The organism is Pseudomonas sp. LBUM1641, from assembly GCF_059716235.1.
The window spans coordinates 7,039,817-7,086,718 of sequence record NZ_CP166815.1; the positions used below are offsets into that span (position 1 = coordinate 7,039,817).

A 46,902-nucleotide genomic window follows, 5' to 3' on the forward strand; every position below is an offset into this window, starting at 1 on the left:
TCCAGGCGCAGCAGGCCGTCGAGGTTGATCGCGCCACCAAACACCTGCACGCCAACACTCGCTTCCAGCGGCACCGATTCGCCGGTGATCGGCGCGGTGTCCAGGCTGGCCTGGCCCGACAGCACCACGCCATCGGCGGGCACCCGGTCACCGGCACGCACTTCGACGATATCGCCGGTCTTCAGGATGCCGTTGTCGACTTCCAGAATGGTCCCGTCCGCCTGCACCAGGCGCGCATGGCTGCGGGTCAGTTTGCCCAGGGCATGAATCGCTTCCTGGGAACCGATGACACTGCGCTCTTCCAGCACATGGCCGAAGATCATGATGATCGGCAGCAGCGCCGCGGTCAGCAGGTCACCGGTAGCCCAGGCACCGAGCATGGCCAGTGCGATCAGTTGGTCGGTGATGCCATGCAGGCTCGGATAACGCAGGCTGTACCAAGCCGAGCGCATCACGGGCACGGCCACCAGCAACGAGGCGACGCCCAGCAGCAGTTGGCTGACGCCGGTCTGGTCCGGCGCCAGCCAGCGCCATACCAGGCCCAGGCTGAGCAAGCCCAAGGCGAGCATCGCCAGGGTCAGTTGCCGGGCGGCGCTGCGTTGTTCGGCCGATGACAGCATCGGGGCGGCGTGGGCGGTCATTGTTCAGCTCCCTGAATGATCAGGCGGGAATCGTCTTTAGGGTCAACCGTGGTCACGGAGCCGGCCTGGCCGAGAATCTTCGGCAGGCGTTCGCGGTACAGGCGCAGCAGCAGGCCGGGGTCTCTGACCTGAGCCAAGCTGGCGACGGTAGCGGTTTGCGCTTGGGCATTGGCCAGGCGCTCGCTGGCTTGGGCGTGGGCCACCTGCACGGCGCGATCGGCGTCCTGGTTAGCGGTCTGGGTGAGTTTTTCGGCGTCGGTGCGGGCATTGGCCACGGCCTTGTCGGCTTGCTGGCTGGCGGTCAGCACCGCGTTGAAAGCGTTGACCGCCGGGCCCGGCAGGCTTGATTGCACGTCGACACGGGTGACTTCGATGCCCAGGCCCAGGCCGGTGGACGTCAGGTCAGCCAGGCGTTGATTGATGCCTCGCACCAGATCACCACGCAGCCGTTCGCGGCGTTCGGCGGCCTGGTTATCAGCGCCGATCAGCTCGGGGCGCGCCACCAGAATGGTGTCCAGGTCTCGCGCTGCGGTCAGCACCACGGCGCTGCGGGTGACCAGTCGATCCAAGGCCGGCAGCACGTGATCGGCCTGCAACACAAACGCGTAGGGCTCGGTGACCTTATAGAAGACCCGCACATCCAGCTGCACCACGCCGGCATCACCGGTCAGCAGGTAACCGGAGCCGGCCAGGGCATCGCTCAGCGGCGTGGCAAAACTGGCCACGCGATCGGCTTGGGTGGCCGCATCGGAACGCAGCAGGTTCTCCACCCGGCGCTCGATCACTCGATCGGCGGCCGGCAACAGCACCACTTGTTCGAACGGACGCGGCCAGGCCAGCAGCAGCCCGGCATTCTGAATCCGGTCCAGCGCGCCGAAGTGCAACACCACAGCGCGGTTCTGCGGGTCGATCTGCCGCACGTTGGAAAATGCCCACGCCAGCGCGGCCAATACCGTCACCGCATACAGCGCCAGGAACGTCACCCGTCCAGCCTGGATCCACGGGCTGTCGAGGCTTTCCCGCTCACTCATGGCTGGACATCCTTCGGCCCGTCCACCAATGCGCGGAACGGCGCGGCGTCGGTGCGCAGGATGATTTTGGTACCCGGCGTGACCACTGTGCCGAGGGTGTCGAGGGAACGCAGCAGGTTGTACAACTGCGGATTGCCGGCATAGGCACGGCCATAAATCTGCGCCGCTTCGACCCGGGATTGCGCTTCGATATCGGCGGCTTTCACCGTGGCGTCGGCCTGGACGATCCGCGCATCACGCTCGGCAGCCGAACGAATCTGCGCCGCTTCACGCTTGCCCACGGCGGTGCGTTCCGTGGCGATGGTCTCGCGCTCGGCACGCATGCGGTCGACAGTGGCGGCCAAGGTCACCGACGGCAAGGTCAGCCGTTCAACACCAACCTGCACCACGCGCACGCCATAGGTGGTGAGCAATTGTTGATCAATCTGCTGGCGCAGTTGCGCTTCAAAATCAGCGATCCGAACTTGGCTGGCATCGGTGTTCACCAGGTTGGCCAGGTCGAAACTGGCGGCGGTGGTTTCCAGCGCCGAGCCGACAAAGGTGCGAATCTGCCGCGCCGCTTCATCCGGCTGGTTCTGCACCGCACGCATAAAGCGCTGCACGTTGTCGGGGTCGCCCTGCACCTGCCAGGCCACATAGGCCTGCACGATGATCCGCAGACCATCGCGGGTGCCCACATCCTGCAAACCACTGGAGGTGGTGCGCAGGCGCAGGTCCACCGGAATCGCCGCTTCGAACGGCGCCGGCCAGCGCCAGCCCAGGCCCGGCTCCAGCAATACCCGCGACGGATTGCCGAAGCGGGTAATCACCGTGGCTTCACCGGAACGCACCTGCACCAGGCTCGCCGCGGCGACGGCGAACAGCACCAGCAACACTGCCCAGCCCATACGCCGCCAAGGGAACGGGCCGGCTTCCTGTTCATCACCGTGATGGTGATGATGGTGGCCGTGGTGGTGACCATGGCCTGCGTGATCATGAGAATGAGCGCTCAACAGATGAACTCCTTATTGAACGGCTTTACGCGGCACCGTGGGGTCGGCCGGTAAGGTAAAGGAACGCAGATCGATGGTCGGTGCGCCACTGGCGCCCAGGCGATGATCAAGAATGAGTAATTTGGCGTGGGCCAGGCCCTGGCTCAGTTGGCTCAGGTACTGCTCCAGCACGAAGGCCTGACCCGCTTGCCGATAGGTCTTTTGTTCGGCGCTGAAACGCAGGTCCGCCGCCTGGGCGCCAGCACTGACTTCATGGGCCGTAGCCTGGGCCTGGTCGCGGGCGGTACTGGCTTGCAGCAATGCCCGGTTGGTCTGCTCGCTGGCAGCGCCGCGCTCCCGTGAAATCAGCGCCTGGGCGCCAATCTGCGCGGCTTGCACCGCGTGATAGGCGTTAGCCGCACCGGACGGCGGGTGAATGGCTTCCACCACGGTGGCGAGAATTTCCACGCCGCTGTCGAGTGTCTTCAGGTCCGCTTGCACTGCCTTGCCAATTTCATCAGCGAGGCTGTTACGTTCTTCACCCAGCAATTCGTCGAGGGTTCGCGAGGCAAATTCGTGCACCAGGATGCGGCTGGCGGTGCTGCGGATCAGCGTGGGCACATCGGCACTGTTATAGGTGGCGGCGAGTGCGGCCTGGTCGGTCAGGCCGATGCGGTACACGAAGCGCACATCCATATTGACGATCTGGAAGCTCTGCTTGTCGCCGCTGCTGCTGGCGATGACCTGGGATTTGTCATTCACATGGCTCGCATCCCACAGGCGGTTGGCGATCAACGGTGCCGGGCCTTCGGCGGGGGCTACGTCGGGCGTAGCTGCTTCGCCAACGCTGGTGGCCAACTCATGGACCACGCCGTTTTCCACGTTCAGCACGCGGCCCAGCGGCCAGGGTAAACCGGCATGCAGGCCAGGCCCGAAGACTTCCACCGGCTTGCCAAAGCGTTCATAAATCCCACGACTTTGCAGGGCGACCTCATGCACACCGGTCAGCAACCAACCTACAGCCAGCACCACCACCAGCACCGGCAGGAACGCCCGGCGCATGTAGGTAAAGGCCCAGATCTGCCGCAGGTCGATGCCGAAACGGTTGTGCAATTCGTGCTGCAAGGCGAGCAACGGTTGCGGCGGCCAGCGCAGCATCCCGGCGATAAAACTTTGCGCCATCAGGCGCGGTTCAAGGCGCTCCTGGCGCGGGCTGAACAGCGACAGCAAGCCTCTTAACAGAAACTCCAGCGCCACCAGAATCGGCAACAAGCCAATCAACACGGCCAGGCGCAACGGCCACACGGATTCTTCACCGGCAAACAGCAGACAAATCGCACTGATCACCAGACAGATAATCGCCACTCGGCTCAATTGCGCGAGTTGCGCGGCTTCCGGCCATTGGGCGGTGCTTTCCTGGGCCATGCGCCGTTCAAACACCAGCAAGCCGAACGCCAGTGCCAAGGCAATGGCCGCGCCGACACTGGCAGCCTGGCCCACCGCCGCAGCGGGCAAGGTCAGGCTCCAGAACTCCAGGACGCTGAACAACGCCAGCAAGGACCAGCCGCACAGCCAGAACACCGGTGCGCCAATCTGCACCCGCAAGCCATTACCGACGCGACCGAACTGGCGGTTAAGCCAGCCAGGTTCTTCTTGTGGCAGTGACTGTTCCATCAACCGTGCAGCCGGCTCCTCCAGCGCCATGGCCCGCCAATCCGCGACCCACCACGCCGATTGCAAACCGGCCACCAGCACCAGCAACGCCGAGGCGCAGTTGATCAGCACCACCGGCCAGATCGACAGCGGGGCGAACAGCGCCACAAACAGCGCCAGCATCCAGCCGCCGACCGCCAGCACCGTCAGGCCAATGCCGGCCTGCCTTAGACGGCGGGCATGAAACAACCCTTGCTGAAACCGCGGCAACCCTTCGATGGCCACGTCATCAGCGTCTAGATCCACTCGCATCCCCAAACGCCCACCCAGAAACAATTAGTTACTCTATAACGCAAAGCGTGAAATTTTTGTTTGGTTTCACACAGATAGTGACGAAAGCCCCAGAAACAGGAGCCATCACTGGTTTCAGCCGTGATAAATCGGCACACTCCCCAGAGTTTTTCGCGGGCTTACGGACAAGGAAGCGTCACTCCCCATGATTTCGATCTATCAGCTTAAACCGCGTTTTCAGAACCTGCTGCGCCCGCTGGTGCAGCGCCTCTACGACAACGGCACCACCGCCAACCAGATCACCGTGCTGGCCGGGGTGGTTTCCCTGCTGGTGGGATTGCTGATTGCCGGCTTCGCGCAACATGTGTGGCTGTTTGCGCTGATCCCGCTGTGGATGATCCTGCGCATGGCCCTCAATGCCATCGACGGCATGCTCGCCCGGGAATTCGGCCAGCAGTCGCGACTCGGCGCCTACCTCAATGAACTGTGTGACGTGATCGCCGACAGCGCGCTGATCCTGCCGTTTGCGCTGATCCCCGAGGTCAGCCTGGCGCCGGTGTTGCTGGTGACGCTGCTGGCGGTGTTCAGCGAATACGCCGGCGTGCTCGGGCCGATGGTCGGGGCCTCGCGGCGCTACGACGGGCCCATGGGCAAGAGCGATCGGGCATTTGTGCTCGGGGTGCTGGCCACCGGCGTGGCGGTGGGCTGGCTCGGTGCCGGTTGGGTCGATGCGGTGATGTGGCTGGTCGCGGCCTTGTTGGCCTACACCTTGGTCAACCGCGTGCGCCAAGGCCTAAAAGAACAACAAACCTCCCCTTCTGCATAAGGATTTTGCGATGCGTGAACAGCAAGAGCACACCTTCAGCACCCATGACGGGGTGGAGCTTTTCTACCGTCATTGGCCCGCCACCGCCCCTGCGGGCTTTGCACCCCGCAAGGCGATTTTGCTGTTCCATCGCGGCCACGAGCACTCCGGGCGCATCGCTCACCTGGTGGACGAGCTGAACCTGCCGGAGTTCGACTTCTTCGCCTGGGACGCCCGTGGCCACGGTCAATCCCCCGGCGCGCGCGGCGACAGCCCGAGCTTCGCCACCAGTGCGCGGGACGTGCAGACCTTCGTTGACCATATCGGCGGCGCCTACAGCATTGAGGAAGAAAACCTCGCGGTGATCGCCCAGAGTGTCGGCGCAGTGATCGCGGCCACTTGGGTGCACGACTACGCGCCGAAGATCCGCTCGTTGGTGCTCGCCTCGCCCGCGTTCAAGGTCAAGCTCTACGTGCCCTTCGCCCGGCCAGGCCTGGCGCTGATGCGCAAGTTTCGCGGCAATTTTTTCGTCAACAGTTACGTCAAGGCCAAGTTCCTGAGCCATGACCCGGAGCGCGTGGCGTCCTACGACAGCGATCCGCTGATCACCAAAGCCATTTCCGTAAATGTGCTGCTGGGCCTGTACGAAGCGGCCGACCGGGTTGTAGCCGATGCCCAGGCGATTCAGGTGCCGACCCAACTGCTGATCTCCGGCTCGGACTTTGTGGTGCACCGCAAACCCCAGCAGCAGTTTTTCGACCGCCTGGGCAGCCTGAAAAAAGAACTGCACATCCTCCCCGGCTTCTTCCACGACACCCTCGGTGAACGTGACCGCGCCGTGGCCTTGAGCAGCGCCCGGCGCTTTATCCTGCAGAACTTCGAACACCCGCTGGACCGCGCCTCCTTGCTGGATGCCGACAAGATCGGCCTGACCTGCGCCGAATCCGAATCCCTGGCCGCGCCGCTGCCACGCAACTCCCTGCGCGACCTCTACTGGCGCATGACCCGCGCCAGTATGGGCCTGGGCAGCAAACTGTCGGATGGCGTGAAGCTCGGTTTCGACACCGGCTTCGACTCCGGCAGCACCCTGGACTACGTGTACCGCAACAAACCCACCGGCAAAGGCGGGCTGGGGCGGATGATCGACACCAATTACCTCAACTCCATCGGCTGGCGCGGTATTCGTCAGCGCAAGTTGAACGTGGAAGAGCTGCTGCGCCTGGCGATGGCCAAACTGCGGGACGAGCAGCGCGAAGTGCGCATCGTCGACATCGCTGCCGGGCATGGTCGGTACATTCTGGAAGCCTTGCAGGGCGTTTCGCCGTTGCCGGAATCGATCCTGCTTCGGGACTACAGCGATATCAACGTGCGCGACGGTGGCGCGCTGATTCGTGAAAAAGGCCTGGGAGACATCGCCCAGTTCGTCAAAGGCGATGCGTTTGACCGGGCGGACCTGGCAGCGCTGGAGCCCAAGCCGACACTGGCGGTGGTCTCCGGCTTGTACGAATTGTTCGCGGATAACGCGATGGTCGGTGGCTCGCTCGCCGGTTTGGCCGAAGCCGTCGAGCCCGGTGGCTATTTGGTGTACACCGGCCAACCGTGGCACCCGCAACTGGAACTGATCGCCCGCGCCCTCACCAGCCACCGTCAGGGCCAAGCCTGGGTAATGCGCCGGCGCAGCCAGGCGGAAATGGATCAACTGGTGGAAGCCGCCGGTTTCCGCAAGATCACCCAGCGCGTGGATGAATGGGGGATTTTCAGCGTGTCCCTGGCACAGCGAGTCTGACCCATGCGTGAACCGGGCCTGTTAAAACCAGCGGTGCTGTGGCTGCTGCTGTTGGCGCCGCTGTTTTTCAGCACCTACGGCTTTGCCACGTGGGTCACCAGCCAGCGCAGCGACGTGGGCACGATGGTGTTCGGCTGGGAAACCCATATTCCGTTCTGGGCCTGGACCATCGTGCCCTACTGGTCGATCGACCTGCTCTACGGTTTTTCCCTGCTGCTGCCCAGCACCCGCCATGAGTTGAAGCAACACGCCTTGCGCCTGCTGACGGCGCAAGTGATCGCCGTCACCTGCTTCCTGATCTGGCCACTGCGCTTCACCTTCGAAAGGCCGGAACTGGACGGCGTGTTCGGCTGGCTGTTTGCGGTACTCGCCGGGTTCGACAAGCCGTTCAACCAGGCACCATCGCTGCACATCGCCCTGCTGGTGGTGCTGTGGATAATGTACCAGCGGCATAGCCAGGGCCTTTGGCGCTGGGTGGTGCATGGCTGGTTTGCATTGATCGGCCTTTCGGTACTGACCACTTATCAACATCACTTTATCGACTTACCCACAGGCGCCCTCGCCGGCTGGCTGTGCGTGTGGCTATGGCCACTGGAACATCCGAGCCCGCTGCTGAATGCGCAACTAACCAGAGATCGGCAGCGTTGGCGGCTGGGGTTGCGCTATGGCTTCGGGGCTTTGGTGTGTTTGATCCTCGCGTTTACACTCAGTGGCGGCTGGTTGTGGCTGCTTTGGCCAGCGGTTTCCCTCGGGTTGCTTAAGGCGAATTACCTGGTGTTGGGTGCTTCGGGCTTTCAGAAGCGCACTGATGGACGACTCAGCCCGGCGGTGCGCTGGTTGTTGGCGCCTTATCTCATAGCCGCCTGGATCAATTCCCGCCTGTGGACACGTAAACATCCACAGCCCGATCAGGTTGTGGATAACGTTTGGCTCGGGCGTATTCCCACCGGCGGCGAACTGGGGTCATTTAAGGCCGTGGTCGATCTTTGCGCAGAGTTACCGATTATTCCACAGGGCCGCGCCTATTACAGCCTGCCAGTGCTCGACCTGACAGCGCCCACTGCTGCGCAATGCCTGGAAGCCGCTCAAGCTATTGAACGGTTGCGCCCAGCCGGCCCGTTGCTGGTGTGCTGCGCCCTCGGTTACTCGCGCAGTGCCACCGCCGTGGCCGCATGGCTGCTAAACAGCGGGCGCGCAGGCAATGTCGATGAGGCAGTGGCTATTATTCGTACAGCACGCCCACGTGTGGTCCTGCATCCCGCTCACCGTGAAGCCCTGGAGGGTTTAGCCCATGCCCGTTGATATGGAATTACAGGTCGTCGCCAGCCTGCTGCGCCGTGGTCGTTCCCTGGATCAGTTATCCACAGGCCTGACCTTGCTCGGCGTACTGTTCGGCCTGGCGCAACTGCTGATGGCCAGCATCACGCCGATCTGCCTGGTCCTCAGCCTGTGGATGATTGTGCTCGGGCTGCTGCAAAAATACTGGGCGCTGCGGGTGGCCTTCGACGCCGACCTGTTCGCCCTGCTGGCCCGCGATACCGAGCGCACGCCCGATTTCGACCAGGCGATGCAAACCCTCGGCCTGCAATCTGCCAAACGCGCGGGTCGGCCGTGGACCGAACGCCGTCGCGGCGCCTTGAAACTGTTGCGCAAGCAAGCCTACCTGCTGGCGGCGCAAGTGCTGCTGACCGTGGCCGTCATTCTGGCCAGCCCTTGGCTGCCCTTCGCCGGATAAGGAATCCTCATGTTCGAACCTGTGGTCGCCACTCTGATTACCTCCATGGCCCGTACCGTCACCGGCGCCCGCAGCCTGTGGCTTGGCTGCGCGCCCGTGCCGGTGCAACGCATCTACTACGCCAACCACAGCAGCCACGGCGATTTCGTGCTGCTGTGGGCATCGTTGCCGCAGAACCTGCGTAAATTCACGCGCCCGGTGGCCGGCAGCGACTACTGGAACCAAAGCGCACTGCGCCGTTACATCATCAACCGGGTGTTCAACGGCGTACTGATCGACCGCGAGCGCAAGGACCCTGTGGATAACCCCCTGCAACCGATGCTCCAGGCCCTGGAAAACGGCGACTCGTTGATCATCTTCCCCGAGGGCACGCGCAACCTGGAAGACGGATTGTTGCCGTTTAAAAGCGGTCTGTATCACTTGGCCAAGAGTTATCCACAAGCCGAGTTGATCCCGGTGTGGATCGCCAACCTCAACCGGGTCATGCCCAAGGGCCGCGTACTGCCGCTGCCATTGCTGTGCACCACCAGCTTCGGCGCACCGCTGCAACTGGAGGACGGCGAAGACAAGGCGCTGTTCCTCGCCCGCACCCGCGACGCCTTGCTCGCCCTCGCCCCGGAGCATTCCTGACATGGATAGCCAAACCCTGATGTTGTTCGGCGGGATCGGCGCGATCCTGGTGCTCGCCTCGCTGATCGGCCTGATCCTCAAACTGCGCACCCGTGGCACACCTAACGCGGTGATCGATAACCTCAACGCCCGCATCAACGCCTGGTGGGTGATGGTGGTGGTGATCGGCATGGCCTTCTGGCTCGGCACCGGCGCGGTGATCCTGCTGTTCTACGCCGTGTCGTTCTATGCGCTGCGGGAATTCCTCACGCTGACGCCGACCCGTCGCAGCGATTACCCGGCGCTGGTGGCGGCCTTCTACCTGGCGCTGCCGCTGCAATACCTGCTGATCTACTTCGACTGGTACGGGCTGTTCTCGATCTTCATCCCGGTGTACGTGTTCCTGCTGCTGCCGATCCTTGCGTCACTGGGCGGCGACAGCACGCACTTCCTGGAACGGGCGTCGAAGGTGCAATGGGGGCTGATGATCGCGGTGTTCTGCGTGTCCTTCGTGCCGGCGCTGCTGACCCTGGATATCGTCGGCTACGAAGGCCGCAACCTGCTGCTGATCGCCTACCTGGTGATCGTGGTGCAACTGTCGGACGTCTTGCAGTACGTGTGCGGCAAGCTGTTCGGCAAACACAAGATCGCGCCCAACTTGTCGCCGTCGAAGACGGTGGAAGGGTTTGTCGGCGGGATTCTGTTGTCATCCCTGATCGGCGCGGCGCTGTGGTGGACCACGCCGTTCAATCCCTGGCAGTCGTTCCTGATTGCGCTGCTGATCAACCTGCTGGGGTTTGCCGGCGGGATCGTGATGTCGGCGATCAAGCGCGACCGCGGCGTGAAGGATTGGGGGCACATGATCGAAGGGCACGGCGGGATGCTGGATCGGCTGGATTCGGTGTGTTTTGCGGCGCCGATCTTCTTTCATCTCGTACGCTACTGGTGGACCTGAAACCTCACTCAATTACCTTCCCCCCCGTAGCAGCTGTCGAGCCTTAGCGAGGCTGCGTCGGCCGCACCACCGACCTCAGACCGAGTCGCGCCCTACGCAGCCTCGCTAAAGCTCGACAGCTGCTACGAAGGGAGGGGAGTTTTCAGGTGGGGAGGTGACTCAGCGGCAATGCCCCGGGCGTCTTCACCGTTTGAATCGCAAAGTTGCTGCGGATATCACTCACCCCCGGCAACTTCAACAAACTCCCGGTCAGGAACCGCTCATACCCGCGCAAATCCGGCACCACTACTTGCAGCAGGAAATCCGATTCGCCGGACACCAGAAACGCCGAAATCACCTGGGGCAATGCCGTCACCGCCAATCGAAACGCCTCTGCCTGTTCGTCGTTATGCCGCTCCACTTTGACCCCGACAAACACCGTCAGCCCCAACCCGACTTCATCCCGATCAAGACTTGCCTGGTAACCCCGAATCACCCCCGCCTCCTCCAGCAGCCGCACCCGGCGCAAACAGGGCGAGGCCGACAAGCCAATCTCATCCGCCAGTTGCACGTTGCTCAAGCGGCCGTCCCGTTGCAGGGCCTCAAGAATCTTGCGGTCAAACGCATCCAGTTTCAGGTTTGGCATAAGTGAGGTATTTCGCCCGGTAAAAGTGGCAGATTGTGCCAAGACTAGACGCCTTTCCGGTTCACTACGCAAGCACCTGCCCCGGCCTTCACCTCTAAAATTGCCCTACGAATCACGTACCGCAAGGGGCAGGCACATGGCAGAACTCTGGTTGTTTTTAGTCGCGCTGGCGGTGGTGTACCTGTTGCCCGGCCCGGACATGATCCTGCTGCTGCAAACCGGCGCCCGCCAGGGCAAGGCGATGGCGCTGGCAACCGCAGCAGGTTTGGGGCTGGCGCGGGCCTGCCACGTGGCACTGGCCGGGATGGGCCTGGCGACGTTGTTCAAGGTCGCGCCCTGGACCTTCGATGTGGTGCGCCTGGGCGGTGCGGCGTATCTGCTGTGGATCGGCGTGCAATGTCTGCGCTCCAACCTGCTGCCCAACCTGAATACCGAGGACGGCCGGGCACCGGCACATGCCTGGCGCGAAGCCTTTCAACGCGGCCTGTTGACCAACCTGCTCAACCCCAAGGCGCTGCTGTTCTGCTCCGTATTGCTGCCGCAGTTCATTGATCCACACGGCGCTTCGGTGACGGCGCAGTTCGCAACGTTGGGCGCAATGCTGGTGGCCGTCGGCCTGGCATTCGACAGTTGCTATGGATTGGCCGGCGCCAGAATCGGCCGCTGGCTGCAACGCAGCCCGTCCGCCCAACGCCTGCAACAGTGGCTGTTTGGCAGTCTTTTGATCGGTTTTGCGATACGCCTCACCTTCGTACAGCAAGCCTGAGCAAAACGACGTGTTTTGCCGTCATCTTTTGTATTAAAGAGACGTGTAAGATACGCGACACATTGCCAGGGATGCTCACCATGTTTGATTCGTTAAAAGCGACCAGCCGCCGTTTTTTCGGGGCCTTGATCTCAGTGGTGAGTGTTGTGTTCCGCGCCGTGCGATGGCTGGCGCGTAGCCTGTTCGGCCAGTGGCAACCGCCGCGTTGGCTGCAAGCCACCGGCAACGGCCTGGTCAACGTCGGCCATAAGGCCCGGGCGTATCCGCGCCAGGCCGCAGGTGGCGTGCTGGCCCTGGTGTTGCTGGTGGCCGCAGGCGTCTATGGCTGGCACTGGTATTCCCACCTGCCGCAACCCCATACCGTGGGCTATTCGCTGCACAAACCCAACCTGACGGATTACACACAGCCGCAGCCGGTTGTGGATAACTTGCAGGTGCGCTTCGCCGAATCCGTGGCACCCCTGGCCGCCATTGGCAAGCCGGTCACCGAAGGCATCACGCTCAAGCCGACCATTGCGGGTACCTGGCGCTGGTCGGACGACCGCAGCCTGGTATTCACCCCGGAAAAAGACTGGCCCGTCGATGCTCATTACTCCATCGACCTGGCCAAGAAGAACCTGTTGGCCGACGGCGTCCTGCTCAGCCAGTACACCAGCCAATTCTCCACCCAGCCGTTCCGCGCGACGTTGACGCAAAACGAGCTGTACCAAGACCCGAGCAACCCGACGCAGAAACAGCTGGTAGCGACCTTCCACTTTTCCCACCCGGTAGATGAAGACAGCGTACGCAAGCGCGCCTCGGTAACCCTCGGCAAAGGCCTGGCCTACCGCGACGCGCAACTGCCCAACCGTCCGGAAGTCACCTTCGACGAGCACAAGCTCAACGCTTTTGTACGCTCCGCCGCCCTGGCCACTCCGCTGGAAAGCACCCCGGTCAGCGCCAAGCTCGATGAAGGCCTCAAGGCCCGTGACGGCGGCAACGCCAGCACTGCACCGTTGGTGGCCGAAGTCACCGTGCCCGGCCGCTATCGCCTGACCTTCACCGGCGCCGAAGTCAGCTTTGTCGACAACGAGCGCGGCGAGCCCGAGCCGGTGTTGATGTTCAGCAGCTCCAGCGCCGTGGCCGACGAGACCATCGCCAACAAGGTGCAGGCCTGGATGCTACCGGAAAAAGCCGAGGACGATACCCGCCCCTGGAACCTGCAAGACATCGACGACAAGCTGCTGGCCAGCAGCACCAAGGTCAAGCTGACCCACGTGCCGAGCGTCGAACCGCTGAATACCCTGCACGCCTTCAAGTTCAAGGCCCCGCCGGGCCGCGCCCTGTATGTGCGGGTACCGGCCAACCTGGAAGCCATCGGCGGCTACCTGGCGAAAAATCCGACAGCCTCCCTCGTGAGCATGCCGGCTTATCCGCGCACGCTGCAGTTCTTGTCCGACGGCGCCTTGCTTAGCCTCACTGGCGAAAAACGCCTGGGCTTCATGGCCCGTGGCGTTCCCGGCGCCCATGTGGAAATCGCCCGCCTGCTGCCCAACCAGTTGCAACACCTGGTGGACCAGAGCAGCGGCAGCTTTGCCCGACCGAATTTTGCCAATGATTACTTCGACCGGATGGTGGAACGTCAGAGCCTGGACATTCCGCTGTCGGCTGCCGACCCGTCGAAAACCGTCTACGACAACGTCGACCTGAGCAGCTACCTGACAGCCAACGGCGGCCGCCGAGGCATTTTCGTGCTCAAGCTGAGCCCGCAGGACGACCCGGCTGATCGCACCTTCGACTACTCGCGCAACACCACCAGCGACTTGCGTTTCATCGTGGTCACCGACTTGGGCATCATCGCCAAGCGCTCCAGCGACGGCAGCCATGATGTATATGTGCAGTCCATCGGCAATGGCTCGCCGGTGTCCGACGCCCAGGTCGATATCATCGGCCGCAACGGCTTGCCGGTCGCCAGCGGCCATACCGACGCCGAAGGCCACGCGCACTTTGCCAAGCTGGATGAACTGCGCCGTGAGAAAACGCCATTGATGTATGTGGTCAGTCGCGGCAACGACCAATCGTTCCTGCCGATTGCCCGTCAGTCCCAGCAGCTGGATTTGTCGCGCTTTGATGTAGGTGGCCTGGAAGAAGACGGTGCGATCAATCGTCTCAGCGCCTACCTGTTTACCGACCGCGGCCTGTACCGGCCCGGCGAGACCGCGCACCTGGGCATGATCGTGCGCAGCGGCGACTGGAAAGGCGCCCTGCAAGGCCTGCCGGTTGAGCTGCAGATCACCGACCCACGTGGCCTGGAGGTGATTCGCCAGCCATTGAAACTGTCGGCCAGCGGTTTTGAAACCTTCGATTTCCCCAGCAGCGAAGTGGCGCCTTCCGGCGATTACACGGCGACCCTGCAACTGATCGGCGAGAAGCAGCGCCGCACTGACCTGGGCAGCGTCAGCTTCAAGGTTCGCGATTTTGAACCGGACCGGATGAAAGTCAGCCTGAGCCTGCACGACACCCCGGTGCTGGGCTGGATCCCGCCAGACCAGGTGGTGGCCAAGGTCACCGCGATGCACTTGTTCGGCGCTCCGGCGGCGGGCCGTCGCGTCACGGCAAAAATGTCCCTGAGCCCAACGCTCGCGGCGTTTGATCGCTACCCGGATTACCGCTTCCGCCTGAATGACTCGCTGGAAGAAGCCAGCTCCGAAGACCTGGCCGAAACCACCGTCGACGACAATGGCCAAGCGGTGCTGGACCTAAACCTGCAACGCTTCGCCAACAGCACCTACCGCCTGCAAGTGATGACCCAGGTGTACGAAGCCGAAGGCGGTCGCAACGTCGCCGCACAAAGCGCGTTGCTGGTGTCGGCAGCGCCGTACCTGGTGGGTGTGAAGAGCCAGGACTCGCTGTCCTTCGTAGCCAAGGATGCGCCGCGCCAGGTGCAATGGCTGGCCGTGGCGCCAGACCTCACGCCCGTCGCCGTGGACGGCCTGACCAGTGAAGTGGTCGAACACCGCTACGTCTCGGTGCTGGTGAAGCAATCCAACGGCACCTACAAATACGAGTCGCGCATCAAGAACATCAGCCAGCCGGCCTCGCCGGTGGTGATGACCAAGGACGGCGCCAAGCAAACCCTGAACACCGGTACCCCGGGCGATTTCACCCTGCAACTCAAGGACGCCAACGGCAACCTGCTGAACCAGATCGACTACAGCGTCGCCGGCCGGGGCAACACCTCGCGCTCCCTGGAACGCAACGCCGAACTGCAACTGCGCCTGGATAAACGCAGCTACGCCACCGGTGATGAGATCGCCATCAGCATTCGCGCGCCGTACACCGGTGCCGGGTTGATCACTATCGAGCGGGACAAGGTCTATACCCAGCAGTGGTTCAAGGCCGACAGCACCAACAGCGTGCAACATATCCGCGTTCCTGCGGGGCTTGAGGGCAATGCCTACGTCAACGTGCAGTTCGTACGGGACATCGGCTCGTCCGAGGTCTACATGAGCCCACTGTCCTACGGCGTGGTGCCGTTCAGCATCAACCTGGATGCGCGGCGCATGGCGCTGAAAGTCGAAGGCCCGGCGAAGATCGAGCCGGGGCAGACCCTGGACATCAAGGTCAACGCCGACCGCCCTGGCCGCGCAGTGGTCTACGCGGTGGACGAAGGCATCCTGCAAGTGGCGCGCTACCAGACGCCAGACCCGCTGGGCTTCTTCTTCCAGAAGCGTGCGCTGGAGGTCGGTACCAGTCAGATTCTTGACCTGATCCTGCCGGAATTCAGCCGCCTGCTCAGTGGGGCAGCGCCTGGTGGTGACACCGAAGGCGCCCTGGCCAACCACCTCAACCCGTTCAAGCGTAAACATCAGCCGCCTGTGGCCTGGTGGTCTGGCTTGGTGGACTTGCCGGCCGGTGAAACCGTGCTGCACTACCAGGTTCCGGACAGCTTCAACGGCAAGCTGCATCTGTTTGCAGTCGCGGTGGACAGCGACAGCGTGGGCGTCAGCGAGGCCAACACCGAAGTGCGCGGGCCGCTGGTGATCACGCCGAACGTGCCGGCTTTTGTCGCGCCGGGTGATGTGTTCAGCGTCAGCGCCGGGGTGTTCAGCAACCTCGACGCCGCGGCGGACGTGAAGTTTGAAGTGCAGACCAGCAATGGCCTCCAGGTGCAAGGCGACAAGGGCAGCACCCTGGCGCTGCAACCGCGCAAGGAAGGCGTTGCCGAGTTCAAGATCAAGGTGGGTGAAAACCTCGGCTCGGCAGACTTGCGCTTCGTCGCGGTGCTGCCGGACGGCAAGCGGATCCAGGTGGCGGAAACCACGTCGATCCGGCCATTGAGCGAACATCGGGTGGCCCTGAGCCTGGGCCGTTTCGACAGCGCCAGCAAAGAGCTGAAACCGACCCGCGATCTGTTCGGGCAGTTGCGCGATGTGCAATTGGGCGTCGCCGCTTCGCCGCTGGTCTGGGCCAACGGCCTCAAGAATTACCTGGATGACTACGGCTACGCCTGCACCGAGCAATTGGTGTCCAAGGCCATGCCGGCGTTGATCTGGGGCGGTAACGCGCCGGAGGCCGAGCAGGCCTTCAGCGGCGCGGTGCGCATGCTGCGTCAGCGGCAGAACCAGGCCGGTGGTTTCGGCTTGTGGGCGGCCAACCCGGACGTGGCGCCGTACGCCAGCCTGTACGCCACCGACTTCCTGATCGAAGCCAGGGAGCGCGGGCTGCCGGTACCGGAAGACCTGTTGCAACGCTCCAACGCGTACCTCACCGACCTGGCCAACGGCCCGAGCGAAGGTCTGTCGGAATTGCGCAACCGCGCCTATGCCAGTTACCTCCTGAGCCGTCAGGGGATTCTGGTGAGCGGCGCCTTGAGCGATATCCGCGAACGCTACGAGAGCTACTTCAAGGACACCTGGCAGAACGACATTGGCGCCGCGTACCTCGCCGCCAGCTACAAGTTGCTCAAGCAGGATCGTCAGGCCGAGACGCTGTTCCGCAAGGTGCCGTGGCTTTCCCTGTCGGATAAATGGAACAGCGACGGCCTGTATTACGACCCGCTGGTGCACGACGCCGAGCACCTGCATTTGCTCGCGCGGCACTTCCCGGAAATGCTCGACGATGTGCCGGCAAGCCTGCTGGATAAACTCGGCAAGCGCCTCAACGAGCAACGCTACAACTCGCTGTCGGCGGCACTGTTGCTGCGGGCCCTGGACAACTATGGCCAGCGCGCGCAAAGCGACATGACCCTCAAGGCCACCGCGTGGCTCAGCGATAAGCAGCAACAGCTGTTGCAGATGGCCGGCCAGCCGCCACGTGCAGCAGTGCCTGCCGGTACGCAAAAACTACAGATGGAAAAATCCGACGGCCCGGCGGCGTTCTACATGCTGAGCGAAGCCGGCTATGACAAGGGCGCCAACCTCAAGCCAATCAACAGCGGCCTGGAAATCATCCACGAATACCTCGACCTCAAAGGCAACCCAGTCAGCAAGGTCGCGGTAGGTGATGAGTTCCTGGTGCGCCTGCGCTTGCGGGCCACTGACCGTGATCAGGTGCAACAAGTGGCCGTGGTCGACTTGCTGCCGGGTGGTGTCGAGCCTGTGTATAACTTGCCGCCGGAGCCGGAAGCGGCCAGCAGCGAGGAAAGCGAAGGCGACGATTCGGAGTACGTTGAAACCAGCGAAGACACCGAGGAAGCCGACGCCTGGCAGGCTCCGATCGGCGAGACCGACTTGAGCAACTGGCAACCGGACTACGTCGATGTGCGTGATGACCGAGTGGTGTTGTACGGCACCGCGCTGCGGGATGTAGGCACCTTCGTGTACCGCGTGCGCGCCACCAACGCCGGTACCTTCAATACGCCACCGGCCTACGCCGAGGGCATGTACGAAACCACCCTGCAAGGACGCGGCAAAGTAGGCCAGCTTGAAATTACCAAGCCTTAAAAGCCTGACGCCGCTGCTGGCAGCGGCGTTGATTCTGGCGGGGCTACGGTTGTGGCCCCACGCGCCGCTGGAACAGGCAGCCACCTCCTCACGGGTGGTGCTGGCCGATGACGGTTCGCTGCTGCGCATGACCCTGGCGGCTGACGGGCAATATCGCCTGTGGCTACCACTGGAACGGATTTCTCCGTCACTGGTGGAGGCGTTGCTGCTCAAGGAAGACCGCAATTTCTACTGGCACCCGGGGATCAATCCCCCGGCGTTGCTGCGGGCCGCCATGGCCACCTATAGCGGCGGCCAGCGCCAGGGCGGCTCGACCCTGAGCATGCAGTTGGCCAGGCGCCTGTGGGATCTCAATACCCGCCAGGTACCCGGCAAGCTGCAGCAAATGGCCTTGGCGTTGTGGCTGGAGGCGCGTTACAGCAAGCACGACATCCTCGAGGCCTACCTCAACCTGGCCCCCATGGGCGGCAATATCGAAGGTGCCGAGGCGGCCAGCCGGATTTATTTCGGCAAGTCAGCGGCGCAATTGTCCTTGTCTGAAGCGCTGGCGCTGGCCGTCATTCCCCAGCAACCCGGCCGCCGCGCGCGCTTCGGGCCATCGCTGCAAACCGCTCGGCAACGGCTGATGGCCGACTGGCGGGAAACGTATCCACAAGACCCGCGTAACGACAGCTTGCTGGACCTGCCGCTGGAAGCCCGCAACCGCCAGCAGATTCCGTTTCTGGCACCGCACCTGAGCGAACAGCTGCTGGCCTCGCAAACCGGCAACGAGTTAAACAGCACCCTCAACCTGCCGCTGCAACAATTGCTGGAACGCCTGATCACCGGCTTTATCGCCGAGCGCCGCAGCAGCGGTGTGGAAAACGCCACGGCGATCCTGATCGACAGTCGCGACCAGAGCGTAAAAGCCTTGGTGGGCTCGGCGGATTACTTATCCACAGGCATCCACGGCCAGGTCAACGGCGTGTTGTCGCGGCGCTCGCCCGGCTCTACGCTCAAGCCATTCCTGTATGGGCTGGCGCTGGACCAAGGGGTGATCCACCCCATGAGCATCCTCAAGGATATGCCGAGTAACTTCGGCTACTTCCAGCCGGAAAATTTCGACGGCAGTTTTGTCGGACCGGTGACAGCCCGCGATGCGCTTATCCGCAGCCGCAACATCCCGGCGGTCTGGCTGGCCAGCCAAACCCGCTCGCCGTCACTCTACGGATTGCTGCAACGGGCCGGGATCAAGGGCCTGCGGGGCGAAAGCCATTACGGCTTGGCGCTGGCCCTGGGCGGCGGCGAGATGACGCCCGAGGAGCTGGCGCGGCTGTACGTGATGCTCGCAGGTGATGGGCATTTGCGACCCTTGCGCTATTTGCAGGAGCAACCTCAAACCACCGGCGCCCAGCTACTCACACCGCAGGCCGCGTTTATGGTGCGCGACATGTTGCGGCGCAACCCGCGCCCGGACGGGCTGCCGGGACGCCATTGGCGCACGGCCTGGAAGACCGGCACCTCATGGGGCTTTCACGATGCGTGGAGCGCCGGCCTCGTAGGCCCGTATGTGCTAGTGGTGTGGGTCGGTAACTTCGACGGTCGTCCGAATCCGGAATTTATCGGCGCGAAAACCGCGGCACCGCTGTTCTTCCGCATCGCCGACGCCCTGCCCCTGGCCCTGCCCAACGTGGTGATCAAACCCGACAAGCCGCCCGCCGGGCTGATCCGCATCGACGTCTGCGCGGCCTCCGGCGAGTTGCCCAACCGCTGGTGCCCACGTACCCGCAAGACCTGGTACATCCCCGGCGTGTCACCGATTCGGGTGTCCAACCTGCACCGCCCGGTGCTGATCGACACCCGCACAGGCAAAGCCGCGTGCCCGCCGTTCGACCCGCAATATACCCGTGAAGAAGTCTTCGAATTCTGGCCCAGCGATGTGCAGCGGCTGTTCCGCGCCGCCGGCCTGCCCCGGCGCACGCCGCCCAATGTGCAGAAAAGTTGCCAACCCAATCGAATCGGCGACCAGAGCGAGGCGCCGCAGATTCGCTCGCCGCTGACTCAAGTCAGTTATCACCTGCGCCTGTCACAGCCCCAGGAAAGCATTCCGCTGAACGCCAACGCGGCCAGTGATGCACTGACGCTGTATTGGTTTGCCGACCAGACCCTGATCGGCCAGGGCCCGCCGCAAACCACGCTGAATTGGCGGCCGGGTAAGTCGGGGGACTATCGGTTGCGGGTCACTGATGACCAGGGCCGCAGCGCCAGCCGGGGACTGAAGGTGGAGTTTGTGCCCTGATCAGGGATCTTCGTCGCCTAAACCGGCGGTGCCGGCATTTTTTGCGAAATGCTTGTACGCCACCCCTAGCTTGCGTTGCTCAAAGACCGAAAACACCAGGGTGCCCAGCAGAATCATCATCCACACCAGGAACACCTTCATCGTGTCCACCTGGGCCACCACCAGCAGCAACGTCACCACGCCGCCAATCACCATGCCCAGGCCCATCCAGGCGCCCAGCACACGGCCTACCGCCAGGCGCATGCCCTTGGGCAGCAACAGCCGCAACGCGATCAACACCACAAGAATCGCCAGCAAGAAGCCAAATGCAGCCATGAAAGGAATCACGAAACCGTTGTCACGGTACAACCAGGCCAGAAAACGATAGGCAGGGTTCAGTTCCGCCATTTGCTGGTAAGTGGCGGGGCCCGGCAGGTGCAGTTGAGCAAAATGCTCCGGGGTCATGGCCATGATGCCAACACCGATCAAGCCCACCACCACCGCGTAGAAACCACCGGCGCGCCACAGCGGCGCCAGCACACGGCGGTTCTCCACATCCTTGATTTCGGCCAGGCCGAACACCGCATCACGTTGCCGGCCCTGGGCAATCACCGTCTTGCCCTCACGTTCGCAGGCGTCGCCAATCAGCATCACCTGCATATCCTGGGTGAGGAGCAGTTCGCCCTGGCGGCGGGAGTTGCTGATCCACTCATGGTCGCCAGGACGCTTCTTGCCGAACAAGTCGATGCCTTCGGCAATCACCGTCACTTCACAAGTGGCGTCTTGCAGGCGGAAGTCGTTGCAGCGAGCCTCGGCTGAGACCTCGCTCCAGCTCCAGTCGCCGTCCTTGTCTTGGGTGCCTTCCTCGATGATCCATACGTAACCCGCGCAAGGCTTTCCGTTGACCGGTGAGATCAGCGGTGTGTCGACGATCACCTTGCCGTTCACTTCCACCAGGCCCATGGCCAATGAGCGTATCTGGCTGGTGGCCAGGCGTTGTTCGGTGCGATAGAAGTTGGGGCCGAAGCTGGCCAGCAAACCGATCAAAATGCAGACGGGGAAAAACAGCGCAACCAGGATCGTCGGGGCGTAAACCATCAGGCCGATGAAGCCGGCGAGAAAGATCAGCGCCACTAGGGTTTTCCACGCCGGCTTTTTCGCGACAACACCCGCCTGAGTAGTTTTCATGCTCCCGGCACCTCAAGCTTCACGCCTTCGTAGCGGGTTTCTTCGGCACTGATGGCCAGCAGCGGGATGCGCTGGTAGCCGAGCATTTTTGCGAAGAACAGATCAGGGAAAATCGCGATGGCGATGTTGTAGAGGTTGACCGACTCATTGAAGAACTCGCGGCGGTCGGCGATACGTTCTTCCACCGCCGAGATCGCCTGCTGCAACTCCACCATGTTGGGGCCGGAGATCAGCGTCGGATAATTCTCGGCCACCGCAATCACCGACTTGAGTGCCGTATTGAGCTGGTTGGAGGCATCGACCTTATCGGAGAGGCTGCTGGCGTTAAGGTACGCGGTACGGGCGTCGCTGAGGCGGGTGAACAGCGCGTTCTCATGGTTCATGGCGGCTTGCACCACGCGCATCAGGTCGGGAATCTGGTCCGCCCGTTGCTTGAGCAACACGTCGATGTTGGCGAAGGCTTTATCCACATCGTTGCGGCGCATCACCAGGCCGTTGTAGACCCCCACCAGCCAGCCGACCAGGCCAACGACAATAATCAGCACGACGATACCGGCGATCAGCAGTTCGATGTTCATGGTGACGGCATTCCCTGGCTAGTTATCCACAGGGCGCATTCTAGGGGTAAAGCAGGGGAATACTCCCGGAATTAGTCCACAGAAACGCTAAGAGCCGATGTTCGGTAGCCTGAAAAAGCAAAACCCCCGAAGAACGGGGGTTTTGCTGGTTCTGGTGAGGCTTATTCCACCGTCACCGACTTCGCCAGGTTGCGCGGCTGGTCAACGTCAGTGCCCTTGAGCACGGCGACGTAGTACGACAGCAACTGCAGCGGGATGGTGTAGAGGATCGGCGACAGGGTGTCGTGGATGTGCGGCATGTTGATGACGTGGGTCCCTTCGCCATTGGTCATGCCGGCCTTTTCGTCGGCGAACACGATCAGTTGGCCGCCACGGGCGCGCACTTCCTGCAGGTTGGATTTGAGCTTCTCCAGCAGTTCGTTGTTCGGCGCGACGGTAACGACTGGCATGTCGTCATCCACCAGGGCCAACGGGCCGTGTTTCAGCTCACCGGCCGGATAGGCTTCGGCGTGGATGTAGGAGATTTCCTTGAGCTTGAGCGAACCTTCCATCGCCACCGGGTATTGCGCACCACGGCCGAGGAACAGGGTGTGGTGTTTGTCGGCGAATAGCTCGGCAACTTTCTCCACGGTGCTGTCCATGGCCAGTGCTTCGCCCAGGCGTGCCGGCAAGCGGCGCAGTTCTTCCACCAGCTTGGCTTCGACGCCGTCTTCCAGAGTGCCGCGAACCTGGCCCAGGGACAGGGTCAGCAGCAACAGACCGACCAACTGGGTGGTGAAGGCCTTGGTAGAGGCCACGCCGATTTCGCGACCGGCCTGGGTCAGCAAGGTCAGGTCGGATTCGCGCACCAGGGAGCTGATGCCGACGTTGCAGATCGCCAGGGTACCGAGGAAGCCCAGTTCCTTGGCGTTGCGCAGGGCGGCCAGGGTGTCGGCGGTTTCGCCGGACTGGGAGATGGTCACGAACAGGGTGTCGGCCTGCACCACCACCTTGCGGTAGCGGAATTCGCTGGCAACTTCGACCTGGCACGGGATGCCGGCCAGTTCTTCCAGCCAGTAACGGGCGACCATACCAGCGTGGTAGCTGGTGCCGCAGGCGACAATTTGTACGTTGCGTACTTTGGCGAACAGCTCGGCGGCTTGCGGGCCGAAGGCTTGTACCAACACCTGGTTCTGGCTCAGGCGACCTTCCAGGGTGCGTTGCACCACGGCCGGTTGCTCGTGGATTTCCTTGAGCATGAAGTGGCGGTACTCGCCCTTGTCGGCGGCTTCGGCACCGTCGCGGTACTGCACGGCTTCACGCTCCACGGACTGGCCGTTGACGTCCCAGATGGACACGCTTTCACGGCGGATCTCGGCGATGTCGCCTTCTTCCAGGTACATGAAGCGGTCGGTCACCTGGCGCAAGGCCAGTTGGTCGGAGGCGAGGAAGTTCTCGCCCAGGCCCAGGCCGATCACCAACGGGCTGCCACTGCGGGCGGCGACCAGGCGGTCGGGCTGGCTGGCGCTGATCACGGCCAGGCCATAGGCGCCGTGCAGTTCCTTGACGGTGGCCTTGAGGGCGATGGTCAGATCGCCGAGGTCCTTGAGCTTGTGGTTCAGCAGGTGGGCGATGACTTCGGTGTCGGTGTCCGAGGTGAAGACATAACCCTGGCCTTTCAGCTGCTCACGCAGCACTTCGTGGTTTTCGATGATGCCGTTGTGCACAACCGCCAGGTCACCGGAGAAGTGCGGGTGGGCGTTGCGTTCGCACGGTGCGCCATGGGTGGCCCAACGGGTGTGGGCGATCCCCAGGCGGCCTACCAGCGGCTCACCGGCCAATGCCTGCTCCAGTTCGCTGACCTTGCCTGGTCGACGCATGCGCTCAAGTTTGCCGGCGTTGGTGAAAAGCGCCACACCGGCGCTGTCGTAGCCACGGTATTCCAGGCGTTTGAGGCCTTCGAGCAAAATGGCGGTGACGTTTCGTTCAGCGACTGCGCCAACAATTCCACACATGGTTTCTCTCCTAGATGACTGCCGCGCAAATCAGCGTGATGCCGCGGGCTTGAATCTGGTCGCGGGCCTCAAGCGGCAGGCGATCATCGGTAATAAGGGTATGGACGCTGCCCCAGGGCAGTTCCAGGTTGGGGATTTTGCGGCCAATCTTGTCGGACTCGACCATCACCACCACTTCGCGGGCGACCTCGGCCATGACGCGGCTCAGTCCCAGCAATTCGTTGAAGGTGGTGGTGCCGCGCTCCAGGTCGATGCCATCGGCACCGATAAAGAGCTGGTCGAAATCGTAGGAACGCAGCACTTGCTCGGCGACCTGGCCCTGGAACGAGTCCGAATGCGGATCCCAGGTACCACCGGTCATCAACAGCACCGGCTCATGCTCCAAGTCGCTCAAAGCGCTGGCCACGTGCAGGGAGTTGGTCATCACCACCAGGCCGGGCTGGTGGCCCAGTTCGGGGATCATGGCGGCGGTGGTGCTGCCGCTGTCGATGATGATGCGTGCGTGTTCCCGCAAGCGCCTGACGGCCGCACGGGCAATGGCGCGCTTGTAGGCCGAAATGGGCTGGGCCGGGTCGCCGACCAGTTCCTGGGGCATGGTGATGGCGCCGCCGTAGCGACGCAGCAACAGGCCGTTACTTTCGAGGGCGGCCAGGTCCTTGCGGATGGTCACTTCCGAGGTTTCGAAACGCTTGGCCAATTCGTCCACACTGACTTCGCCTTGCTCGGTAAGCAGGGCAAGGATGTTGTGGCGACGTTGGGGTGTATTTCGTTTCGACATGGTGATGATAAGTTTCGTTCCGAAAGATAACGAAGGCAATCAAAACCTATTCGCTCAAAATGGTCAAGCATGCGACTGATTTTTTGCATCAACACAGATAAAAATGTGGGAGCGGGCTTGCTCGCGAAGACGGTTCGTCAGTCAGCACATGTATCAACTGAAAGACAGCCTTCGCGAGCAAGCCCGCTCCCACATGGGTACTACAGTGTTTCGCGGTTGTGGATAACTCAGGTCTTCTTGATTTTGACCGGGCGTTTCCAACCGTCGATGTTGCGCTGACGGGCGCGGGCTACAGCCAGTTGGGACTTATCCACATCCTGGTTGATGGTTGAGCCTGCGGCTGTGTTCGAGCCATCACCAATGGTGACGGGTGCAATCAACGAGTTGTTGGAGCCGATAAATACGTCTTCGCCAATAGTCGTCTGGTACTTGTTGGCGCCGTCGTAATTACAAGTGATGGCGCCAGCGCCGATATTGCTGCGGGCACCAATCACTGCATCACCGAGGTAGGCCAGGTGCCCTGCCTTGGCGTCATCGCCCATCTGTGCGTTTTTCAGTTCTACAAAGTTACCCACATGAGCCCTGGCACCCAGCACGCTGCCCGGACGCAACCGCGCGAACGGACCGGCATCGCTGCCCTCGCCCATCACCGCACCGTCGATATGGCTGTTGGCCTTGATCACCACGCCTTTGCGCAGGGTGCTGTCCTTGATCACACAGTTCGGGCCGATCACCACATCGTCTTCAATGACCACGCGGCCTTCGAGGATCACGTTGATATCGATCAGCACATCGCGGCCTACGGTGACATCGCCCCGCACATCGAAACGTGCCGGATCACGCAGCGTCACGCCCAGCGCCATCAGGCGACGACCTTCACGCTGTTGATAGTGACGCTCCAGCTCCGCCAGTTGCTTGCGGTCGTTGGCGCCCTGCACTTCCATTGGGTCGTGGGGCTGCTCGGTGGCTACTACCAGGCCATCACTGACGGCCATCTCGATGACGTCGGTCAGGTAGTACTCGCCCTGGGCGTTATTGTTGGACAGACGGCTCATCCAGTCAGCCAGGCGATCGGCCGGGACCGCGAGGATGCCGGTGTTGCCTTCGGTGATAGCGCGTTGGGCTTCGCTGGCGTCTTTATGTTCGACGATGGCAGCGACCTTGCCGTCAGCGTTGCGCACGATGCGGCCGTAGCCGGTGGGGTCGTCCAGCTCGACGGTGAGCAGGCCCATCTGGCCTGGCACTACGTGTTTGAGCAGGCGCTGCAAGGTTTCCACTTCGATCAACGGCACGTCACCGTAGAGAATCAGCACGGTGTCGGCCTTGATGAACGGCACGGCTTGCGCGGTGGCATGGCCGGTACCCAATTGCTTGTCCTGCAATACGAAATTCAGGTCATCCGCCGCCAACCGTTCGCGCACCACATCGGCACCGTGGCCGATCACAACATGAATGCGCTGTGGATCCAGCTGCCGGGCGCTGTGGATAACATGGCCAAGCATCGAGTTGCCAGCGACTGGGTGCAGCACCTTGGGCAGGGCCGAACGCATACGGGTGCCCTGGCCTGCGGCAAGAATTACGATTTCGAGAGACATGAATGGCTACCAATCCTGGGCGGTCAGACTTCAGACCAAAGAAGTGTTTTGCAAAAAAAGAAAAAGGGTAGCCGAGGCTACCCTTTTTAATCAATCACGCATGAGGCTTGACGGCTTAGCCGCCAAACTTCTTGCGGATCTGCTGGACGGTGCGCAGCTGAGCTGCGGCCTCGGCCAGACGTGCAGCAGCAGAACCGTAGTCGAAATCTGCGCCTTTTTCGTTCAGGGCCTTCTCGGCAGCCTTGACGGCTTCCTGAGCGGAAGCTTCATCCAGGTCAGCAGCACGTTGCACGGTGTCGGCAAGTACCTTGACCATGTGTGGCTGAACCTCAAGGAAACCACCGGAGATGTAAAACACCTCCTTCTCCCCATTCAGCTTGGTCAGAGTAATCGGACCAGGCTTCAAGCTAGTGATCAACGGCGCGTGTCCCATGGCAATACCAAGGTCACCGAGTTCGCCGTGTGCAATCACCATCTCAACCTGACCGGAGAAAATCTCTCCTTCCGCGCTGACGATATCGCAATGGAATGTCATAGCCATCTGATTGCCTCAACCTGATGAGCGCCCGTTACCGGGCGCCGGAATTACAGTTTCTTGGCTTTCTCGATCGCTTCTTCGATGCCGCCGACCATGTAGAACGCTTGTTCTGGCAGGTGGTCGTAGTCACCGTTGAGGATGCCTTTGAAGCCAGCAATGGTGTCTTTCAGGGAAACGTATTTACCCGAGGCACCGGTGAAGACTTCAGCCACGAAGAACGGCTGCGACAAGAAGCGCTGGATCTTACGAGCGCGGGATACCAACTGCTTGTCGGTTTCCGACAGCTCGTCCATACCCAGGATCGCAATGATGTCCTTCAGTTCTTTGTAACGCTGCAGAACGTACTGGACGCCGCGAGCGGTGTCGTAGTGTTCCTGGCCGATGACGTTCGGGTCCAGCTGGCGCGAAGTCGAGTCCAGTGGATCGACCGCTGGGTAGATACCCAGGGAGGCGATGTCACGGGACAGTACGACGGTGGCGTCCAAGTGGGCGAACGTGGTCGCTGGCGACGGGTCAGTCAAGTCATCCGCAGGTACGTATACCGCTTGGATCGAGGTGATCGAACCGTTTTTGGTCGAAGTGATACGCTCTTGCAGAGTACCCATCTCTTCGGCCAGGGTCGGCTGGTAACCTACTGCGGAAGGCATACGGCCCAGCAGTGCGGATACTTCAGTACCGGCCAGGGTGTAACGATAGATGTTGTCGACGAACAGCAGAACGTCGTTACCTTCGTCACGGAACTTCTCGGCCATGGTCAGGCCGGTCAGTGCTACGCGCAGACGGTTACCCGGCGGCTCGTTCATCTGACCGTAAACCAGTGCCACTTTGTCCAGAACGTTGGAATCCTTCATCTCGTGGTAGAAGTCGTTACCCTCACGAGTACGCTCACCCACACCGGCGAACACGGAATAACCGCTGTGCTCGATCGCGATGTTACGGATCAGTTCCATCATGTTTACGGTTTTGCCTACACCGGCACCACCGAACAGACCGACTTTACCGCCCTTGGCGAACGGGCAAACCAGGTCGATAACCTTGATGCCGGTTTCCAGCAGGTCGTTGCCACCCGCTTGTTCCGCGAAGGAAGGCGCAGGACGGTGAATGCCCCAGCGCTCTTCGGTTTCGATTGGACCGGCTTCGTCGATCGGGTTACCGAGGACGTCCATGATCCGGCCCAGGGTCGCTTTACCGACGGGTACGGAGATGGCTGCGCCAGAGTCAGTGACTTCCAGACCGCGCTTCAAGCCTTCGGTGGAACCCATTGCAATGGTACGAACCACGCCGTCGCCCAGCTGCTGCTGAACTTCCAGGGTGGTGCCTGCATCGCTTTTGACTTTCAAAGCGTTGTAGATGCTCGGTACGCTGTCGCGTGGGAATTCCACGTCGATAACGGCGCCGATGATTTGAACGATACGTCCGCTACTCATAGCTGGATCCTCTGAATATTTGAACCGTTAAACCGCGGCAGCGCCGCCGACGATTTCCGAGATCTCTTGGGTGATCGCAGCCTGACGCGCCTTGTTGTAGATCAGCTGCAAATCGCTGATCAAATCACCGGCGTTGTCGGTAGCGTTCTTCATCGCGATCATCCGCGCAGCTTGTTCAGCCGCGTTGTTCTCGACCACCGCCTGGTACACCTGCGACTCCACGTAGCGCACCATCAAGCCGTCAAGCAGCTCTTTGGCGTCTGGTTCGTAGAGGTAGTCCCAGTGGTGCTTGAGTTCTTGTTCCGGGGTCGCCACCAATGGAATCAACTGCTCCACGGTAGGCTGTTGCGTCATGGTGTTGATGAACTTGTTGGATACCACGGACAGGCGGTCAATCCGGCCTTCCAGGTATGCATCCAGCATCACTTTGACGCTGCCGATCAAATCATTGATCGACGGTTCTTCACCCAGGTGGCTGATAGCTGCAACGACGTTACCGCCGAAGTTGCGGAAAAAGGCCGCACCCTTGCTACCGACCACACACAGATCGATCTCGACGCTGTTTTCGCGGTTTACCGCCATGTCCTTGACCAGGGCCTTGAACAGGTTGGTATTCAAACCACCGCACAAACCACGGTCGCTGCTCACCACGACATAACCGACGCGCTTAACTTCACGGTCGAGCATGAACGGGTGGCGATATTCCGGGTTGGCGTTGGCCAGATGACCAATAACCTGGCGGATACGCTCCGCGTAGGGACGGCTAGCAGCCATGCGCATTTGTGCCTTGCGCATTTTGCTGACCGCCACTTTTTCCATGGCGCTGGTGATCTTTTGCGTGCTTTTGATGCTCGCAATCTTACTGCGAATCTCTTTTGCGCCTGCCATGTAACACCTATCAGGTTAGCAAGCGGGAGCCTCGCGGCCCCCGCTGCGGCTTACCAGGTTTGGGTGGCCTTGAACTTCTCGATACCGGCTTTGATGCCAGCGTCGATGTCGTCATTGAAGTCACCCTTCACGTTGATCTTCGCCATCAATTCGGCGTGATCGCGGTTGAAGTAAGCAATCAGCGCTTGTTCGAAGCTGCCGACCTTGGTGATTTCAACGTCGGTCAGGAACCCACGCTCAGCGGCATACAGCGACAGCGCCATGTCAGCGATCGACATTGGTGCGTATTGCTTCTGCTTCATCAGCTCGGTAACGCGCTGACCATGCTCAAGTTGCTTACGGGTCGCTTCGTCCAGGTCAGAAGCGAACTGGGCGAATGCCGCCAGTTCACGGTACTGAGCCAGAGCGGTACGGATACCACCGGAGAGCTTCTTGATGATCTTGGTCTGAGCGGCACCACCCACACGGGATACCGAAACACCGGCGTTCACTGCAGGACGGATCCCGGAGTTGAACATGGCCGATTCCAGGAAGATCTGACCGTCGGTGATGGAAATCACGTTGGTCGGAACGAACGCGGAAACGTCGCCAGCCTGGGTTTCGATGATCGGCAGTGCGGTCAGGGAACCGGTTTTGCCGGTCACTGCGCCGTTGGTGAACTTCTCTACGTATTCTTCCGAAACGCGGGATGCGCGCTCCAGCAGACGGGAGTGGAGATAGAACACGTCGCCTGGGTAAGCTTCACGGCCTGGTGGACGGCGCAGCAGCAGGGAAATCTGGCGGTAAGCCACTGCTTGCTTGGACAGATCGTCATAAACGATCAGCGCGTCTTCACCGCGGTCGCGGAAGTATTCGCCCATGGTGCAACCGGAGTACGGTGCCAGGAACTGAAGTGCAGCGGATTCGGAAGCACTGGCGGCCACGACGATGGTGTTAGCCAAGGCGCCGTTTTCTTCCAGCTTGCGAACCACGTTGGCGATGGTCGATTGTTTCTGACCGATTGCTACGTAGACGCAGAAAATCCCGCTGTCTTTCTGGTTGATGATCGCGTCGATCGCCAGAGCGGTTTTACCGATCTGACGGTCACCGATGATCAGCTCACGCTGGCCACGGCCGACAGGAATCATGGCATCGACAGCCTTGTAGCCAGTCTGTACAGGCTGGTCTACCGACTTACGCCAGATCACGCCTGGAGCAACTTTCTCGACCGCATCGGTCTCGGTGTTGTTCAGCGGACCTTTGCCGTCAACTGGGTTACCCAGTGCGTCGACAACGCGACCCAGCAGTTCCTTACCAACCGGAACCTCCAGGATGCGGCCTGTGCACTTGGCGCTCATGCCTTCAGCCAGAGTCTGGTAGGAGCCCAATACAACGGCACCTACAGAGTCTTGCTCCAGGTTGAGAGCCATACCGAAGACGCCGCCCGGAAACTCGATCATCTCGCCGTACATTACGTCGGCCAGACCGTGAATCCGCACGATGCCGTCAGATACGCTGACGACAGTGCCTTCGTTACGGGCTTGGGAGGTCACATCGAGCTTGTCGATGCGGCCCTTGATAATTTCACTTATTTCGGAAGGATTGAGTTGCTGCATTGCTCTGCTGCCCCTTCAAACTCAAGATTTCAATGCTTCGGCAAGATTCGCGAGTTTGCCGCGAATCGAGCCATCGATAACCAGGTCGCCGGCGCGAATGATGACACCACCAATCAGGGTGGCATCCTCCGCAACTTGCAGGCGCACTTCCCGGTCGAGTCGTGCACTGAGAACCTTGGCGAGTTTGTCTTGCTGTTCTTGGTTCAATGCAAAAGCACTGGTCACTTCAACGTCTACCGATTTCTCTTGTTCGGCCTTGTACAGGTCAAACAGAGCGGCGATCTCCGGCAGAAGCGGGAGACGGTCGTTTTCGGCAACGACGTGGATGAAGTTCTGCACTTTTACATCAAACTTGTCGCCGCACACGTCAATAAACGTGGCGGCCTTGTCTGCGCTCGTCAGTCGCGGGGCCTTGAGCACGCGCTGCATGGTGTCGTCTTGCGACACTGCTGCAGCCAGGCCGAGCATGGCTGACCAAGAGGCCAGCTGCTGGTGGGCCTGGGCGTGCTCGAAGGCTGCCTTAGCGTAAGGTCGGGCCAACGTGGTCAATTCTGCCATGATCGCCCTCGCTTAAATTTCAGCAGCCAGTTTGTTTACCAGCTCCGCGTGCGCGTTTTGATCGATTGTGGCACCCAGGATCTTCTCAGCACCGCCGACGGCCAGAGCACCCAGTTGGGCACGCAGCGCATCTTTGACACCGTTCAGTTCCTGCTCGATCTCGGCTTGAGCCTGAACCTTCACACGGTCAGCGTCGATACGGGCTTTTTCAACAGCCTCTTCAACGATCTGGTTACCGCGTTTCTTGGCTTGCTCAATGATTTCAGCTGCCTGAGCTTTCGCTTCGCGCAGTTGTTGACCCGCTTTATCTTGGGCCAACTCCAGGTCGCGAGCTGCTCGTGCGGCAGCGTCCAGTCCGTCTGCGATCTTCTTCTGACGTTCGTGCAAAGCCGCGATGACCGGAGGCCATACGAACTTCATGCAGAAAACTACAAAAATCAAGAACGCTAAGGACTGACCAATAATGGTTGCATTAATGTTCACGCCAATACCTCGCTCGTTCGTTGCACAACACACCAATCACTCGAAAAAACGAGTGATTAACCGGCGAGTTGACCAACGAAGGGGTTCGCGAAGGTGAAGAACAGAGCGATACCAACACCGATCATGGTCACGGCGTCGAGCAGGCCGGCGACGATGAACATCTTAACTTGCAGCATTGGAACCATTTCTGGCTGGCGCGCTGCGCCTTCCAGGAACTTGCCGCCCAGCAGGCCGAAACCAATGGCAGTACCCAGGGCGCCCAGGCCGATCAACAGTGCAACAGCGATAGCGGTTAGACCAACTACAGTTTCCATCTTTCCTCCCGACTTTTACGTCGTATGGTTTAGGTTTTTTAGATTTTAAAGCGGTAAAACAAATCGTTTCATAGCCCTTCAGGGCTACCCTCCCATTTGACCGGGAGGGACATCAGACTAGTCGAGACTGGTCTTAATGGTTCTCTTCGTGCGCCATCGACAGGTAGACGATGGTCAGCATCATGAAGATAAACGCCTGCAGGGTGATGATCAGGATGTGGAACACAGCCCACGCCCACTGCAGAACAATGCCCAGGCCGCTAAGCCAGAGCAGACCACTGCCGAACATCACAGCGATCAGAATGAACACCAGCTCGCCGGCATACATGTTGCCGAACAGTCGCAGAGCCAGGGAAATTGGCTTGGCGATCAGGGTCACGAATTCCAGCAGGAAGTTCACCGGGATCAGCAGGGCTTGAAGGAAAATATTCTTGCTGCCGAACGGGTGCAGGGTCAGTTCGCCGATGAAGCCGCCGATGCCCTTGATCTTGATGCTGTAGAAAATGATCAACACGAACACCGACAGGGCCATGCCCAGGGTAGCGTTCGGGTCAGTGGTCGATACGGCACGGAATGGAATGTGCGGATCGCCGGAGATCGCCATGGCCAACTGAGGAATCCAGTCGACCGGAATCAGGTCGACGGCGTTCATCAGGAACACCCAGACGAAGATGGTCAGTGCCAACGGTGCAATCACCGCGCTACGACCATGGAAGCTGTCTTTCACGCTGCCATCGACGAATTCGACCAATACTTCAACGAAGTTCTGCAAAGCACCTGGCTGACCGGAAGTCGCCTTCTTTGCCGCCATGCGGAAAATCAGGACGAAGATCAGACCCAATGCGACAGACCAGCCCAGAGTATCCAGGTGGAATGCCCAGAAGCCCATTTCTTTGGCTTCTGCTGCGGTGTGGGCAAAGCCCCAGCCGCCGTTGGGAAGCTGACCGAAGGTCAGGTTCTGCAAGTGGTGCTGGATATAGCCCGAAGCGGTTGTTTCTGCCATGGTTGCCTCAAACGCCCTAAGGTTTCGAAAGTCTTGTTTTCATTAGCAGGGGAGCGAACCAGCTGACCAGTTGGGTCAACACGAAGACGCCGAATACAGCCAGCGGCGCCAATGGCTTCACACCTGCAAAGGTCAGTGCAAACAGCACTGCCGTCAAAATCAATTTCCCCGCCTCGCCGGCATAAAAAGACCGGACGATGGCTTGGGCTGCTCGGGCGCCGGAAAACCGAAAGGCCCTGTGAGCAAAATACATATTGGGCAGCAAGGCTATCAGGCCTCCGCAGAGTCCCGAGTATCCGGCTACGACTCCATGCCAATACCAAAGCGCCAAAGCAGCGATCAGCAAGATGACAAATTGAGCCAATAAAACCGGGAAAACGGCCAAGCGATGGAACGGCAACGTGTTTGGCGTGCGGGTTTCCATCACTCTTGCTCCTCAATGGTCGGCTGCCGGAAATCAATAACTTGGCATAATTTGTGCCGACAAAATGCGCGCAGAGTATAGGGGCGGTTCTGCCCCTATTCAACTGCCGGGTAGTGATTTCCGACTGCGCGCTACATAAGCAATTGTTTCAACGGATGTGGGCAAGGACGCCCTGAAGCTCATCCAATGAGTTATATCCGATGACCAATTGCCCTTTACCTTTCTTGCCGTGGCGAATTTGCACCGCAGAGCCTAGGCGCTCGGCCAGGCGCTGCTCCAGGCGTGCAATATCCGGATCAGGTTTGGCGGTTTCGACCGGTGCAGGTTTGCCACTGAGCCACTGGCGAACCAGGGCTTCGGTCTGACGAACGGTGAGGCCCCGTGCGACAACGTGTCGCGCCCCTTCAACCTGTTGATTTTCCGGCAAACCGAGCAAGGCACGGGCATGACCCATTTCCAGGTCGCCGTGGGAAAGCATCGTTTTGATGACTTCTGGCAGCGCAATCAGCCGCAGCAGGTTGGACACGGTCACGCGGGACTTACCCACCGCATCCGCGACTTCCTGCTGCGTCAGTTTGAATTCCTGCTGCAAACGCTGCAGGGCGATCGCTTCCTCGATCGGATTGAGGTCTTCACGCTGGATGTTCTCGATCAACGCCATGGCGATGGCGGTTTCATCCGGCACATCACGCACCATCGCCGGGATGGTTTCCTTGCCGGCCTGTTGGCTGGCGCGCCAGCGGCGTTCGCCGGCGATGATTTCAAAGCGGCCAGCACCAATCGGACGCACCACGATCGGCTGCATCACGCCCTGGGCCTTGATCGAATTCGCCAATTCTTCCAGCGCCTGAGGGTCCATGTCCCGGCGCGGCTGGTATTTGCCGCGCTGGATCAGGTCCAGCGGCAGGTGCTGCAGCTCACGCTCGTCGGCCTGCACCGCTTGTTCTTCAAGGGTCGTGACAGTCGGACCACTCAGCAGTGCATCCAGTCCACGTCCTAGACCTCGTTTCTTGACGGCCATGGGGATTCCTTAAGTTGGCTGGGCTGCAGCGGTGCGTGAATTGCGGCGTTGACGACGAACCATCTCGCCGGCCAGAGCCAGGTAGGCAATGGCGCCGCGGGATGATTTGTCGTACGCCAGCGCGGGCATGCCATAGCTTGGCGCTTCGGCCAGGCGGATGTTGCGTGGAATCACGGTGTCGTACAACTGGTCGCCGAAGTGTTCCTTGAGCTGCGCCGACACGTCGTTCATCAGGCTCAGGCGCGGGTCATACATGGTCCGCAGCAGGCCTTCGATTTGCAGGTTCGGGTTGAGCAACTCGGCAATACGCTTGATGTTATCCACAAGGTCGCTCAAGCCTTCGAGCGCGAAGTACTCGCACTGCATGGGGATAATCACCCCGTCGGCGGCAACCAATGCGTTCAACGTCAGCATCGACAGCGACGGTGGGCAGTCGATCAAAATGTAGTCGTAATTCTCGCGGATTGGCGCCAAGGCGCTGCGCAGACGGCTTTCTTTCATCTGCATTTCCAGCAGCACCACTTCCGCCGCAGTCAAATCGCGGTTGGCCGGCAGCAGTTGATAACCACCGTGCTCGGAATAGTGCATGGCCTGGGCCAGGTCGCACTCGCCTATCAGCAAGTCGTAGACCGAGTTTTCCAGGCCGTGTTTATCCACACCGCTACCCATGGTGGCGTTGCCCTGTGGATCGAGATCGATCAACAGCACCCGACGCTTGGTAGCGACCAGGGATGCTGCGAGGTTGATGCAGGTGGTGGTTTTGCCCACGCCACCTTTCTGGTTCGCTATCGCGAATACCTTAGCCATTCTTGCTTGTGTTCCCAATCATGCCGTGCGGCGCAGTATCAGCAGATGGCGTTGACCTTGGCAACCGGGTACGGCCAAGGCGTGTTCGCTATCGAGGTGGAAGTCTGCCGGCAATGCTAACAGCTCGTCGCTTGGATGAACGCCCTTCATTGCCAGCCAACGGGTATCGCGGTCGCCGAGGTGGCGGGTCCAGTTACTGAAATTCTCCATGCTGCTGAACGCCCGGGAAACAATTCCGTTGAAAGGCTGTTCAGGCGTGAAGGCTTCGACGCGACTGTGGATAACTTGCAAGTTATCCAGCTTGAGTTCGAGTTTCACCTGGGTCAGGAAGCGGGTTTTCTTGCCGTTGCTGTCCAGGCAAGTCACTTGCGACTCGGGAAACAGGATCGCCAGCGGGATGCCGGGCATGCCGCCGCCGCTGCCAACGTCAAGCCAGCGGCCGTTTTCGATAAACGGCATCACACTCAGACTGTCGAGCAGGTGGCGAGAGACCATTTCGTCCGGATCACGCACCGCAGTGAGGTTGTAAGCCTTGTTCCATTTGATCAACAGGGCCAGATAACCCAGCAGCAACTCGTGCTGGGCTTCAGTCAGGTTGACGCCAAGCTGGCGAGCACCTGTGGATAACTCTTCGGCGTGTTGCGAGGTGACCAACGAACTCAAGCGCTTTGCTCCAACTGACGGCCCGCGCCGCGTTTTTTCAAATGAATCATCAACAGCGAAATGGCTGCCGGCGTGACGCCCGGGATACGGGACGCCTGGCCCAGGGTCTCTGGTCGAGTTATCCCCAGCTTGCCTTGGATCTCTTTCGACAGCCCGGAAATGTTTGTGTAATCGATATCCATAGGCAGCTTGGTGTCTTCACTGGCCCGCAGGCGAGCGATTTCATCCTGCTGGCGGTCAATGTACCCGGCGTATTTGGTCTTGATTTCGACCTGTTCGGCGACCTGTGGATCTTCTGCACCACCGCCGGTGACCGAGATCAGCCCAGCGTAGTCGATTTCCGGACGGGACAGCAGGTTCAGCAAGTTGTATTCGTGGGTCAGCGGCGTGCCGAATTTTTCGGCAATCGCGTCGCCTTGCTCGGTGCCCGGGCGAACCCAGGTACTTTTCAGGCGTTGCTCTTCCAACTCGATGCTTTCGCGTTTTTTGCAGAAGGCTTCCCAACGCACATCGTCGACCAGGCCGAGCTCACGACCTTTTTCGGTCAAGCGCAGGTCGGCATTGTCTTCCCGCAGGATCAGGCGGTATTCGGCCCGGGATGTAAACATCCGGTACGGTTCCTGGGTGCCGAGGGTAATCAGGTCGTCGACCAACACCCCGATGTACGCCTCATCGCGACGCGGGCACCAGCTGTCTTTGCCTTGTGCACGCAATGCAGCGTTGGCTCCGGCCAGCAAACCCTGGGCGCCGGCTTCTTCGTAACCGGTGGTGCCGTTGATTTGCCCAGCGAAGAACAAGCCGCCGATAACCTTGGTTTCCAGGCTGTATTTCAGGTCACGCGGATCGAAGTAGTCGTACTCGATGGCGTAACCAGGCCGCACGATGTGAGCGTTTTCCATACCGCGGATCGACTGCACGATCTGGATTTGCACATCGAACGGCAAGGAAGTAGAAATCCCGTTCGGGTACAGCTCGTGGGTGGTCAAACCTTCCGGCTCGATAAAGACCTGATGGCTTTCCTTGTCGGCAAAGCGGTGGATCTTGTCTTCGATCGACGGGCAGTAGCGCGGGCCAATACCTTCGATCACTCCGGAATACATCGGCGAACGGTCGAGGTTCGCGGCAATGATTTCATGGGTGCGGGCGTTGGTGTGGGTAATCCAGCAACTGACCTGTTTCGGATGCTGTTCCTTGGAGCCCATGAACGACATCACCGGGATCGGTGTATCGCCGGCTTGCTCGGTCATCACCGAGAAATCCACAGACCGCCCATCAATTCGCGGCGGCGTGCCGGTTTTCAGGCGACCAACACGCAGTGGCAGTTCGCGAAGGCGCTGAGCCAGGGCGATTGACGGTGGATCACCGGCGCGACCACCGGAATAGTTCTGCATGCCGATGTGGATAAGTCCGCCCAGGAACGTACCGGTGGTCAACACCACGGATTCTGCGAAGAAACGCAGGCCCATTTGCGTGACAACACCGCGTACCTGGTCTTGCTCGACGATCAGGTCATCCGCTGCCTGTTGAAATATCCACAGGTTCGGCTGGTTTTCCAGGGTTTCGCGGACAGCGGCCTTGTACAGGATCCGGTCGGCTTGAGCACGCGTGGCTCGCACGGCCGGGCCTTTGCGGCTGTTCAATACGCGAAATTGAATACCACCTTTGTCGGTAGCCATGGCCATCGCGCCGCCCAGGGCATCGATTTCCTTGACCAGGTGGCTTTTGCCAATCCCGCCAATTGCGGGGTTGCAGCTCATGGCGCCGAGGGTTTCCACGTTATGCGTCAGCAACAGGGTTTTTGCCCCCATGCGTGCTGACGCCAGTGCTGCCTCGGTACCGGCATGACCGCCGCCGATGACGATCACTTCAAAACGGGAAGGGAAATCCACCACGCACCTCGTGCCTGCTTCTGTAGGTAATTAGGAATGAGCGTTCGAGATCAGGTTTTCGAACGAGTCGGCAAGTATAGGGACTTCGCCCTTCCTAAAGAACCCTTTGCACAAAATTTAACCAGCTGTGGATGAATCACGAACAATAGAAATTAAAAGAGAGAAATTTATTAAATCTTTGTTTTTATGTTTATTTCTACTGAGGCATGTTTCTGTGGATAGATCTATACAGGCCTTTATTTACGTTATGTACAGAGATTCAAAAGCCTGTGGTTAGGTACCAAGGAGGCCCTTGGATAAGTGCTTTAAGCCTGTGGATTAAACAGGTGGTTATCCACAGAGGGGTTTTTACTCAGGTTTTAAGCCTTGTTATCAACCGGGCACAGGGGTGGTTATTCACAGGGCTTAATCCACAGAAAGTACGGATTTCGATAAGTTTCAGGCACACGGCGGCCTCCGAGAATCTTCGGATAGGCAAGAAACGCTTCGTTTGCATTTGTGAAACGGGTTGATGGCAGGCCTATTGTGAGAAAGCGTCACGGCAGTTAATAATAGTTATTATCATTAACCTACCTCGTCACCTCTCATGGCCCTTCCCCCGCATACCCTTGCAGTCCAGCACATCTATGAGCAGCACCATTCGTGGTTGCATAGCTGGCTCAAGGGAAAGTTGCATAACGCCTGCGATGCAGCCGATGTGGCACACGATACGTTCGTGCGGATCCTGGGCGGCCGCAATGCGGCGCAGATCCTTGAGCCCAGGGACTATCTGGCCACTGTTGCCAGGGGACTGGTGATTGACCGCTATCGCCGCCGCGCCATTGAACAAGCCTATCTGCAAACCCTCGCAGACCGGCCAGAAGCAACCGCAATCAGTGAAGAAGACAAGGCGATCATCATTGAAACCCTTGTGGCTGTGGATAAAGCCTTGTATGGGCTGGGTGAGCGGGCTCGGCGAATTTTCATGCTGTCCCAGGTCGAAGGCCTGACTTATCAACAGATCGCCGATCAGCTGCGTGTCTCGCTGACCACCGTCAAGAAACATATGGTCCGCGCCCTGACAGAATGCGCCCTGATCATGGCGGGCGCGTAATGGCCGCCCCGGATCGCAAGACGTTCGAAGCCGCCGCCAGTTGGTACGTGCAATTTCAATCGCAACCACCGACACCTGCGCAACACAGTGCCTGGCAGCAATGGCTCAACGGCGATCCTTCCCATCAGGCGGCCTGGAACCAGATGGAACAGTTACAACGTGGCCTCGGTGCGCTACCCAAGGATTTCACCCGTCGCGCGCTCTCGACCAGTCAACAGCGGCGCCAAGTGCTCAAGCTGATGTTGATGCTCGGCGCCGCCGGGTATTTGGGGTGGAACGTTCAACAACACACGCCCCTGGGCAACCTTTGGGCTGACTATCGAACCAAGGTCGGCGAACGACGGCGAATCGAGCTTGCCGACGGCACTCAAATTGACCTCAATACCCATACCGCGATCGACGTACTTTTCGATGGGCAGCAGCGACTGGTCCGTTTGCGTGAGGGGGAAGTACTTATCCACACCGGCAAGTCGGGGCGGCACACACCGTTTTATGTCGAAACCCGTGAAGGTCGTGTTCAAGCCTTAGGCACGCGGTTCACTGTTCGCCAATTGCAGGGGTCAACGCGGGTTGGCGTGTTGGAAAACCGGGTCAGCGTGCAACCCGTCGACCAGCCGGGTCATGGCCGACTGCTCGGCCCCGGTGAGACTGCCGATTTCGGCACGCTAGACGTAGGCCCCAGCCATATCTATCGCAGGAACCAAGCCGCATGGGTCGACGGCCAACTGATCGTTCTGGACGCGCGACTGGGGGATGTCGTCGACGAACTCGCGCGCTATCGGCCGGGCGTCATGCAGTGCGACGCCGCATCAGCCCGGCTGCGGGTGTCCGGCACCTTCCGCCTGGATTCCACCGACGCCGTACTGGCCAACCTGCAGGTCACATTGCCGATCCAGGTGAAGTATTTCACCCGCTACTGGGTCGCCGTCACGCTTACAGGTTGATACCGAAAAAATACTCTCAGCAGGGGTTATCTTTTTTTTACCTGGCGCGGCCCTACAGGTAATCACGATGCTACCTTCAGGGCTTACTCACACATGCGCCTTCCTACAAAATTTCGCCAGCGTCTCTCCTATCACGGCCTCACGTATGGCTTGCTGCTGACCACGGCAGCGACTGCCAGCACCTTGTTATGCACCCAGGCGATTGCTGCCAGCTCGGTGCAACATTACGTGATCGCCCCCGGGCCACTCGACAATGCCTTGAGCCAGTTCGCGGCGAAGGCCAATGTGATTTTGTCATTCTCGCCGCAGCAGACGGCGCGCTTGCAAAGTCCTGGGCTGGAAGGTGACTACTCGGTGGAACAAGGGTTTGCGTTATTGCTGCAGAACTCGGGATTGCAGGCGGCGGCTCAAGGCCCCGGCAGCTACGCGCTGCAGCCGGCCACGAGCGGGGAACAACTCATGTTGGCCCCGACTACTGTCAGCACTTATCAACAGGCCGGTTTCAATCAGGAGATTGCCGGGGACGTAGGTTACAAGGCGCAAAACAGCCGAATCGGTACCAAGACCAGCACACCGTTGTCGGAAACTCCGCGCTCGGTGTCAGTGGTGACCGGCCAGCGCATCAAGGATCAAAAATCCCAGACGCTCACCGAAGTGCTGGGCTATGTGCCGGGAATCTTTGCCCCTCCCTTTGCTGCGGGCGACGGCCTGGCCGGTGACCTGTTCTTCATTCGCGGCTTCAACGCCACGGATTATGGCTACGGCCTGCTGCGCGATGGCTTGCGAGTACAAGGCAACCGGTATGACACCACCAGCGAACCTTATGGGCTGGAACGGGTAGAAATATTCCGTGGCCCGTCTTCCCTGCTCTACGGCGAAAATGCACCCGGTGGTCTGGTCAACCTGGTAAGTAAACACCCGACAGCTACACCACAAGGCGAAGTTCAGCTGACCTACGGTTCGAATAATCGCCGCCAGGTGGGTGTGGATATCTCCGGTCCGCTGAACGACAACGACACTATTCTTGGACGCGTGGTGATGCTCGGCAGAAAGTCCGACACCCAGACCGATCACGTTCCCGATGACCGCCTGTATATCGCACCGTCCCTGACCCTCAATTTCGACGACTACAACACCCTGACGCTGCTGGCCAACTACCAGAAAGACCACACTAATCTTGAACTTGGCCTACCTGCCGCCGGCACGTTACTGACCAACCCCAACGGGAAGCTCTCCAAGCACACCATGCTCGGTGACCCGGACTGGAACACCTTCGAACGGGAAACCTGGAGCACCGGCTACGAGTTCAGCCACAGCTTCAACGATGACTGGCAGTTTCGGCAGAACTCGCGCTACATGCAGTCGCGAATCACCCGCCATGAAACCTGGCCAGGCAACCTGAATAATGCGGGGTTCGGCACCCAGCTGAACATGAATGCCTACGATCGCTACAACAAATCGATGGTCTACTCGCTGGATAACCAGTTGGAAGGCAAATTCCAGGTGGGTGGCCTGGAAAATACCGTGCTGCTTGGTGCGAGCTATGACCGTACCTCGTTCAGCCAGGATTGGAATGCCGGATTTGCAGGCACGATCAATGTGTATAACCCGGTATACCTGAAGGACCCATTGACGCCTCTTGCGGTGCAAAACACGTTGCTGGAACAGCAGATGAAAGGTGTTTATGCACAGGTCCAGAGCAAATATGACCACTGGTTATTCTTGCTCGGCGGACGCCAGGACTGGGTCGACAGTGATTTTCGCGACAAGGTGGCCAAGGCCGGCAATATCAGCTCTGAAGACCGCAAATTCACCTATCAGGGCGGGATCATGTACCAGTTCGACAACGGCCTGACGCCGTATGTCAGCTACTCCACCGCGTTCGTCCCGGTACAGCAGATCTCCAATGCCGGCACACCGCTGGACCCGATCACCAGCAGTCAATACGAAGTAGGCCTCAAGTACGAGCCGATCGGCTGGGACACGGCGATGACGTTGTCGGTATATGACCTGCGCAAGCAGGACGACACGTACCTCGACGCCACTACCAATACCTACCGCCAGGTTGGTGAAAGCCGGGCCAAGGGCGTGGAAGCGGAGGTCAACAGCAACCTCACACCCAATTTGAACGTGACTGCGGCCTACACCTACACCGATGCTCGAATTACCAAGGATTCGGCAACGTCGCTCGTGGAAGGTCACCAAATGACCGGTGTCCCACGTAATCAGGCTTCGGTCTGGGGCAAGTACCGCTTTCTTGATGGCCAACTCAAGGGCTTGTCCGTGGGCGGCGGCATGCGCTACTTCGACAGCACTTTCGCTTACACCGCGCCTTCCCTTTACGGGAAGCTGGATGCTGGAAGCGTAACGTTGGTGGATGCCGCCATCGGTTACCAGATTGACAAGCACTGGTCGGTGGACGTGAACGCGAAGAACCTGTTCGACAAGGAGTATGTGTCCGGCTGCAACGATGCGGGCCGCTGCTATTGGGGTGAAAGCCGGACGCTACTCGGAACAGTTTCCTACAACTGGTGACGTGCCAGCTGTGGATAATCCGGCTATTTCCCGATACAGAAGCTTGAGAAAATCCGCCCCAACAAATCATCGGAGCTGAACGCGCCGGTGATCTCACCCAACAGCTGCTGCGCTTGACGTAAATCTTCAGCCAGCAGCTCACCGGCTCCTGCCAGCGTCAGCTGCGCGCGGCCATGCTCGAGGGCGGCGCTGGCATGCCGTAGCGCCTCCAGGTGCCTGCGACGAGCGCTGAAGCTGCTTTCCGAGGTCTGCTCGTAGCCCATGCACGCTTTCAGATGATCGCGCAGCAGTTCCAGCCCCTCTCCCGCAGACTTGGCACTTAAGCTGATCGTCACGTGGCCGTCCTCACTGACTTCCAAGGCGATCGCCTCGCCCGTCAGGTCGGCCTTGTTTCGAATCAGCGTGACCTTGGCCGGGTCTGGCCGTTGTTCGAGAAATTCCGGCCACAGCGCAAACGGATCTGCTGCCTCTGGCGCGGTGGCATCCACCACCAGCAGCACCCGATCGGCCTCAGTGATGGCCTTCAAAGCACGTTCCACGCCGATCTTTTCCACCTGGTCATCGGTGTCACGCAGCCCGGCCGTGTCCACCACATGCAGTGGCATGCCATCGATGTGGATATGTTCGCGCAAGATATCCCGGGTGGTGCCGGCGATCTCGGTAACGATGGCCGCTTCTCGCCCCGCCAGAGCGTTGAGCAGGCTCGACTTGCCGGCGTTGGGTCGGCCGGCAATCACCACCGTCATACCGTCACGCAGCAAGGCACCTTGCCCGGCTTCGCGCAGGACTGTGGATAACTCGTCACGGACTTTATCCAGCATCGCCAGGACATGGCCATCGGCAAGGAAGTCGATTTCTTCCTCCGGGAAATCAATTGCGGCCTCCACGTAGATACGCAGGCTGATTAATTGCTCGGTGAGGTTATGCACACGCAGGGAAAAAGCGCCCTGCAACGAGCGCAATGCATTGCGCGCGGCTTGTGCAGAACTGGCTTCAATCAGGTCGGCAATCGCCTCGGCCTGGGCCAGGTCGAGTTTATCGTTGAGGAACGCGCGTTCGCTGAATTCACCCGGGCGTGCCAGGCGGCAACCCAACTGCAGGCAACGCTGCAGCAGCATGTCCAGAACGATCGGGCCACCGTGGCCTTGCAGTTCCAGGACGTCTTCACCGGTAAAGGAGTTCGGGCCCGGAAAATAAAGGGCAATACCTTCATCCAGCACCTCTTCATCAGCGCCTAAAAACGGCCCGTAATGCGCATACCGCGGCTTCAGCTCCCGTCCACTGATGGCCTGGGCCGCCACGCCGGCGAGTGGCCCGGAAATACGAACGATACCGACGCCACCACGACCTTGAGCGGTGGCGACAGCGGCGATGGTTTCACGAGGAGCGCTCATGGCGGGTACCCGGATAAAAGTGACGGAAAGCAAAACGCCCCACTAGGGGGCGTCTTGAGTGGTGTTATCCACAGAGTAAATTACGCCTCGGCTTTTTTGGTAGCCGCTTCGATTTTACGTGTGATGTACCACTGTTGGGAGATCGACAGGCAGTTGTTGACCACCCAGTACAGCACCAGACCAGCCGGGAACCACAGGAAGAAGAAGGTGAAGATGATTGGCATCATTTTCATTACCTTGGCCTGCATCGGGTCCGGCGGAGTCGGGTTCAGACGCTGCTGGATGAACATGGTCGCGCCCATGATGATCGGCAGGATAAAGAACGGGTCTTTGATCGACAGGTCAGTTATCCACAGCATGAACGGAGCCTGGCGCATTTCCACGCTTTCCAGGAGCACCCAGTACAGCGACAGGAACACCGGCATCTGGACCAGAATCGGCAAGCATCCACCCAGCGGGTTGATCTTCTCTTTCTTGTACAGCTCCATCATGGCCTGCGACATTTTCTGCCGGTCATCACCATGTTGTTCTTTCAGCGCGGCCAGTTTCGGGGCCACGGCACGCATACGTGCCATCGACTTGTAGCTGGCAGCCGACAGTGGGAAGAAGATCCCCTTGATCAACATGGTCAGCAGGATGATCGAGAAGCCCCAGTTGCCGACGATGCTGTGGATATGTTGCAGCAGCCAGAAGATAGGCTGGGCAATGAACCACAGAATGCCGTAATCCACAGTCAGTTCCAGACCTGGGGATAACTCCTTCAGCACAGCCTGGCTCTTCGGACCGGCGTACAACGTAGCGCTGGCTTCAGCCTTGGCACCCGGAGCGACGGTCAACGTCGGGCCAGTAAAGCCAATGATGTAGTTGCCTTGGCTGTCTTTGCGGGTTTGAACCAGGTTGGCATCACCCTTGTTCGGGATCCATGCGGTCACGAAGTAGTGTTGCAACCAGGCGACCCAGCCACCTTGAACGGTTTCTTTCAGCGCGCCCTTGTCGATATCTTTCATCGACACTTTTTTGTACGGCTCGTTACTTGTCCACAGGGCGGCGCCCAGGTAAGTCGCGGTGCCGGTGGCAGTGCTGGAAGAAGGATCGGCGCTGTTGTCACGCTTGAGCTGGGCAAAAAGGTTGCCTGTCCACGGCTTGGCGCTTTCGTTGTCGATCAGATAAGTGACTTTCAGATCGTACAAACCGCGGGTGAAGCTGAAGCGCTTGATGTAGTTGACGCCGTCGTGACTGAATTTCAGGTCAACGTTCAACTGGTTCTGGCCATCAGCCAGTTGATAAGTCTTCTGTTCGGTCGAATAAACCGGACGACCGGTAGCACGAGCATCCGGACCGTCAGTGCCGGTCAGGCCACTTTGTGCCAGATATACACGTTCGCCGCCGTTATCGAACAGCTGGAACGGAATATCCGGGTGGTCTTGGCGACGTGGATACAGCGGCAGTTTCAGCTGGGCGATATCACCACCCTGTGGATCGATTGCCAGGTCCAGTACATCCGTTTTTACATGGATGAGGTCTTTATTGGTGACGACCGGGGTTTCTACCGGGGTGCTGGTATCGGCATTCGCGCTGGGTACATCGGCACTGGCGGCAGCATTGTTACCCAGTGGCGTATCCGGAATAGCCGGCGCCGACTGATTGGTAGCAACATTCTGAGTCGGCAGGGCAGCTTGGCCATAATCCTGGTTCCACTTAAGAACCATAGAGTAGGACACGATTGCCAGGGCGACGATCAGGATCGTGCGTTTAATATCCATGATTACTCGGCCATCGAAGAAGAACGGGAGGTAGGGATAGGTGGAACCGGGTCATAACCACCGGGATTCCACGGATGACAGCGACCTAAACGACGAAAGGTCAGCCAGCCACCGCGCAGAAGGCCATGATTTTCTATGGCTTCCAACGCGTAGCAGGAACAACTGGGGTAGAAACGACAGTGGTTTGCCATCAGGGGACTAATGGCATAGCGGTAAAACTGGATCGGAACGAGCGCCAGTTTACGCATCAGTACTGTCTACCCCTACAGTTTCGGTGCTGACAGCTGGTGCTGGCTTGTTGGTACGAGCCAAACGTTTCCAGAGCTTGCCGAAATGCTGAATCAATTCGGGGTTTTCTACGTCCCCCAAGCCTTTGCGCGCGACGATAACAATATCCCAACCAACCAGAGTCTCCTGGTGGAGGCGAAACGATTCGCGCATCAGACGCTTGAGGCGATTGCGCTCAACGGAGAGCTTTACGCTCTTCTTGCCGATCACCAACCCGAGACGGGGGTGATCCAGATCGTTGTTACGCGCAAGGAGCAGGAGATTTTTCCCCGGAACCTTGCCGGTGGGGGAGTCAAAGACTGCCTTGAAATGCCGGGGGGTTAGCAGACGCTTTTCCCGACTGAAGTCCTGACTCACCACCAGTACCGGATTATCAAACTGCCAGACGCGCACGACCTTTGGCGCGGCGACGCGACAGGACAGCACGGCCGTTCTTGGTTGCCATGCGAGCACGGAAGCCGTGAGTACGGGCGCGTTTGATGGTGCTTGGTTGGAAAGTACGTTTCATGGCGTGTTACCTGGTTCGTCCACAACGGGCCGGAATGGCCCCCGTTTTAAGAGACCGGCGATTCTAGAGAAAGCAAGCCTCTAGGTCAATTTCCAACCAGCTTTTCCTTTAATTAGATATCTGGAGGCCTCTGGACCGAATCCGAGCGGTTCGGCTTTCACGAGCAATGCCATAGATATAAAAATAAAGAAGGAAGTTATTTAAAGCTTTTCTGTAAAGCTTATAAAAGCTAGGGAGACGATCTTCTGTGGATAACTGCCTTAAGGCCATATTCCACGTGGTGTACAGAGAATGACAACACGGGGGAGAAACGGTGCTCTGCCTGTGCTGCGCTATCGGATAAGCTGTGTGTGGAATGGCTACTTATCCACAGGCGAGTTACCCACAGACTTTCAACCCCACTTGTGCAACGGGCTTAGGGGCGCTTATCCACAGAGCTTATGCACAGACCATTTGTCGCCTTTTTTACGGTTAAGGCATTGATTCTTGGCGCCCTGTGAGCAACCTACATGTGGATAAGTGGACGGCTGGCCGCTACAATGGCCGCTGTTTTTGCCTCACCGGCTTTCAACTTAGGGGATATCC

General features: G+C 59.9%; 40 protein-coding genes (1 of these 40 running past the window's edge). 12 read left to right on the plus strand and 28 right to left on the minus strand.

Annotated features, from left to right (window positions below; genetic code table 11):
* The 4 genes in view from ACA046_RS32555 to hflK (ACA046_RS32570) are tightly spaced (at most 9 nt apart) and all read right to left on the minus strand, a layout consistent with a single transcriptional unit that may run on beyond the window.
* Positions 1 to 641, minus strand: the 5' end (the start) of a protein-coding gene (locus ACA046_RS32555; protein WP_459024869.1) for a cation-translocating P-type ATPase. Its footprint begins 1,255 nt before the window's first position; 641 of the gene's 1,896 nt are visible here — the first part of the coding sequence; it begins with the start codon at positions 639 to 641; its stop codon lies beyond the left edge, outside the window.
* Positions 638 to 1,672, minus strand: coding sequence for a protease modulator HflK (gene hflK / locus ACA046_RS32560; RefSeq protein ID WP_459024871.1), 1,035 nt, complete (start codon positions 1,670 to 1,672; stop codon positions 638 to 640). Before hflK (ACA046_RS32560) ends, ACA046_RS32555 begins: the two co-directional genes overlap by 4 nt.
* Complete coding sequence (hflC, locus tag ACA046_RS32565) at positions 1,669 to 2,667, minus strand: protease modulator HflC (protein WP_173860313.1); 999 nt, start codon at positions 2,665 to 2,667, stop codon at positions 1,669 to 1,671. Before hflC ends, hflK (ACA046_RS32560) begins: the two co-directional genes overlap by 4 nt.
* Positions 2,668 to 2,676: 9 nt before the next feature.
* A complete protein-coding gene (hflK, locus tag ACA046_RS32570) occupies positions 2,677 to 4,608 on the minus strand; it encodes a protease modulator HflK (RefSeq protein ID WP_497675643.1) in 1,932 nt (643 codons plus the stop codon).
* Between the two features lie 184 nt (positions 4,609 to 4,792).
* Between hflK (ACA046_RS32570) and ACA046_RS32575 the strand changes: the two genes are divergently transcribed.
* The 6 genes from ACA046_RS32575 to ACA046_RS32600 are packed head-to-tail and all read left to right on the plus strand — an operon-like array spanning position 4,793 to position 10,477.
* Positions 4,793 to 5,413, plus strand: a complete 621-nt coding sequence (locus tag ACA046_RS32575; RefSeq protein WP_497675644.1) for a CDP-alcohol phosphatidyltransferase family protein — start codon at positions 4,793 to 4,795, stop codon at positions 5,411 to 5,413.
* Between the two features lie 10 nt (positions 5,414 to 5,423).
* Entirely contained in the window at positions 5,424 to 7,178 is a 1,755-nt protein-coding gene (locus tag ACA046_RS32580) for a bifunctional alpha/beta hydrolase/class I SAM-dependent methyltransferase (RefSeq protein ID WP_497675645.1), read from the plus strand.
* Positions 7,179 to 7,181: 3 nt separating this feature from the next.
* Positions 7,182 to 8,480 (plus strand): phosphatase PAP2/dual specificity phosphatase family protein, encoded by a 1,299-nt coding sequence (locus tag ACA046_RS32585; protein WP_497675646.1) that lies wholly within the window; start codon positions 7,182 to 7,184, stop codon positions 8,478 to 8,480.
* Positions 8,470 to 8,913 (plus strand): hypothetical protein, encoded by a 444-nt coding sequence (locus tag ACA046_RS32590; protein WP_076013248.1) that lies wholly within the window; start codon positions 8,470 to 8,472, stop codon positions 8,911 to 8,913. The genes ACA046_RS32585 and ACA046_RS32590 overlap by 11 nt, the downstream gene beginning before the upstream one ends.
* A 9-nt stretch (positions 8,914 to 8,922) precedes the next feature.
* Positions 8,923 to 9,543 (plus strand): lysophospholipid acyltransferase family protein, encoded by a 621-nt coding sequence (locus ACA046_RS32595; RefSeq protein WP_076013249.1) that lies wholly within the window; start codon positions 8,923 to 8,925, stop codon positions 9,541 to 9,543.
* A gap of 1 nt (position 9,544) precedes the next feature.
* Positions 9,545 to 10,477 (plus strand): phosphatidate cytidylyltransferase, encoded by a 933-nt coding sequence (locus tag ACA046_RS32600; protein WP_275964061.1) that lies wholly within the window; start codon positions 9,545 to 9,547, stop codon positions 10,475 to 10,477.
* A 142-nt stretch (positions 10,478 to 10,619) separates the two neighbouring features.
* On the opposite strand, the gene ACA046_RS32605 is transcribed toward ACA046_RS32600, so the two are convergent.
* On the minus strand, positions 10,620 to 11,093 hold the full coding sequence (locus tag ACA046_RS32605) for an Lrp/AsnC family transcriptional regulator (RefSeq protein ID WP_497677156.1): 474 nt from the start codon (positions 11,091 to 11,093) through the stop codon (positions 10,620 to 10,622).
* A gap of 145 nt (positions 11,094 to 11,238) precedes the next feature.
* Between ACA046_RS32605 and ACA046_RS32610 the strand changes: the two genes are divergently transcribed.
* The 3 genes from ACA046_RS32610 to pbpC all read left to right on the plus strand — a co-directional run bounded on the left by ACA046_RS32610 (position 11,239) and on the right by pbpC (position 20,070).
* Positions 11,239 to 11,868 carry a LysE family translocator gene (locus tag ACA046_RS32610; protein ID WP_497675647.1) on the plus strand — a complete coding sequence of 210 codons (630 nt, stop codon included), beginning with the start codon at positions 11,239 to 11,241 and terminating at the stop codon, positions 11,866 to 11,868.
* Between the two features lie 80 nt (positions 11,869 to 11,948).
* Positions 11,949 to 17,792, plus strand: coding sequence for an alpha-2-macroglobulin (locus ACA046_RS32615; RefSeq protein ID WP_497675648.1), 5,844 nt, complete (start codon positions 11,949 to 11,951; stop codon positions 17,790 to 17,792).
* Entirely contained in the window at positions 17,773 to 20,070 is a 2,298-nt protein-coding gene (pbpC, locus tag ACA046_RS32620) for a penicillin-binding protein 1C (protein ID WP_497675649.1), read from the plus strand. Before ACA046_RS32615 ends, pbpC begins: the two co-directional genes overlap by 20 nt.
* On the opposite strand, the gene ACA046_RS32625 is transcribed toward pbpC, so the two are convergent.
* The 18 genes from ACA046_RS32625 to mnmG all read right to left on the minus strand — a co-directional run bounded on the left by ACA046_RS32625 (position 20,071) and on the right by mnmG (position 37,792).
* A complete protein-coding gene (locus ACA046_RS32625; protein ID WP_459024889.1) occupies positions 20,071 to 21,237 on the minus strand; it encodes a hypothetical protein in 1,167 nt (388 codons plus the stop codon).
* Positions 21,234 to 21,815 carry a LemA family protein gene (locus ACA046_RS32630; RefSeq protein WP_497675650.1) on the minus strand — a complete coding sequence of 194 codons (582 nt, stop codon included), beginning with the start codon at positions 21,813 to 21,815 and terminating at the stop codon, positions 21,234 to 21,236. Before ACA046_RS32630 ends, ACA046_RS32625 begins: the two co-directional genes overlap by 4 nt.
* A gap of 161 nt (positions 21,816 to 21,976) precedes the next feature.
* The gene (glmS, locus tag ACA046_RS32635) at positions 21,977 to 23,809 is read right to left on the minus strand and encodes a glutamine--fructose-6-phosphate transaminase (isomerizing) (protein WP_459024921.1); all 1,833 of its coding nucleotides are present in this window, start codon (positions 23,807 to 23,809) and stop codon (positions 21,977 to 21,979) included.
* Positions 23,810 to 23,819: 10 nt separating this feature from the next.
* Positions 23,820 to 24,587 (minus strand): DeoR/GlpR family DNA-binding transcription regulator, encoded by a 768-nt coding sequence (locus ACA046_RS32640; protein ID WP_076013256.1) that lies wholly within the window; start codon positions 24,585 to 24,587, stop codon positions 23,820 to 23,822.
* Between the two features lie 227 nt (positions 24,588 to 24,814).
* Positions 24,815 to 26,182, minus strand: a complete 1,368-nt coding sequence (gene glmU / locus ACA046_RS32645; RefSeq protein ID WP_497675651.1) for a bifunctional UDP-N-acetylglucosamine diphosphorylase/glucosamine-1-phosphate N-acetyltransferase GlmU — start codon at positions 26,180 to 26,182, stop codon at positions 24,815 to 24,817.
* A gap of 115 nt (positions 26,183 to 26,297) precedes the next feature.
* A complete protein-coding gene (locus ACA046_RS32650) occupies positions 26,298 to 26,723 on the minus strand; it encodes a F0F1 ATP synthase subunit epsilon (RefSeq protein ID WP_076013258.1) in 426 nt (141 codons plus the stop codon).
* A 44-nt stretch (positions 26,724 to 26,767) separates the two neighbouring features.
* Positions 26,768 to 28,147 (minus strand): F0F1 ATP synthase subunit beta, encoded by a 1,380-nt coding sequence (gene atpD, locus ACA046_RS32655; RefSeq protein ID WP_076013259.1) that lies wholly within the window; start codon positions 28,145 to 28,147, stop codon positions 26,768 to 26,770.
* Between the two features lie 27 nt (positions 28,148 to 28,174).
* The gene (gene atpG, locus ACA046_RS32660; protein WP_459024926.1) at positions 28,175 to 29,035 is read right to left on the minus strand and encodes a F0F1 ATP synthase subunit gamma; all 861 of its coding nucleotides are present in this window, start codon (positions 29,033 to 29,035) and stop codon (positions 28,175 to 28,177) included.
* A 50-nt stretch (positions 29,036 to 29,085) separates the two neighbouring features.
* Complete coding sequence (gene atpA / locus ACA046_RS32665) at positions 29,086 to 30,630, minus strand: F0F1 ATP synthase subunit alpha (RefSeq protein WP_076013261.1); 1,545 nt, start codon at positions 30,628 to 30,630, stop codon at positions 29,086 to 29,088.
* Positions 30,631 to 30,651: 21 nt separating this feature from the next.
* Entirely contained in the window at positions 30,652 to 31,188 is a 537-nt protein-coding gene (locus tag ACA046_RS32670; protein WP_003213551.1) for a F0F1 ATP synthase subunit delta, read from the minus strand.
* 12 nt (positions 31,189 to 31,200) lie between these two features.
* Positions 31,201 to 31,671 (minus strand): F0F1 ATP synthase subunit B, encoded by a 471-nt coding sequence (locus ACA046_RS32675; protein ID WP_008439543.1) that lies wholly within the window; start codon positions 31,669 to 31,671, stop codon positions 31,201 to 31,203.
* Positions 31,672 to 31,727: 56 nt separating this feature from the next.
* Positions 31,728 to 31,985: a F0F1 ATP synthase subunit C gene (gene atpE, locus ACA046_RS32680; protein WP_002555987.1), complete on the minus strand. Its 258-nt coding sequence runs from the start codon at positions 31,983 to 31,985 to the stop codon at positions 31,728 to 31,730.
* A 133-nt stretch (positions 31,986 to 32,118) separates the two neighbouring features.
* Positions 32,119 to 32,988 carry a F0F1 ATP synthase subunit A gene (gene atpB, locus ACA046_RS32685; RefSeq protein WP_076013262.1) on the minus strand — a complete coding sequence of 290 codons (870 nt, stop codon included), beginning with the start codon at positions 32,986 to 32,988 and terminating at the stop codon, positions 32,119 to 32,121.
* Positions 32,989 to 33,004: 16 nt separating this feature from the next.
* The gene (locus tag ACA046_RS32690; RefSeq protein ID WP_010565865.1) at positions 33,005 to 33,412 is read right to left on the minus strand and encodes a F0F1 ATP synthase subunit I; all 408 of its coding nucleotides are present in this window, start codon (positions 33,410 to 33,412) and stop codon (positions 33,005 to 33,007) included.
* A gap of 148 nt (positions 33,413 to 33,560) precedes the next feature.
* A complete protein-coding gene (locus tag ACA046_RS32695; protein ID WP_003213558.1) occupies positions 33,561 to 34,433 on the minus strand; it encodes a ParB/RepB/Spo0J family partition protein in 873 nt (290 codons plus the stop codon).
* 9 nt (positions 34,434 to 34,442) lie between these two features.
* Positions 34,443 to 35,240, minus strand: a complete 798-nt coding sequence (locus tag ACA046_RS32700) for a ParA family protein (RefSeq protein ID WP_017477894.1) — start codon at positions 35,238 to 35,240, stop codon at positions 34,443 to 34,445.
* 18 nt (positions 35,241 to 35,258) lie between these two features.
* The gene (rsmG, locus tag ACA046_RS32705) at positions 35,259 to 35,903 is read right to left on the minus strand and encodes a 16S rRNA (guanine(527)-N(7))-methyltransferase RsmG (protein ID WP_003213561.1); all 645 of its coding nucleotides are present in this window, start codon (positions 35,901 to 35,903) and stop codon (positions 35,259 to 35,261) included.
* The gene (gene mnmG / locus ACA046_RS32710) at positions 35,900 to 37,792 is read right to left on the minus strand and encodes a tRNA uridine-5-carboxymethylaminomethyl(34) synthesis enzyme MnmG (RefSeq protein ID WP_497675652.1); all 1,893 of its coding nucleotides are present in this window, start codon (positions 37,790 to 37,792) and stop codon (positions 35,900 to 35,902) included. The genes rsmG and mnmG overlap by 4 nt, the downstream gene beginning before the upstream one ends.
* Positions 37,793 to 38,378: 586 nt before the next feature.
* Between mnmG and ACA046_RS32715 the strand changes: the two genes are divergently transcribed.
* The 3 genes from ACA046_RS32715 to ACA046_RS32725 all read left to right on the plus strand — a co-directional run bounded on the left by ACA046_RS32715 (position 38,379) and on the right by ACA046_RS32725 (position 42,364).
* Positions 38,379 to 38,885, plus strand: a complete 507-nt coding sequence (locus ACA046_RS32715; protein WP_258342951.1) for a sigma-70 family RNA polymerase sigma factor — start codon at positions 38,379 to 38,381, stop codon at positions 38,883 to 38,885.
* Positions 38,885 to 39,829, plus strand: a complete 945-nt coding sequence (locus ACA046_RS32720) for a FecR domain-containing protein (protein ID WP_497675653.1) — start codon at positions 38,885 to 38,887, stop codon at positions 39,827 to 39,829. The genes ACA046_RS32715 and ACA046_RS32720 overlap by 1 nt, the downstream gene beginning before the upstream one ends.
* Positions 39,830 to 39,922: 93 nt before the next feature.
* The gene (locus ACA046_RS32725) at positions 39,923 to 42,364 is read left to right on the plus strand and encodes a TonB-dependent siderophore receptor (RefSeq protein WP_497675654.1); all 2,442 of its coding nucleotides are present in this window, start codon (positions 39,923 to 39,925) and stop codon (positions 42,362 to 42,364) included.
* A gap of 23 nt (positions 42,365 to 42,387) precedes the next feature.
* Here ACA046_RS32725 and mnmE read toward each other — a convergent pair whose 3' ends face one another.
* The 5 genes from mnmE to rpmH all read right to left on the minus strand — a co-directional run bounded on the left by mnmE (position 42,388) and on the right by rpmH (position 46,317).
* Positions 42,388 to 43,758 (minus strand): tRNA uridine-5-carboxymethylaminomethyl(34) synthesis GTPase MnmE, encoded by a 1,371-nt coding sequence (mnmE, locus tag ACA046_RS32730; protein ID WP_421523209.1) that lies wholly within the window; start codon positions 43,756 to 43,758, stop codon positions 42,388 to 42,390.
* A gap of 80 nt (positions 43,759 to 43,838) precedes the next feature.
* Positions 43,839 to 45,521 carry a membrane protein insertase YidC gene (gene yidC, locus ACA046_RS32735; RefSeq protein ID WP_497675655.1) on the minus strand — a complete coding sequence of 561 codons (1,683 nt, stop codon included), beginning with the start codon at positions 45,519 to 45,521 and terminating at the stop codon, positions 43,839 to 43,841.
* Between the two features lie 2 nt (positions 45,522 to 45,523).
* Positions 45,524 to 45,769, minus strand: coding sequence for a membrane protein insertion efficiency factor YidD (yidD, locus tag ACA046_RS32740; RefSeq protein WP_003213574.1), 246 nt, complete (start codon positions 45,767 to 45,769; stop codon positions 45,524 to 45,526).
* The gene (gene rnpA, locus ACA046_RS32745; protein WP_010168490.1) at positions 45,762 to 46,166 is read right to left on the minus strand and encodes a ribonuclease P protein component; all 405 of its coding nucleotides are present in this window, start codon (positions 46,164 to 46,166) and stop codon (positions 45,762 to 45,764) included. The genes yidD and rnpA overlap by 8 nt, the downstream gene beginning before the upstream one ends.
* 16 nt (positions 46,167 to 46,182) lie before the next feature.
* A complete protein-coding gene (rpmH, locus tag ACA046_RS32750) occupies positions 46,183 to 46,317 on the minus strand; it encodes a 50S ribosomal protein L34 (protein WP_003213577.1) in 135 nt (44 codons plus the stop codon).
* Between the last annotated feature and the right edge of the window lie 585 nt (positions 46,318 to 46,902).

Coding starts and splice junctions, on each gene's coding strand:
- ACA046_RS32700 (WP_017477894.1), bottom strand. CDS start 35,240: ATGGCTAAGGTATTCGCGATAGCGAACCAGAAAGGTGGCGTGGGCAAA.
- ACA046_RS32695 (WP_003213558.1), bottom strand. CDS start 34,433: ATGGCCGTCAAGAAACGAGGTCTAGGACGTGGACTGGATGCACTGCTG.
- glmU (WP_497675651.1), bottom strand. CDS start 26,182: ATGTCTCTCGAAATCGTAATTCTTGCCGCAGGCCAGGGCACCCGTATG.
- atpB (WP_076013262.1), bottom strand. CDS start 32,988: ATGGCAGAAACAACCGCTTCGGGCTATATCCAGCACCACTTGCAGAAC.
- rpmH (WP_003213577.1), bottom strand. CDS start 46,317: ATGAAACGTACTTTCCAACCAAGCACCATCAAACGCGCCCGTACTCAC.
- ACA046_RS32630 (WP_497675650.1), bottom strand. CDS start 21,815: ATGAACATCGAACTGCTGATCGCCGGTATCGTCGTGCTGATTATTGTC.
- ACA046_RS32690 (WP_010565865.1), bottom strand. CDS start 33,412: ATGGAAACCCGCACGCCAAACACGTTGCCGTTCCATCGCTTGGCCGTT.
- ACA046_RS32625 (WP_459024889.1), bottom strand. CDS start 21,237: ATGAAAACTACTCAGGCGGGTGTTGTCGCGAAAAAGCCGGCGTGGAAA.
- ACA046_RS32670 (WP_003213551.1), bottom strand. CDS start 31,188: ATGGCAGAATTGACCACGTTGGCCCGACCTTACGCTAAGGCAGCCTTC.
- ACA046_RS32595 (WP_076013249.1), top strand. CDS start 8,923: ATGTTCGAACCTGTGGTCGCCACTCTGATTACCTCCATGGCCCGTACC.
- ACA046_RS32610 (WP_497675647.1), top strand. CDS start 11,239: ATGGCAGAACTCTGGTTGTTTTTAGTCGCGCTGGCGGTGGTGTACCTG.
- atpD (WP_076013259.1), bottom strand. CDS start 28,147: ATGAGTAGCGGACGTATCGTTCAAATCATCGGCGCCGTTATCGACGTG.
- atpE (WP_002555987.1), bottom strand. CDS start 31,985: ATGGAAACTGTAGTTGGTCTAACCGCTATCGCTGTTGCACTGTTGATC.
- ACA046_RS32575 (WP_497675644.1), top strand. CDS start 4,793: ATGATTTCGATCTATCAGCTTAAACCGCGTTTTCAGAACCTGCTGCGC.
- ACA046_RS32585 (WP_497675646.1), top strand. CDS start 7,182: ATGCGTGAACCGGGCCTGTTAAAACCAGCGGTGCTGTGGCTGCTGCTG.
- hflK (WP_459024871.1), bottom strand. CDS start 1,672: ATGAGTGAGCGGGAAAGCCTCGACAGCCCGTGGATCCAGGCTGGACGG.
- yidC (WP_497675655.1), bottom strand. CDS start 45,521: ATGGATATTAAACGCACGATCCTGATCGTCGCCCTGGCAATCGTGTCC.
- ACA046_RS32720 (WP_497675653.1), top strand. CDS start 38,885: ATGGCCGCCCCGGATCGCAAGACGTTCGAAGCCGCCGCCAGTTGGTAC.
- ACA046_RS32580 (WP_497675645.1), top strand. CDS start 5,424: ATGCGTGAACAGCAAGAGCACACCTTCAGCACCCATGACGGGGTGGAG.
- ACA046_RS32650 (WP_076013258.1), bottom strand. CDS start 26,723: ATGGCTATGACATTCCATTGCGATATCGTCAGCGCGGAAGGAGAGATT.
- ACA046_RS32600 (WP_275964061.1), top strand. CDS start 9,545: ATGGATAGCCAAACCCTGATGTTGTTCGGCGGGATCGGCGCGATCCTG.
- ACA046_RS32615 (WP_497675648.1), top strand. CDS start 11,949: ATGTTTGATTCGTTAAAAGCGACCAGCCGCCGTTTTTTCGGGGCCTTG.
- ACA046_RS32725 (WP_497675654.1), top strand. CDS start 39,923: ATGCGCCTTCCTACAAAATTTCGCCAGCGTCTCTCCTATCACGGCCTC.
- ACA046_RS32590 (WP_076013248.1), top strand. CDS start 8,470: ATGCCCGTTGATATGGAATTACAGGTCGTCGCCAGCCTGCTGCGCCGT.
- ACA046_RS32640 (WP_076013256.1), bottom strand. CDS start 24,587: ATGTCGAAACGAAATACACCCCAACGTCGCCACAACATCCTTGCCCTG.
- ACA046_RS32715 (WP_258342951.1), top strand. CDS start 38,379: ATGGCCCTTCCCCCGCATACCCTTGCAGTCCAGCACATCTATGAGCAG.
- hflK (WP_497675643.1), bottom strand. CDS start 4,608: ATGCGAGTGGATCTAGACGCTGATGACGTGGCCATCGAAGGGTTGCCG.
- glmS (WP_459024921.1), bottom strand. CDS start 23,809: ATGTGTGGAATTGTTGGCGCAGTCGCTGAACGAAACGTCACCGCCATT.
- yidD (WP_003213574.1), bottom strand. CDS start 45,769: ATGCGTAAACTGGCGCTCGTTCCGATCCAGTTTTACCGCTATGCCATT.
- atpA (WP_076013261.1), bottom strand. CDS start 30,630: ATGCAGCAACTCAATCCTTCCGAAATAAGTGAAATTATCAAGGGCCGC.
- mnmE (WP_421523209.1), bottom strand. CDS start 43,758: ATGAGCGCTCCTCGTGAAACCATCGCCGCTGTCGCCACCGCTCAAGGT.
- atpG (WP_459024926.1), bottom strand. CDS start 29,035: ATGGCAGGCGCAAAAGAGATTCGCAGTAAGATTGCGAGCATCAAAAGC.